The sequence below is a fragment of the Micromonospora sp. S-DT3-3-22 genome, assembly GCF_015354745.1.
Lineage (GTDB): Bacteria > Actinomycetota > Actinomycetes > Mycobacteriales > Micromonosporaceae > Micromonospora > Micromonospora wenchangensis.
On the sequence record NZ_JACGMO010000038.1, the window covers coordinates 1 to 55,169 of the forward strand.

Genomic DNA, 55,169 nt, shown 5'->3' on the forward strand with positions numbered 1-55,169 from the left:
GTGCCGGTCGGCGGGTGGGCGCGGCGGCGACCGGTCGGGTTCCGGTGTCCGCCGTGGCGTCGGCTCCCGCTGCGGGTCGCGTTCCTCGCGGGGCAGGTCACGGCCGAGCCGGGCCAGCAGCACGCCGGTCAGCACACCGGCGGTGACGGCCGGGTCGGCGGCGTGCGGTTGTTCCTGCCCGTCCTCGCCCCGGCGGGGCGGGGGCATCCGGCAGACCCGGGTGAGCAGGGTGTGCAGCACCGGCGGCGGCAGGCCGGGCAGCAGGTCGCGGACCCGGCCGTCCAGTTCCCGGCGCAGCCGGGGCAGGTCGTCGGCGCGGGGCGGGTGCCCGAGCAGTTCCCCGGCGAGGTCGCGCAGCAGCGGCGGGGCGATCGCGGCCAGCCCCAGGCCGACGTCGGCGTGCGCGGCACGCAGCTCCCGGTGCAGCCGGTCCCGGTCGCCGGAGCGGATGCCGGCGACGACCCGGTGCAGCAGTTCCCGGGAGTCGGCGACCCGGTCGTCCGGCTGCTCGGGCGGGCCCTCCCGGCCGCCGGTCAGCTCGGCGACCCGGACCGCCCACCAGCGCTTGACGGTGGGGTCCTCGTCGGCGGCCGGCGCCGGGGCGGCCGGCGGTGCGGTGGTGTCGCCCCGTGGCCCGTCGTGGCGTGGTGCGGGGCCGTCGGCGCGGGCCGGGGGCGGGCCGTCGGGGGCCAGCCCGATGGCGGCCAGGTAGCCGGAGAGCTGTTCCTGGGCGACCCGCAGGGCGTGCCCGGCCGACTCGGCGTGTTCGGTGGCGGCGGCGAGTTCCGGCACCCCCATCGGGTTGGCCGACTCCTGGCGTACCCAGCGCAGCCGCTCGGTGGCCTGCCCGAACTTCTCCAGGGCCAGGGCGAGCTGGGCGAGGGGGAACTCCTCGGCGGCGGCCCGCACCTGGGCTCCGACGTCCTCGACGATCGACACGACGCCCCGCTACAGCGACGACACGTAGAGCTGCGCCTGTTCCACCGCGACGAGCGTCGCGGCGAGACATTCCTCCAGCTCCTGGCCGGCCTGGGTGAGGGAGGCCTGGGCGGCCTCGACGGTCTCGTGCCCGCTGCCCTCCAGCGCCCCGGCGAGGGTCTGCTGCGCCTCGGCGAGCTTCTCCCCGGCGGCCTGGACGGCGCTCTGCCCGTCACCGATCTGTTGGAGGGCGATGTCGATCGCGGCCTTCAGCTCGGCGACGCTCGCCACGGGTGACCTCCTGGGGGTGGGGAGATCTCCATTACAACGTATACCCGACGGGGAGAGAACATCCGCCCTGGCGGTGTTGCCGTCCCGCTGTCCGGTTACCGCCCTGACGTGCGCGAAGCCGCCGACCCCGTCCCGGTAGCGGGACACCGAATCCCGTCGACGGGACCGCCCCGGCGGGGTGCCGCACCACCCGCCCGCGCCCCGGACGGGGGTCAGGAGGGCAACCAGCGCGGGCCGTACACCTCGGCGCCCAGCTCGCCCACCCGGCCGCGCAGCTCCCGGTCGGCGGTGACCACCAGCCGCCGCCGGTCCGCCGCCGCCCGGACCAGGTCGACGATGGTGTCGTCGCCGGAACCGGGGGCCGCGACGGTGCGTACCCCGGCCACGCCCGGCACGTCGCGGGCCGCGCCCTCCACCACCAGCACCACCTCGACGGGCGCCGGCAGCTCCGGGGGTACGCCGGTGTCGGCCACCGGGACCAGCCGGTCGCGCAGCCGGGCCGCCGCACCGGCCCGGTCGTGCCACCAGCCGTCCGGCCGGGAACCGACCACGTTCGCACCGTCGACGATCAGCAGCGGATGGGTGTCCATGCCCCCCACCCTGCCACCTGTCGGCGTTTGTCGGGGCGACCGTCGGGTAGCCACCGGCGATCGTGTCGCGCCTGCGTGCCGCCCTCGGCGGCCCGGCCGCGCCCGAGGAGCGGAGGGGACAGACATGATGGGACCCGGTGACTTCGGCTCCGACCCGTGGGACGAGTTCCTGGCCCGGTACTTCGGCCGGGGTGAGGGCGGACGCCGGCCGGCCCATCGGGTCGACATCACCCGGCTGATGACCGCCGACGCCCGGGAGATGCTGGCCGACGCCGCCCGGCGGGCCGCCCAGAAGCACAGCACCGACCTGGACACCGACCACCTGCTCTGGGCGGCGTTGCAGCGCGAACCGCTGCGCGACCTGGTACGCCGTGCCGGCGCCGACCCGGACACCCTGGTCAACGCGCTCGGTGGCCGCGCCGACGGCGCCCCGCGCGGCGAGGTGCCCCCGAACCTCTCCCTCACCCCGGCGGCGAAACGGGCGTTGCTCGACGCCCACCAGCTCTCCCGGGCGATGGGGGCGAACTACATCGGACCCGAGCACATCCTGATGGCGCTGCCGCTCAACCCCGAGTCGCCCGCCGGTCGGATGCTCGCCGCCGGCCGCATCCAGCCCGAGTCGTTGCAGGCGGCCGGGGCCGAACGCGGGCCGATGGCCGGCCCGAAACCGGACCGGGGCACGCCCACCCTCGACCAGTACGGCCAGGACCTCACCGACCTGGCCCGCAACGACCAGATCGACCCGGTGATCGGGCGCGCCGACGAGATCGAGCAGGCGGTCGAGATCCTGTCCCGGCGGACCAAGAACAACCCGGTGCTCATCGGCGAGGCCGGCGTCGGCAAGACCGCCATCGTGGAGGGCCTGGCCGAGCGGATCTGCGACGGCGACGTGCCGCAGACGCTGCTCGGCAAGCGGGTCATCCAACTCGACCTGGCCGGCCTGGTCGCCGGCACCCGCTACCGGGGCGACTTCGAGGAGCGGCTGAAGAAGGTGATCGACGAGATCCGGGCCCACCGGGACGAGCTGATCATCTTCCTGGACGAGATCCACACCCTGGTCGGCGCGGGCGGCGCCGGCAGCGAGGGTGGCATGGACGCGTCCAACATGCTCAAACCGGCCCTGGCCCGGGGTGAGTTGCGGGTGATCGGGGCGACCACGCTGGACGAGTACCGGCGCAGCATCGAGAAGGACGCCGCCCTGGCCCGCCGGTTCCAGCCGGTGCTGGTGCCCGAGCCCGGCGTCGAGGACACCGTGGCGATCCTGCGCGGCCTGCGGGACCGCTACGAGGCCCACCACCAGGTCCGGTTCACCGACGAGGCGCTGGTCGCCGCCGCCGAACTGTCCGACCGGTACGTCACCGACCGGTTCCTGCCGGACAAGGCGATCGACCTGATCGACCAGGCCGGTGCGCGGGTCCGGCTGCGCACCCGCACCCCCGCCTCGGACGTGCGGGAACTGGAACAGCAACTGGAGGACGTTCGCCGGGACAAGGAACAGGCGGTCGCCGACGAACAGTACGAGAAGGCGTCCGCGCTACGCGACCGGCTCGCCGAGCTGGAGGCGCAGATCGGCCGGGCCCGGGGCGACGGCGGGGACACCCAGGTCCCCTCGGTCGGCACCACCGAGATCGCCGAGGTGGTCTCCCGGTCCACCGGCATCCCGATCAGCCAGCTCACCGAGGAGGAACGGGACCGGCTGCTGCGCCTGGAGGGGCAGCTGCACCAGAAGGTGATCGGCCAGGACGACGCGGTCAGCGCCATCGCCGAGGCGGTCCGCCGCTCCCGTACCGGGCTGGCCGACCCGAACCGGCCGATGGGCAGCTTCCTGTTCCTCGGCCCGACCGGCGTCGGCAAGACCGAACTGGCCCGCGCCCTGGCCGAGGCGCTGTTCGGGGAGGCCGACCGGATGGTCCGGGTGGACATGAGCGAGTTCCAGGAACGGCACACGGTGGCCCGGCTGGTCGGCGCGCCGCCCGGCTACGTCGGCTACGAGGAGGCCGGCCAGCTCACCGAGGCGGTCCGCCGCCGCCCGTACGCGGTGGTGCTGCTCGACGAGATCGAGAAGGCCCACCCGGACGTGTTCAACGTCCTGCTGCAGGTGCTCGACGACGGCCGGCTCACCGACAGCCAGGGCCGTACGGTCAACTTCAAGAACACGGTTCTGATCATGACGAGCAACCTGGGCTCGGAGCTGATCACCGGCAGCCAGCGTACGGTCGGGTTCGGCGTCGGCGCGCAGGGCGACCAGCAGGAGGCCGACGAGCTGCGGGAGCGGCTGATGCGCCGGCTCCAGGAGAACTTCCGCCCGGAGTTCCTCAACCGGATCGACGAGACGATCATCTTCCAGCGGTTGGAGGCCGAGCAGCTGCGCCAGATCACCGGGCTGCTGCTGGAGGAGACCCGACGCCGGCTGCACGCCCAGGACATCCAGGTCGACGTCACCCCGGCCGGCACCGACTGGCTGGCCGAGCACGGCTACCAGCCGGAGTTCGGGGCCCGCCCGCTGCGCCGGGTGATCCAGCGGGAGGTGGACAACCGGCTGTCCCGGATGCTGCTGGAGAACCAGCTCTCGCCGGGCCAGCGGGTCACCGTCGACGCGCGTGACGGCGCGCTCGCCTTCGACGTGTCCGCCGGCGACCGCGACCACACCCCCGCCAGCACCTCGCATCCGCGATGACCGGAGGGCCGCGATGACCGAACCCGAGCAGCCGCAGGAGTACGCCGAGCGGACCGCACCCATCCTCGCGCCCCCGACGGCGAACCCGGCCCGGGTCCAGGTGCCGCCGGAGGGCCCGGGGCAGTGGACCGACGACGGGGACCCGGCACCACCCGGGCCACCGGAAGAGGAGGCGTGATGGCACGCGAGCAGCGACTCGACCCCGAGGTCGAGCTGATCTGGGAGGACTTCCACGCCGAGGTGAACGTCCCCTCCGAGCAGCTGCGGCAGTGGCTGCTGACCCGGGGGTCGGGCGAGGAGGCGTTCGGCCCCGACCCGGACCTCGACCTGCCCGAGCCCGGCCGGCAGATCCTGGCGGTGCTGCGCAAGCGCAAGGTCGACCTCACCCCGGCCGACGTCGCGGTGATGCGGACGGCGATCGACCGCATCCGGTCGCTGGTGGACGAGAGACCCGGCGACGGCAACGCCGACGACGAGTGGCGGCACGCCCTGCTCGATCTGGGCCACGACGTCCTCGTCGAACGCTGACCCGACCCGTGCGCGGGCACCCGGGACGCCGTCCCGGGTGCCGCGTCCGTCGGGCGGGCTACTCGGATTCCAGGCTGGGCAGTCGCAGGCCGGCGGCGTCGGCGGCGTCCTGCCGCTCGGTGCGGGTCTGCTCCTCCCGGGTGAGCAGCGTCGCGTACTCGGTGATGTCGGCCGGGTCGGGCACCTCGGGCAGCCGGCGCAGGAACGTCTCGACGTCGCGGGTGGCGGCGGTGTGCGCGCTGGCCGCCCGACGCAGCAGCTCCCGCTGGTCGGCGGCCGGATAGAGATCGGTCATGCAGGGCTGATACCCGCCGTCACGCCGTTCGCACCCGCGAGGCCGGGCGGACCGTGCCGGTGTCCCGGGCCCCGAACTCGGGATGCCGCAGCAGCCAGGCCAGGTAGTCCGGGTGCGCGGCCAGCGAGTCGGTGTACGCGGCGACCGCGTCGTCCAGCACCGCCTCGGCGACCCGGGCCGCCGGGGACTCCGGGTGCCAGCCGAGCAGCAGCCGCCAGCGCAGCGGGGTGCCGGCCAGCCGCCGGGTCACCAGGCCGGCGACCGGGCGGAAGGTGGCCTGGCACAACGCCACCGCCTCCCCGGCGTCGACCAGGTCCATGCAGCCGCGCACGTCGGTCTCGTACACCTTGCGGGGGGTGAAGCCGGCGCGGGCGCAGGCGGCGGCGAAGCAGTCGCCGAAGCAGCCGTCGCCCGGCGCGGCCACCCACTGCTCGTGGCGCAGGTCGGCCAGGCCGACCTCGTCGCGGTCGGCCAACGGGTGGGCGGACGGCAGCAGCACCAGCACCGGATCGACCGCCACCTCCCGCCAGGCCAGCCCGAACTCCGCCGGTGGGGTGGCGTCGCCGCAGACGCCGGTCAGCGCGAAGTCGAGCCGGCCACCGGCGACCAGGGCGGCCAACTCGTCGGCCGACCAGGACGCGTACGTGGTGATCTGCGCGTGCGGCTGCTCGGCGGCGAGCCGGTGCACCAGCCGGCCCAGGATCGGGCTGTTCACCCCGCCGAACCGGTACCGGCCGAGGGCGTCGTCGGCCCCCGCCAGCCGGGCCGCCTCGTCCTGCAGGCCCTTCATCGCCGGCAGCAGCACCCGGGCCCGGGACAGCACCAGCTCGCCCAGGGCGGTCGGCCGGGCGCCCCGCCGGTCGCGTTCGAACAGCGGACCGCCCAGCGCCCGCTCGATGCGCTGAAGCTGGGCGGTCAGGGCCGGCTGGGCCAGGCCGAGGGTGGACGCGGCCTTCGTCACGCTGCCCGTCTCGGCGATAGCGCAGACCACCCGGAGGTGACGCAGCTCCAGATTCATATGGTGACGGTATGGCCACACGTCGATAGACGGAAGGCCCCGGACCGAACCGGGCCGGTGAACCTGACGGATCGGGGCCGGTCGATCACTCTCGCGGACGGCGGTTCAGGTCGGCCAGTTGGGTGCGCCGGCCGGTCACCGCGTCGCGCAGCTTGTCCACCACCCCGACGGCCGGTTCGACGATCCGGTTCCACGGCGGGGTGGCCGGGGTGCCCGGATGCGGCCGGGTCGGTGCCGCCTCCTCGGCGATCTCCCACCGGTTGCCCAGCCGGATCAGCTCCGCGTCGGAGGCCACCTCGCGCAGCGGGGTGACCAGCTCGGCCACGGCGGCGACGTGCCGTCGGACCCGGGCGGCGACGTCGGACAGCGTCGGGTCGTCCGGCCCGGCGAGGGCCTTCAGCGCGGTCAGCAGCGCCGCGTCCGCCGCGATCTCCCGCTCCACCCGGGCGGTGGCGTCGGGCAGCGCCGCGCGGACCGTGGGCAGCAGGTACTGCTCCTCGGCCGACAGGTGCCGCGACACCATGGCGGTGAGCACCTGGAGCACCTCCCGCCGCCGGGCGGGGGACACCGTGGCGTCGGTGACCTCGTCGACCAGGGCGAGCAGCTGCCGGTGCTCGGTGTCGGCGAGGTCGGCCATGCTCCGCCCACCGGGGCGGTAGGCGTCGTCGGCGGACGGCGGCAGCGGTGGCAGGGGAACGGCGGACATGACGTCCTCCTCGGCGGGGCCGGCGCGGGTCGCCGGCCGGTGCGGCGGGCGGAACGGGGACGCCAGCGCCGGTACCCGCACCCGGTGATCGGCAAACCGGGGCGGCACCCACGCCGCTACCGGCCCCGCCGGCCGGCACCCCCGGCGGCGGGCGGTCCCCGGGTGGCCGGGCCGTTCGCGGCCGGACCGGCGACTGGTAGAAAGAGGCGATGACGAGCGATGCCGCCTCCGCCGTGCCCGACCCCACCGTCGAGGTCGTCGACCTCTGCCGTGACCTGCTGCGCATCGACACCACCAACACCGGCGACAACGACACCAGCGCGGGCGAGCGCCGGGCCGCCGAGTACGTGGCGGAGAAGCTCGCCGAGGTCGGCGTGGCCGCCGAGATCCACGAGTCCGCGCCGGGCCGGGCCAACCTGATCGCCCGCATCCCCGGCACGGACCCCGGCCGCGACGCCCTGCTCGTGCACGGCCACCTGGACGTGGTGCCGGCCGACGCCGACGAGTGGTCGGTGCACCCGTTCTCCGGGGAGGTCCGCGACGGCTACCTGTGGGGCCGGGGCGCGATCGACATGAAGGACTTCGACGCGATGGTGCTGGCGGTGGTACGGCACTGGCAGCACACCGGCGTCCGCCCGCCCCGCGACATCGTGCTGGCCTACACCGCCGACGAGGAGGCGGGCAGCGACTACGGCGCGCACTTCCTCGTCCAGCAGCACCGGGGCCTCTTCGACGGCTGCACCGAGGCGGTCGGCGAGGTCGGCGGCTTCTCCTACTCGATCAGCGACGCCCAGCGGCTCTACCTGATCGAGACGGCCGAGAAGGGGCTGGACTGGATGCGGCTGCACGCCAAGGGCCGCCCCGGGCACGGCTCGTTCGTCCACGACGACAACGCGGTCACCGCGCTGGCCGAGGCGGTGGCCCGGATCGGGCGGCACCGGTTCCCGCTCACCGTCACCCCGACCGTCCGGGCGTTCCTGACCGAGCTGTCCGACGTGCTCGGCGTCGAGCTGGACCCGGACGACCCGGAGACCGCCATCGCCAAGCTCGGCCCGATCGCCAACATCATCGGCGCGACCGTCCGCAGCACCGCCAACCCGACCCGGCTGGCCGCCGGCTACAAGGACAACGTCATCCCCGGCCGGGCCACCGCCACCATCGACTGCCGCAGCCTGCCCGGCCAGTCGGAGCTGCTGGAACGGCAGCTGCGCGAGCTGGTCGGCCCGGACATCGAGATCGAGTACATCCAGCGTCAGCCCGCCCTGGAGACGACCTTCGACGGCGATCTGGTCGACGCGATGTCGGCGGCGTTGCGGGCCGAGGACCCGGGGGCCCGGCCGGTGCCGTACATGCTCTCCGGCGGCACCGACGCCAAGGCGTTCGCGCAGCTCGGCATGCGGTGCTTCGGTTTCGCCCCGCTGCGGCTGCCGGCCGACCTCAACTTCTCGGCGTTGTTCCACGGCATCGACGAGCGGGTACCGGTGGACGGACTACAGTTCGGCGTGCGGGTGCTCGACCGGTTCCTCCGCAACTGCTGACCGGACCCGGTGCCGCACCTCCCCCCATGTCTCGAAGGGACAGCCTCATGACCGACCAGCACGGTGAGCTGGACGCCGCCCTGGAACGCGTGATCGACGCGGCCCGCGCCCACCTGACGGCCGTGCGGGCCGCGCAGGGTCGGATCGACGACGACGACGTGTGGCAGGCGTACGTGGCGTTGAACAACGCCTCCTTCGCCTACGACGAGCAGCTGCTCGACGCGTTCGGCGAGGTCACGCCCTGGGACGTCGAGTCGATCGACCCGGACGAGGCCGACGAGCGGTTCGGCGGGGCGGCCGGGGACGCCGAGGCCACCGACCCGCACCCGCAGGTCATCTCGGTGCGCCAGCGCCGCGACTACCGGGTGCCCAGTGTCTCGGCGCTGCTGCGGGTCGCCGAGGTGGCCCGCCGCGAGGGCACCCCCGAGGACGACGAGCCGGCGCCGGTCGAGGGGGTCGGTGAGGCGGTGCTGGAGCTGTTGCAGAGCGGCGACGGTTCGCTCAGCGCCCTGGACGTGCCGGAGCTGGAGCCGCTGGACGGCGTGGTGATGGTCAGCGAGGTCGGCACCCCGGTCGACCTGGAGTCGTTCGACGACGACGACCCGGTGGGCCCGTTCACGCCGGCCGCCGACGACCGGCTGGTGGGCCGGCTCGACGAGCACCCGTTCCTCGACGAGGACGACCACGATCACGCCGGGCACCAGCACTAGGCGGCGGCACCGGGGTCGCCCGGCGCGGGCCGGCCGGCGGCCCCGGTGCCGCCGGCCCGCCGGGGTCAGTAGGACAGGCCCGGTTGGGGTTGGTTGACCCGACGGCGGCGCAGCACCACCTTGCGGGTGCCGTCCCGGAACAACTGCACCCGGGCCAGCTCCCACCCGGAGAACTCCGCCTGGATCGCCAGCTGCGCCGCGGCGGTCAACCGGTCGACATTCGGCGGCAACCGCAGCGGCGCGTATTCGTAGTCCATGGCACCTATGCTGCCCAGCCCGGCGGCCCCGCGCCACCCTTTGACCGGTGCGTCGCGCCACCCGGTGTCGCCGGTCAGACCGCCGCACAGTCGGTCGCCCCGTGCTGCCAGGAGTGGTCGTAGCGGCCGGCGAGCCGTTCGATGAACTCCTCGACCGCCCGTTCGTCGAGGGCGTCCAGCCGCTCCAGCCGCTGCCAGGCGGTCAACCCGATGCCGTGGCCCAGCGCCGGGTAGGGGGCCACCACCACGTCCCGGGGATGGCGGCGGCCGAGCCGCTCCAGTTTCTCGACGTCGCCGGGCGGGACGTCCGGGGCGTACTGCACCAGCACGTGCCCGTGTTCCAGGGCGTGCACCTGGAGTTCCTCCGGCACCGCGTCGCGGTAGACGCCGGGCACGACGACCCGGGGCGAGTGCGGCCCCGACGTGGGCGGCAACGTCCGGTACGGCTCGTGGGGCGCCCCCTCGTACGCGATGTGCCGGTTGCCCTCGAACGGCTGCGCCGTGCCGGGCAGCCGGTCGCAGGGCAGCGCGGTGTCCCCGTCGACCAGCCCGACCAGCACCCCCACCCCGAGGCTGGACATGGTCGCCACGCTGAGCACGGTGACCACGACACTGACCACCGGGCCGAGCCATCTGCGGTTCACGTGGCCAACTTTCCGGCGCGGTAACGATTACGGACGACCACCCCGAGCGGAAGCAGCACGTTCAGCGAGGCAAATGCGGCCAATGCAATTCCCTCCCACCAGTAGGCGCTGCCGAACGGCGCTCCGATCAGCACCCCGGCGGCCCACCCGAGTGTCACTTTCGCCCCCGGTAGCAGAAAATGGATGGCGAACCAGACCATCCAGATGACTCCGGCGACATACAACAATCGGTACCAGCGGGACACCCGCAGATCCCGGGCGTGCGCGTCGCGCAGCACGGTGCGTTCAGCCGGGGTCAGCCGGCGAATCCATTTCTTGAGGCTGAGCCGGGTCACCTCGTGCAGGTTGCGGCAGCCGGTCGCCGTGGCCATCACCAGGTACATGTCGGTGCGCAGGTAGGCAAGCGTCTGGAAGGCCAGCTTGACGGCCTGGCTGAACACCACCATGGCCAGGAACCGCACCATTCCCGGCGGCAGCTCCAGCCAGCCCCGCGACCAGGCGAAACGCGGCGCGACGGCGGCGAACAGCAGGATGCCGTCGATGGCCATGCCGGCCAGGAAGGGGCCGTAGCGGCGTTCCGGCGGCAGCGCCCACAGCCCGGTCAGGTCGGTCTCCAGCACCGGGAAGATCCCCCGGCGTTCCAACCGCAGTTGCGACCGGACGCCGACGGCCGCCCCGGCGAACGCGTGCCACGCCTCGTGCACCACCGTGAGCAGGGCCACCGTGACGTTGGTGATCAGCAGGCTGAGCACCACGTCCGGGAAGATGAAGGTGTCCTCGTAGGTCGGCAGCAGGGACGGTTCGGCGACGAACATCGCCAGCGTGGCGACCAGCGCGCCGACGTAGACCGTCCAGGCGACCCGGCCGAACAGCGGCCGGACCAGCCGGGCCGGGATGCGGGACACCGACCAGGGGCGGGCCTGCGTCGGCGGCGGCCCGTCGTCGGACGGCGGCCGGATGACGCCCGCCTCGACGAGCACCTCCACGAAGTCCAGCGCGTCGACCGGTTCACCGGTCTCGCGTTCCACCTCGTCGGCGGCCTCGGCGACGGTCCGGCCGGCCGCGAACAGCGCGACCAGCCGTGCCCCCACCTCGGGCACCACCACGAAGTTCCCGCTGGCCAGGTCGCCGACGACGTACTCGTCGTCCTCCTCCTGGCGGACCACCAGGTGGGCCACCGGAGGGCGGCTGTCCAACCCGAGCACGGTCACCGTTCCTCCTGGAACCAGCCGCAGGTGTCGCACTTCGTGCCGGGCCGGGGATTGACCACGTAGTGGTAGGTCAGGTCGGTCAGGCTCAGGTGGAACATCCGGCCCCGGGTGGTCGTCGGGATGCCGGCGAGGTGGTAGACGACGTCGAGGGCGGCCAGGTGCCCGGTGAGGTTGGCGGTGGGGGCGATCACCGCGTGCCCGGTGAACGGGAACAACTCCTCCGGCTCGGTGCCGTGCTCCTCGCGCAGCCGGTCGGTGACGCTCGGCAGGCACGCCTCGCAGCAGGTCTGACCGGGCACGAAGAGGCCGATCACCGCCATCGGGCCGGCGTACTGGGCGAGCATCCAGGGCGTGCCGGTGGCCAGGGCGGCCCGGTTGGTCCACTCCCGGATGGCGTGCCGGGGCTGGTCGGCGCAGAGCACCAGCAGGTCGCGGTCGCGCATCAACGCCGCCACGTCCGCCGTCGAGTCGACCCGGGCCTCCTCGCCGGTCACCGTGACGTGGGAGTTCATCCGGCGCAGCCGGGCCACCGCGGTGTCCACCTTGGCGGCGCCGATGTCGTCCTCGGTGTAGAGCAGTTGCCGGGTCAGGTTGCCCGCCTCGACCACGTCGAAGTCGACGCAGTGCACCGCGCCGACCCCGGCGGCCACCAGGGAGGCGGCCACCGCCGAACCGGAGCCGCCGAGCCCCAGCACCACCACCCGGCCCGCCTTGAGCCGGGCCTGCACCTCGTAGCGGGAGGTGCGCGGGGTCAGGTCCACCCACGCGTGGTAGGTGAACGCCCGGTCGTACCGGTCGACCTCGGCGGGGCTCAGCTCGGGCGGGGGCGGGGCGGCGGCGTCCTCGACGTACCCGGCGTCGATGATCGTCTGCATCGCGTCGGTGGCGTCCTCGGCGGCCATCTCCGGGCGCGCGGCGAGCAGCGCGGCGACGATCTCCGCCCGGGTACGGGTGCCGTCCATCAGGCCGAGCAGCTCCCAGAGGCTGCCGTCCTCGTCGTCGATCTCCGCGCCGACCCCCAGCTGCCGACCACCGATGTTGATCAGGGTCGGGTGGAGCCGTACCGGCTTGTGGATGCCCTTGATCCGGGGCCGCTGCATCGGGCGAAGACCTCCTGGACGGTGGCCGGCCGGGGCGCGGCGTGCCGCGCCCCGGCCGAAACGGGGTGGGTCAGCCGCAGACGTCGTTGCGGCAGCCCGGCTCGCTGATGATGGCGACGGTGGTCTCGAGCCGCTCGAGCTTGCGCACGACGACCTTGGCGGGCTTGCGCTTGACGTCGGTCTTACGGTCCACGGGTCCTCCAACGAAATGGGAGAAACGACGCGGCGGGGGTCGCTCACGCCGCAATCATTAGAGCACCGTCATTGGTTCGCCACAATGTTTACGGCGGCCGGATCGGGCAGTTTCCGCCGGGCCGAATCGCTTTCCGGACAGGCCCACCGAAAAGTGGACGCCGAAACCCGGGCCAACAGCGCCAGGGGGTCCCGAAGCCGCCTATTCGGACGGAACATCGCAAGCGGCCTTAATGAAATATGGCAGAGTGGCAGTTGGTAAAGGACGATCGGTGGAGTTGGCACGTGCTCGGTGGAATTGACACGTACCGGTGTGCTTTTGGTCCGGTCCGCCACCTTGTGCGCCGGCGCAGGGGTCAGCCCTCGCGCTCCGGGTAGCCGACCGGCACGGCGGACACGTCGTCCAGCGCCGTGGTGATCTCCTCCGGCAGGGTCATCCGTTCCACCTGCAACGCGCCGAGCAGCTGCCCCACCGTGCGGGCACCCAGGACCGGCGCGGTCACCCCCGGCCGGTCCCTGATCCAGGCCAGCGCCACCTCCAGCGGCGACACGCCCAGCCCACCGGCGGCGATGCTCACCGCCTCGACGATGCTGGAGCAGCGCGGCTCCAGGTAGGTGGCGACGAACGCCTCGAAGTGGGCCGAGGCCGCCCGCGAGTCCGCCGGGCGGCCGTTGCGGTACTTGCCGGTCAGCACCCCCCGCCCCAGCGGCGACCAGGGCAGCACGCCCAGGCCCAACGCGGCGCAGGCCGGCAGCACCTCCCGCTCCACCCCCCGCTCCAGCAGCGAGTACTCCATCTGGGTGGCGACCACCGGCGCCCGCCCCGGCCAGGCCGCCTGCCAGGCGGCGGCACGGGCGGTCTGCCAGCCGGAGAAGTTCGACACCCCGACGTAGCGGACCCGGCCCGAGGCGACCGCGTGGTCCAGCGCGGCCAGCGTCTCCTCCAGCGGGGTGTCCGGGTCGTAGCCGTGCACCTGCCACAGGTCGACGTGGTCGGTGCCGAGCCGGCGCAGCGAGGCGTCCAGCGTACGCAGCAGGTGCCCGCGCGAGCCGTCCCGCCGCCGGCCGCTGCCCGGCCGCAGCCCCGCCTTCGTGGCGATCAGCACGTCCTCGCGGGGGACCAGGGTGCCCAGCAGCGACCCGAGCACCGACTCGGCGTCGCCGTCGGCGAACACGTCGGCGGTGTCGACCAGGTTGCCGCCCGCGTCCAGGAAACTCTTCAGCTGGGCCGCCGCGTCGTCGGCGTCGGTGTCCCGGCCCCAGGTCATGGTGCCGAGCGCGAGCCGGGAAACCGCCAGCCCGCTTCGGCCGAGCGGTCGCTGTTGCATGGGTGAACCTTATTTCGAACGCGGCGCAACCGATATCCTCGCTCCCGGCATCTCTGCCTGTCGCGTCGCCGATCCGACCGTCACCGCCGCCCGCGACGCCACGTTGTGCACCGGATGCGCCGGTCCGGTCGCTGGCTGTCCACCCGCCCCGCCCCTCCCGGCCGCCCGCCCCGCCCGGCGTCCCGGATGCCCGGCCGGGCGGTGGCGAGCCGGTGGGCGGCGGGCCCCGGGGCATTGCGTAACCTGATGCGACCTGTGGTGCGGGATGGGGAGGATCAGTGCGACTCGGGCTCAGCCTCGGATATCAGACAGCGTGGAGTACGCCGGCGGACCACCTGGCGCTTGCCCAGGAAGCGGACCGCCTGGGTTACTCGGTGGTGTGGGCGGCGGAGGCGTACGGCTCGGACTCCCCGAGCATGCTCGCCTGGATGGCCGGGCAGACCGAACGGATCGACGTGGGCAGCGCGGTGATGCAGATCCCCGCCCGTACCCCGGCGATGACCGCGATGACCGCGGCCACCATCGACACCCTCTCCGGCGGCCGGTTCCGCCTCGGCCTGGGCGTCTCCGGCCCGCAGGTCTCCGAGGGCTGGCACGGCGTCCGGTTCGGCAAGCCGCTCGCCCGCACCCGCGAGTACGTCGACATCGTGAAGCTGGCGGTGGCCCGCAAGGAGGTCGCCTACGCCGGCGAGCACTACACCCTGCCGCTGCCCGACGGCCCCGGCAAGGCGCTGCGGCTGGGCTTCCACCCGCCGCGCGACCACATCCCGATCTACCTGGCCGCCGTCGGCCCGAAGAACCTGGAACTGGCCGGCGAGATCGCCGACGGCTGGCTGGCCGTCTTCTACGCCCCCGAGTTCGCCGAGGAGCAGCTCGCCTCGGTCAGCGCCGGCCGGGCGAAGGCCGGCAAGGAGCTGGCCGGCTTCGACGTCGTCCCCTCGGTGCCGGTCGTGGTCGGCGACGACATCGCCACCTGCGCCGAACTGGTCCGCTGGTACGCCGCCCTCTACGTCGGCGGCATGGGCAGCCGGCAGCAGAACTTCTACAACCAGCTCGCCACCCGGATGGGCTACGGCGACGCCGCCCGCCAGGTGCAGGACCTCTACCTGGCCCGGCAGCAGCGGGACGCGGCGGCGGCGGTGCCGATGGAGTTCATCGACCGGACCTCGCTGCTCGGCCCCAAGGAACGCATCGCCGAGCGGATGCGGGAGTACGCGGCCGCCGGGGTGACCACCCTGTCGGTCACCCTGTTCGTGGCCGACCGGGACAGCGGCGTGCAGACGCTGCGGACCGTCGCCGAGGCCCTCGACCTCTCGGGAGTCGGCGAGTGACCTGGGTCGAGGCCATCGTCCTGGGCATCGTCCAGGGGCTCACCGAGTTCCTTCCGGTGAGTTCGTCGGGGCATCTGCGGATCACCTCGGCGATCTTCTTCGACCGGGACGCGGGCGCGTCCTTCACCGCGGTCACCCAGCTGGGCACCGAGGCGGCCGTGCTCATCTACTTCGCCAAGGACATCTGGCGGATCACCCGTACCTGGCTGGTGGGGCTGCGGGACCGCTCGGTGCGCTCCAGCCTCGACTACCGGATGGGCTGGTACGTGATCGTCGGCTCGATCCCGATCGGGCTGTTCGGTTTCCTGTTCAAGGACCAGATCCGCACCGCCGGACGCAACCTGTGGGTGGTCTCCACCACGCTCATCGTGTTCGCCTTCGTGCTGGCCTTCGCCGAGTACTGGGGGCGGCAGACCCGCACCCTGGTGAACTTCCGGATGCGCGACGGCATCGTGATGGGCTTCGCCCAGGCGATGGCGCTGGTCCCCGGGGTGTCCCGCTCCGGCGGCACGCTCACCGCCGGCCTGCTGCTCAACCTGACCCGGGAGGCCGCCGCCCGGTACTCGTTCCTGCTGGCCATCCCGGCGGTGGTGATGTCCGGCATCTTCAGCGTCGGGGACGTCTTCGAACCGGCCGCCCCGGGCACCTCGGTGCCCTCGGTGGCGCAGATGGTGGTCGCCACGATCATCGCGTTCGGCATCGGCTACGCGGCCATCGCCTGGCTGCTGCGCTACGTGGCACACCACACCCTGTACGTCTTCGTGCTCTACCGGGTGGCGCTCGGCACCCTGGTGCTGGCGCTGCTGCTCACCGGCACGATCAGCGCCACCTGACCGGCGTCGACCCGCGGCCCCCGACACCACCGCCGGTGTCGGGGGCCGGTTGCGGTCCGGCTGCCCCTATGGTGGGGGCGTGGCGACCCTTCTGCTTCTGCGACACGGCCGGACGACCGCGAACGCCGACGGCGGGCTGGCCGGCCGGCAGCCGGTCGAGCTGGACGACACCGGGCGGGCCCAGGCGGGCGCGGTCGGCCAGCGGTTGCGCGGCCTGCCGCTGGCGGCGGTGGTGACCAGCCCGCTGATCCGCTGCCGGCAGACCCTGGAGCTGGCCCTTCCGCAGGCCACCCCGGTGGTCGAGGACGGGCTGATCGAGTGCGGCTACGGCGCCTGGGAGGGGCAGCCGCTGAAGAAGCTGGCCAAGGAGAAGCTCTGGCCGGTGGTGCAGCAGCACCCCAGCGCCGCGGTCTTCCCCGACGGGGAGTCGATGGCGCAGATGTCGGCCCGTGCGGTCGCCGCGGTACGCGCCTGGGACGCCCGGATCACCGCCGACCACGGACCGGAGGCGGTCTGGCTGGCGTGCAGCCACGGCGATGTGATCAAGGCCATCGTGGCCGACGCCCTCGGCCTGCACCTCGACCTGTTCCAGCGCCTCGTCGCCGACCCGGCCTCGGTCACCGCGATCCGCTACACCCCGCTGCGGCCGTTCCTGGTCCGGCTCAACGACACCGGCGGTGACCTGGTCTCCCTGGTGCCGCCACCGGCGAAGCGGCGGCGTCGGGCGACCCGGCCGGCCGACTCCGACGCGGCCGTCGGCGGGGGCGCGGGGGCCACCGGCTGAGCCGGCCCGCCGGGGGCCGTCCGCCGCCGGTCGCGGGTCGCGCCGTTTCGCCCTCGGCTGATTCGGCGTCGGTGCCTTGCGCGACCGTTCCACGCTCCGGATAGGGTCGTGGGTATGACCCACCAGGTGCACGCCTTCGAGCCGCCGGAGCGGTTCGTCGCCGGGACCGTCGGGCCGCCCGGGGAGCGCACGTTCTTCCTCCAGGCCCGCGGTGGCGGCCGGCTGGTCAGCGTCGCGCTGGAGAAGGTGCAGGTCTCCCTGCTCGCCGAGAAGCTGGAGGAACTGCTCTCCGAGGCGCAGCGCCGCTTCGGCGTCGAGCTGCCGGAGGTGCCCGCGGCCATCGGCGACAACGACCCGCTGGACAATCCCGTCGACGAGGAGTTCCGGGTCGGCACCCTCGGGCTGGCGTTCGACGTGGACTCCGCCACCGTGGTGATCGAGGCGATCGCCGCCGGTGAGGCGGAGGCCGAGGTCGAGCTGGGCGACGACGAGGTCGACGAGGACGACGACGAGGAACCGGACGAGGACCTCGACCGGCTGCGGGTGCGGCTGACCCCCGAGGCGACCCGCGAGTTCATCGAACGGGCCCGCCGGGTGGTCAACGCCGGCCGTCCGCCCTGCCCGCTGTGCGGCCAGCCGCTCGACCCGGCCGGTCACCTCTGCCCCCGGCACAACGGCTACCACCGGTGACGTCGTCGGAGGTGCAGCGCCAGGAGGTCAGCGCCGCGCTCCGGCTGCTGTGCGACGGTGAACTGGAGCTGGAGGGTCGGCTGGTCGACGCCTCCAACACCACCCTGCGGGCGATCCTGACCCTCGACGGCCGTACCGCCCGGTGCGTCTACAAGCCGGTGCGCGGCGAGCGCCCGCTCTGGGACTTCCCCGACGGCACCCTCGCCGGCCGGGAGGTCTCCGCCTACCTGGTCTCCCGGGCCACCGGCTGGGATCTGGTCCCGCCGACGGTGCTGCGCGACGGGCCGCTGGGGCCCGGGTCGTGCCAGCTCTGGATCGACGAGCCGGACGACGTCGAGCCGCTGGTCGGGTTCGTGCCGACCGAGGCGGTGCCGCCGCGCTGGTTCCCGGTGGCCGCCGCCCGCGACGACGACGGCGCGGCGTACGCCCTGGCCCACGCCGACGACCCCCGGCTGGCCCGGCTGGCCGTGCTGGACGCGGTCATCAACAACGCCGACCGCAAGGGCGGGCACGTGCTGGCCGGCGCGGACGACCGGATCTACGGGGTGGATCACGGGGTCTGCTTCCACGTCGAGGAGAAGCTGCGGACCGTGCTGTGGGGCTGGGCCGGCCGGCAGCTCCCACCGGACGCGGTGCAGGTGCTCGACGCCCTCGACCGGCAGCTCACCGGCGAGCTGGGGGAGGAGTTGGCCGAGCACCTGACCCTCGGCGAGGTCGCCGAGGTGGCCGCCCGGGTGCGGCGGCTGCGGGACACCGGCCGGTATCCGCTGCCGCCGCAGGAGTGGCCGGCGATGCCGTGGCCGCCGATCTGAGCCGTTGTCATGTTGATCACCCGGGCGGTTTCTCCGGGCGGCCGGGCGGCTCGTTAGGCTGGCGGTCATGGAGTCTTGGGCGGGACACGAGGTGCCACGGCTGCCGGGTGACGGCGGGCCCCTGAGCTTGTACGACTCGGCGCGGCGCGGTGTCCACCCGAGCCGCCCCGCCGGCCCCGCCACCATGTACGTCTGTGGCATCACCCCGTACGACGCCACCCACCTGGGCCACGCCGCCACCATGATCACCTTTGATCTGGTACAGCGGATGTGGCGCGACGCCGGCCTGACCGTCCGGTACGTGCAGAACGTCACCGACATCGACGACCCGCTGCTGGAACGCGCCGAGCGCGACGGCGAGGACTGGAAGGTCCTGGCGATGCGGGAGACGGCGCTGTTCCGCGAGGACATGGAGGCGCTGCGGATCATCCCGCCCGCGCACTACGTGGGCGCGGTGGAGTCGATCCCGGACATCGCCGACCGGGTGCAGGAACTGCTCAAGGACGGTGCCGCCTACCGGCTCGACGACGGCACCGGCGACGTCTACTTCGACATCGCCGCCGCCCCGGCGTTCGGCTACGAGTCGAACCTGACCCGGGAGCAGATGCTGGAGATCTTCCCCGAGCGCGGTGGCGACCCGGAGCGGGCCGGCAAGCGCGACCCGCTGGACCCGCTGCTGTGGCGCGGTGCCCGCGACGGCGAGCCGTCCTGGCCGGGCGGTGAGCTGGGCCCCGGCCGGCCCGGCTGGCACATCGAGTGCACGGTGATCGCGCTGAACCTGCTCGGCGACCGGCTCGACGTGCAGGGCGGAGGCAACGATCTGATCTTCCCGCACCACGAGTGCTCCGCCGCGCACGCCGAGCGGCTCACCGGCACGGCTCCCTTCGCCGACCACTACGTGCACGCCGGCATGATCGGCCTGGACGGCGAGAAGATGTCGAAGTCCAAGGGCAACCTGGTCTTCGTCTCCCGGCTGCGCGCCGACCAGGTGGACCCGATGGCCGTCCGGCTCGGCCTGATGTCCGGCCACTACCGGGACGACCGGGCCTGGACCGACGACGTGCTGACCGCCGCGCAGCAGCGGCTGGACCGCTGGCGGCGGGCCGCCGCCGCGCCGTCCGGGCCGTCCGGCGCGGCCTTCCTGGCCGGGGTACGCGAGCGCCTCGGCGACGACCTGGACACGCCGGGCGCCCTCGTCCTGGCCGACGACTGGGCCGGGGCGGCCCTGGCCGGCACCGGCGACGACCCGCAGGCTCCCGCGCTGTTCGCCGGCACCGTCGACGCCCTGCTCGGCATCCGCCTCTGACGCCCGCGCCCACCCGCCCCGTCTCCGCGTGGTCCCGGGCGGCTCGTCGATCATGGAGTTGTGGTGGGGGTTGAGCCCCCACATGCGACTTATGCGGAGCCCCGCAACTCCATGATCGACGCAGGGGGACCCGGGTCCGGTCGGCTGTGGGCGTGGTGGGGCACCGGGACGGGTAACGGGGTTACCGGCTGCGGGGCGGCGGGGCGGGTTGGCGCAGTGCGACCCGCGTCTGGGTCTGCACCACGCCGCAGCTCTTCTTGAGCCGACGCAGCAGCGCGTCCAGGGCGGCGGTGTCCCGCAGCCGGGCCCGCAGCAGGTAGTCGTACGGCCCGGTCATGTGCACCGCGTCGACGATCTGCTCGATCGGGGCGATGGCGTCGACGAACGTCTCGTAGTCGGTCCCGGCGTCGAGGCGTACGTCGATGAACACCTCCAACCCGCCCCGGAGTTCCGGCGCGTCGTGGCCGGTGACGACGGTGTACCCGAGGATGACGCCGTCGGCTTCCAACCGGCGGACACGGGCGGCGGTGGCGTTCGTGCTCAGACCGACCCGTCGACCGATCTCACTGAACGAACACCTCGCGTTCTCCTGCAGGATGCCGAGAATCTGCTCGTCCAGCCGGTCCACACCGATAATCGTACGCCGGCACCGCTCATCTGTCGGTCGCGCCCGGCGGGGTGACCCAGACTCGGCGGATGGCTGAAGGAATCGTGTTCCTGGCGGTCGCCGGGTTCGCCGCCGGACTGGGGGTGGCGATGCCCCTGGGGGCGATCGGGGTGCTGATCGTCCGGGAGGGGATGCTGCGCGGCCGCCGCAGTGGCCTGGCCGCCGCGTCCGGCGTCGCCACCGTCGACACCCTCTACTGCCTTGGCGGCTGCTGACCGGGGCGGCGCTCGCGCCGGTGATCGCCTCGTGGGGGGACGCCCCCCGCTACCTGTCCGGTCTGGTGATCGTCGGGCTGGGCTGCCACCAACTGGTCACCCTGCGCCGCGCCCCGGCACACCCCGGCGGTACCGGCGCCGGAGCCGAGCGGGACGGCACCGGCGGGGAGCGTCCGGCCCGGAGCGCCGCCGGACCGGTCTTCGTCCGCTTCGTGCTCCTCACCGCGGTCAACCCGTTGACCCTGGTGTACTTCTTCGCCCTGGGCGGGACGGTGAACGCCGTGCCGGGCAGTTGGACGGGGCCCGGGGTGTTCGTCGTCGCCGCCGGGCTGGCCTCCCTGCTCTGGCAGGCCGGGCTCGCCACGATCGGCGCGGCCCTGGGCGCCACCGTCCCGGTACGGGTCGCCGACCTGCTCGGGGTGGTCGCCTCCCTGATCGTCGTCGCGCTCGGAGCGACCGTCGTCGTGGTCACCGCGGTCACCTGAGGCACGGCTTGGCCCCGTACGCCCGGTGCCGTCCCGCCGGTTGCGCCACCCCTGCCCGGCCTGCGGTGGCCGCCGCCCGGCAGCCCCCCGTCCGTCCGGTGCTGCCCGGCCCCGTACGTGGGCCGGGCCGGGACGGTGGGCGGTGCCCGGCCGGGATCAGCCGAGGACCAGGCCGGGGTCGGGGTCGGGGTCCGGCGCGGGGGCGGGGACCTGGTACTCCTCGGTCAGCGTGGTCATCGGGCCGGGCCAGGTGGCCTGGGCGACCTCGATCGGCTTGCGGTGGGCGTCGTAGGCGACGTGCAGCAGGTGCAGCACGGGAGTGTCGGGGCGGATCTGGAGCGTCTCGGCCTCCTCCCGGCTGGGCTGGCGGGCGCTGATGGTGTCGGCGGCGGTGGTGTACCGCCGGCCGGTGGCCTCCTCGGCCTCCTGGTAGAGCGGCCGGCCGAACGCCTCGGCCCGTTCCAGCGAGGTGCCGGCGGTGTCCTTCGGCAGGAACCAGGACGCACCTACCTCCACCGGGGAGTCGTCGGTGCGCACCAGGTGCCGGCGGCAGAGCAGTTCGGTGCCGTCGGCGACCCCGAACGCGTCGGCCACCTCGGGTGGGGCGGGCGCCCGACCGACCGAGACGAGTTGCTGGCGGTACCGTGCGGCGAGGTCGGTGTGGTAACCCCGGAATCCGCCGTACCGGCCCCGGGAGAGCCGGTTGAGCCGCCGCCGGGTGCCCCGCACGTACGTGCCGGAGCCGGGTTTGGTGATCAGGATGCCCTCGACCCGCAGCTGGTCGACGGCGCGTTGCACGGTCTGCTTCGCCACCCCGAACATCTCGGCGATGGCCGGGATGGACGGCAGCCGTTCGCCCGGCCCCCAGTCGCCCCGCCGCACCTGGGCCTTGAGCTGCGCGGCGATCTGCCGGTGCGGGAACTCGGCGGCTCCCGGGTTGATCTGCACGCCCGCCTCCTCCTGACAGCTAGGTTCCTAGGATGCCCCAGACGGGGCGACGACGCCACCCCGGACACGCCGACAGGCCCCGGACGCCACGACGTCCGGGGCCTGTCGGGGACGACTACCAGGAGCCGGCGGTGGGGCCGGCGGAACCGCCCCGACGGCGCAGGTACTTCTCGAACTCCTGGGCGATCTCGTCACCGGTCAACGGGGTGATCCCCGCGTCGCCGACCCGTTCCTCCAGCTCACGCACGTACTCGCCCAGCTCGGCATCCTGCTCGGCGGCGCCGCGTACCCGCTGCTCCCACTCGGCGGCCTCCTCGGCCAGGTCGGCCATCGGCACCGGCAGGTCGAGCACGTCCTCGACCCGGTGCAGCAGGGCCAGGGTCGCCTTGGGGCAGGGCGGGTTGTTGGCGTAGTGCGGCACGTGCACCCAGAACGACACCGCGTCGACCTCGGCCCGGGTGCAGGCGTCCTGGAGTACCCCGACGATGCCGGTGGGACCGTCGTAGCGGGTGGGGGTGAGCTGGTAGCGCTGGGCCGCCTGGGCGTCGGAGGCGCTGCCGCTGATCGGCAACGGCCGGGTGTACGGCACGTCGGCCAGCAGCGCGCCGAGCAGCACCACCCGTTCCACCTCAAGGCTGTGGCAGATCTCCAGCACCTGCTCGCAGAACGTGCGCCAGCGCATGCTCGGCTCGATGCCCCGGATCAGCACCACGTCGCGGTCGGTGCCCTCGGGGCTGGCCACCATGAACTTCGTGGTGGGCCACTCCACCCGGCGGGTCTCGCCGTCGGACATCGTGATCGTCGGTCGGCTGACCTGGAAGTCGTAGAACTCCTCCGGGTCGATCTCGGTGATCTGGCGGGCCTGCCAGACCTGTTCGAGGTGTTCCACGGCGGCGGTGGAGGCGTCCGCGGCGTCGTTCCAGCCCTCGAAGGCGGCGATCGCCACCGGGGACCGCAGCACCGGCAGCCCGTCGAACTCGGTCACGCCGTCACCTCGCCCCGCTCGTCGCCGACGGCGCCGGGGGTCGGCCCGGTCACCCGCCCGCCGTGCACGGTGGCGTCCCTGATGTCCTTCACGTCCGCAAGCCTACGTCCCGGCGCGGCGCGTGGCCCGTCGGCCGCGCCGGGACGTAGGCCCACCCCGCCGCCGAACCGGTACGAACCGGGACGGGGAGCGGATGGACACATAGTGGGACGCGACCGGGCGTCGACGGTGACCGGATTCCTCGCACTAACCTGATGTGGTGCGGACTTCGTTGCGGGATGTGCTGGCCGACCGGATTCTCATCGCCGACGGCGCGATGGGGACAATGCTCCAGGCTGCCGACCTGAGCCTCGACGACTTCGAGGGGCTGGAAGGCTGCAACGAGATCCTCAACGTGACCCGGCCCGACGTGGTGCGCGGCGTGCACGAGGCCTACCTGGCGGCCGGCGCGGACTGCGTCGAGACGAACACGTTCGGCGCGAACCTCGCCAACCTCGCCGAGTACGACATCCCGCAGCGCATCCGGGAGCTGTCCGAGGCCGGCGCGCGGATCGCCCGGGAGGTCGCCGACGCGTACGCCACGGCGCAGCGCCCCCGGTTCGTGCTCGGCTCGATCGGCCCCGGCACCAAGCTGCCCACCCTCGGCCACGCCCCGTACGCGACGTTGCGCGACGCGTACCAGGAGAACGCGGCCGGGCTCATCGCCGGTGGGTCGGACGCGCTGATCATCGAGACCTGCCAGGACCTGTTGCAGGTCAAGGCGGCCGTGGTCGGGTCGAAGCGGGCGATGGCCGAGCTGGGCCAGCAGGTGCCGATCATCTGTCACGTGGCCGTGGAGACCACCGGCACCATGCTGGTGGGCAGCGAGATCGGGGCGGCGCTGGCGGCCATCGAGCCGCTGGGGGTGGACCTGATCGGGCTGAACTGCTCGACCGGCCCGGCCGAGATGGGCGAGCACCTGCGCTACCTGTCGCAGCACTCCCGGATTCCGCTGTCGGTGATGCCGAACGCGGGCCTGCCGGTGCTGACCGCCGACGGGGCGTACTTCCCGCTGAGCCCGGTGGAGCTGGCCGACGCCCTGGAACGGTTCGTGGCCGACTACGGCGTGGGGCTGATCGGTGGCTGCTGCGGCACCACCCCGGAGCACATCCGGGCGTTGGCCGAGCGGTTGCACGGCGCGACCCCGGCGGCGCGGGAGCCCCGGCACGAGGCGGGTGTCTCGTCGATCTACCACCCGGTGCCGTTCGCCCAGGACGCCTCGGTGCTGATGGTGGGGGAACGGACCAACGCCAACGGCTCCAAGGCGTTCCGCGAGTCGATGCTCGCCGCCGACTGGCAGGCGTGCGTCGAGGTGGCCCGCAGCCAGGCCCGCGACGGCTCGCACCTGCTGGACCTGTGCGTCGACTACGTCGGCCGGGACGGCACGCAGGACATGCGGGAGCTGGCCGGCCGGTTCGCCACCGCGTCCACCCTGCCGATCATGCTGGACTCCACCGAGCCGGCGGTGATCGAGGCCGGGTTGGAGATGCTCGGCGGGCGTTGCGTGGTCAACTCGGTCAACTTCGAGGACGGCGACGGCCCCGACTCCCGCTACGCGCGGGTGATGCCGGTGATCGCCGAGCACGGGGCGGCCGTGGTGGCGCTGCTCATCGACGAGGAGGGGCAGGCCCGTACCCGGGAGTGGAAGGTCCGGGTGGCGGCCCGGCTGATCGACGACCTGACCGGCCGCTGGGGGATGGACCGGTCGGACATCCTCATCGACGCGCTGACCTTCCCGATCGCCACCGGCCAGGAGGAGACCCGGCGCGACGGCATCGAGACGATCGAGGCGATCCGGGAGATCGCCGCCCGCTACCCGGGGGTCAACTTCACCCTGGGCATCTCGAACGTCTCGTTCGGGCTCAACCCGGCGGCCCGGCAGGTGCTCAACTCGGTGTTCCTGCACGAGTGCGTGCAGGCCGGGCTGACCTCGGCGATCGTGCACGCCAGCAAGATCCTGCCGATGTCGAAGATCCCCGAGGCGCAGCGCGAGGTCGCCCTCGACCTGATCTACGACCGGCGGCGCGAGGGCTACGACCCGGTGCAGCGGTTCATCGAGGCGTTCGAGGGCGTCGACGCCGCGTCGGCGCGGGCCACCCGGGCCGAGGAGCTGGCCGGGCTGCCGTTGGACGAACGGCTCAAGCGGCGGATCATCGACGGCGAGCGCAACGGCCTGGAGGCCGACCTGGACACCGCGATGGCGCAGGGCCGGTCCCCGCTGTCCATCATCAACGACATCCTGCTCGACGGCATGAAGGTCGTCGGTGAGCTGTTCGGCTCCGGGCAGATGCAGTTGCCGTTCGTGCTCCAGTCCGCCGAGGTGATGAAGACGGCGGTGGCCTACCTGGAGCCGCACATGGAGGCGGTCGAGGACGGCGGCAAGGGCCGGATCGTGCTGGCCACCGTACGCGGCGACGTGCACGACATCGGCAAGAACCTGGTCGACATCATCCTGTCCAACAACGGCTACGAGGTCGTCAACATCGGCATCAAGCAGCCGATCGGCGCGATCCTCGACGCCGCCGAGGAGCACCGGGCCGATGCGATCGGGATGTCCGGGCTGCTGGTCAAGAGCACGGTCATCATGAAGGAGAACCTCGCCGAGATGGCGTCGCGCGGGGTCGCCGAGCGGTGGCCGGTGCTGTTGGGCGGGGCGGCGCTGACCCGCGCGTACGTCGAGGACGACCTGCGGGCGATGTTCCCCGGCCAGGTCCACTACGCGCGGGACGCCTTCGAGGGGCTGGCCCTGATGGACCGGGTGATGACCGCCAAGCGTGGCGGCGCACCCGTGATCGACCCGGAGCGGGAGGCGGCCCTGGCGGCCCGGCGGGCCCGCCGGGAGAAGCAGCGCACGATGGTCACCGAGGTGCTGCCGGAACTGCACGACTCCTCGGTCCGCTCCGACGTGGCCACCGACGTGGGGGTGCCCACCCCGCCGTTCTTCGGCACCCGGGTGGTCAAGGGGGTGCCGCTGGCCGAGTACGCGGCGCTGCTGGACGAACGGGCCACCTTCCTCGGCCAGTGGGGGCTGCGCGGGTCGCGGGGCGGCCAGGGCCCGTCGTACGAGGAACTGGTGGAGACCGAGGGGCGGCCCCGGCTGCGCTACTGGCTGGACCGGCTCATCGCCGACCAGGTGCTGGAGGCGGCCGTGGTGTACGGCTACTTCCCGGCGTACTCCGAGGGCAACGACCTGGTGGTGCTGGACGAGAACGGCAACAGCGAGCGGGCCCGGTTCTCGTTCCCCCGGCAGCGGCAGGAGCGGCGGCTCTGCCTGGCCGACTTCTTCCGCCCGAAGGACGACGGGCTCGACGTGGTGGCGTTGCAGCTGGTCACCGTCGGCCAGCCGATCAGCGACTACACCGCGAAGATGTTCGCCGCCAACGAGTACCGCGACTACCTGGAGGTGCACGGGTTGTCGGTGCAGCTCACCGAGGCGCTCGCCGAGTACTGGCACCGGCGTATCCGCTCCGAGCTGACCCTGCCGGGCGGCGGCACGGTCGCCACCGGCGACCCGACCGACCTGGCCGGCCTGCTGCGCAACGACTACCGGGGCTGCCGGTACGCGTTCGGCTACCCGGCCTGCCCGGATCTGGAGGACCGGGCGAAGATCGTGGAGCTGCTCGGGGCGGAGCGGATCGGGGTGCAGTTGTCGGAGGAGTTCCAGCTGGTGCCGGAGCAGGCCACCGACGCGATCGTGGTGCACCACCCGGAGGCGAACTACTTCAACGCCAAGTGACGCCGGTCCCCTCGACGGCACTGAACTGCGCGGACATCACGGCCCCCGCCCCGCCGGGCCCTCGGGGCAGGGGCTGTGATGCGAAGGGATGACGATCATCGGACGGGTGCTGTCCCGGCTCGTTCGTAGCAGGTCAAACCCCACCGGATGCTGCCGGCGCTGGAGGTGGCGGTCGCGCGCCGTCAGTTGGTCTCGTCGTACGAGCGGCGGGCGGCCTCGATGGCGGGCAGGTGCTGCCCGGCCCAGTCGAGGAGCACGTCGACCGGGTGCCGGAGCGTCTTTCCCAGCGGCGTTATGCGGTACTCGACGGCGACCGGCCGCGACGAGAGGACGTGCCGGGCGACGATGCCGTTGCGTTCGAGCCGGCGCAGGGTGGCGCTCAGTGATTTCTGGGAGACGGCGGGGATGGCGTGGCGCAGCTCGTTGAACCGGGAGGGCCGTTCGCAGAGCTGGTTGAGCACTTCCAGCGACCACTTGTCGAGCACCTGGTCCAGCAGTTCGCGGTGGGGCGGGGTGATCTGGAGGGCTTCCGCCGGCAGGGGTGTGGTTTCGGGCATGACACCTAGTCTCGTTGAAGTTCCCTCGGTGCACCAGGTATCCATGAGATACCTAGAGGGAGGAAATCAGATGGGTGTCCAGCTTTTCTCTGCGCCGGGCATGACGCAGCCCGTTCCCTACCACCACGTCGCGGTGGCGTCGGGGTCGCGCCACGTCCACGTGGCCGGCCAGATCAGCCGGGACGAGGCCGGCCGGCCGGTCGCCACCGGCGACCTGCGGGGTCAGGTCGCCCGAGCGCTGCGCAACACGGGGTACGGGCTGGCCGGTGCCGGGGCGAGCTTCGCCGACGTCGTCCGCCTGACGTTCTACGTGACGAACTGGTCGCCGGAGCGGATCGGTGACTTCATGGCCGGGGTGGAGGATGTGGCGGGGGAGCTCGGCCTGCCGCAGCCGCTGCCTCCGTCGTCGCTCATCGGCGTCGATTATCTCTTCGAGCCGGACGTTCTCGTCGAGGTCGAGGCGACGGCGATCCTGGACTGACTGTCCCGGTCCGGGGGAGACGGGTCGCTCACCATGTCGGTGATCCAGCGGTATCCCACCGCTCCGATACCGCTGGATCTCCGACATCGGGTCGATCATGCAGGGCGGCCCGGGGTGGTGGGGCGGGGCGGGGGAGGATCATGCGGGCAGTGGGGGCGGGCCGGACCCGCCCGACGGAGGGGGAGACGCGATGACGCAGGGCCGCTCGCCGGGGCCGGACGGGGCCGACGGCCACGATCTGATCCGGGTGCAGGGCGCGCGGGTGAACAACCTGCGTGACGTCAGCGTCGAGATCCCGAAGCGGCGGCTGACCGTGTTCACCGGGGTCTCCGGGTCGGGCAAGAGTTCGCTGGTGTTCGGCACGATCGCCGCCGAGTCACAGCGGTTGATCAACGAGACGTACAGCGCGTTCGTGCAGGGTTTCATGCCGACGCTGGCCCGACCCGAGGTCGACGTGCTCGACGGGTTGACCACGGCGATCATCGTGGACCAGGAGCGGATGGGGGCGAACGCCCGCTCCACCGTCGGCACCGCCACCGACGCCACCGCCATGCTGCGCATCCTGTTCAGCCGGCTGGGGCAGCCGCACATCGGCCCGCCCAACGCGTACTCGTTCAACGTTCCCTCGGTGCGGGCCAGCGGCGCGATCACGGTCGAGCGGGGCGCCGGCCGGACGAGGACCGAGAAGGCGACCTTCCACCGCCTCGGCGGCATGTGCCCGCGCTGCGAGGGGATGGGCGCGGTCACCGACATCGACCTGTCGGCGCTCTACGACGACAGCAAATCCCTCAACGAGGGTGCGTTGACCATTCCCGGCTACAGCATGGAGGGCTGGTACGGCCGGATCTTCCGGGGCTGCGGCTACTTCGACCCGGACAAGCCGATCCGCCGGTACACGAAGTCCGAGCTGCACGACCTGCTGCACCGGGAACCCACCAGGATCAAGGTGGACGGCATCAACCTGACGTACGCCGGGCTGATCCCGCAGATCCAGAAGTCGTACCTGGCCAAGGACGTCGACACCCTGCAACCGCACATCCGGGCGTTCGTGCAGCGGGCGGTGACCTTCACGACCTGCCCCGAGTGCGCCGGCACCCGGCTCGGCCCGCAGGCCCGGTCGTCGAAGATCGGCGGGAAGAACATCGCCGACGTCTGCGCGATGCAGATCAGCGACCTCGCCGCCTGGCTGCGGGACCTCGACGAACCCTCGGTGGCCCCGCTGCTGTCCGGGCTGCAATGGCTTCTCGACTCGTTCGAGGAGATCGGCCTCGGCTACCTGTCGCTGGACCGGCCGGCCGGCACCCTGTCCGGCGGGGAGGCGCAGCGGACCAAGATGATCCGCCACCTGGGGTCCTCGCTGACCGACGTCACCTACGTCTTCGACGAGCCCACCGTCGGGCTGCACCCGCACGACATCCAGCGGATGAACAACCTGCTGCTGCGGTTGCGGGACAAGGGCAACACGGTGCTGGTCGTCGAGCACAAACCGGAGGTGGTCGCGGTCGCCGACCACGTGGTCGACCTCGGCCCGGGTGCCGGCTCGGCCGGCGGCGAGGTGGTCTTCGCCGGCACCGTCGCCGGGCTGCGGGACAGCGGCACCCTGACCGGGCGGCACCTGGACGACCGGGCCGCCGTGAAGCCGGCGGTGCGCAGGCCGTCGGGCGTGCTCGCGGTACGCGGCGCGGACACCCACAACCTGCGCGACGTCGACGTCGACATTCCGCTGGGCGTGCTGGTGGTGGTCACCGGGGTGGCCGGTTCGGGCAAGAGTTCCCTGATCCACGGCTCGGTGTCGGGGCGCGACGGGGTGGTCGCGATCGACCAGGGGACGATCCGGGGGTCGCGGCGGAGCAACCCGGCGACGTACACCGGTCTGCTCGACCCGGTCCGTAAGGCGTTCGCGAAGGCCAACGGGGTGAAACCCGCACTGTTCAGCGCCAACTCCGAGGGGGCCTGCCCCGGCTGCAACGGCGCCGGGGTGATCTACACCGACCTGGCGATGATGGCCGGGGTCGCCACCGTCTGCGAGGAGTGCGAGGGCCGCCGGTTCCAGGACGCCGTGCTGGAGTACCGCCTCGGCGGTCGGGACATCAGCGAGGTGCTCGCGATGTCGGTGACCGAGGCGGCGGAGTTCCTCGGCACGGGCGAGGCGCGCACCCCGGCGGCGAACGCCGTCCTCGGTCGGCTCGTCGACGTCGGGCTCGGCTACCTGCGCCTCGGTCAACCGCTCACCACCCTCTCCGGCGGCGAGCGGCAGCGGCTCAAGCTGGCCACCCGGATGGCCGAGCCCGGCGGTGTGTACGTCCTCGACGAGCCGACCACCGGGCTGCACCTCGCCGACGTGGCCCAGCTGCTCGGCCTGCTCGACCGACTGGTCGACGGCGGCACCTCGGTCATCGTGGTGGAGCACCACCAGGCGGTGATGGCGCACGCCGACTGGATCATCGACCTCGGTCCCGGGGCCGGCCACGACGGCGGGCGGGTCGTCTTCGAGGGCACCCCCGCCGACCTGGTCGCCGCCCGGTCCACCCGCACCGGCGAACACCTCGCGGCCTACGTCGGCCGCTGACGCCACCCCCGCGCCCCGCCAGACCCGCGCCGGACCGGATCGGGTCGGGCGGTCGGGCGGTCGGGGGTGCGGACCCCGTCGGTGCCGGGGGCGGCGGGGAGCTGCCGCCGCCGGCACCGGCGGCGGCATCGACGCACCGGGTCGATGTCGCGCCGCGGATGCGGCGGGCTACCGTCCCTGCGTGAGGAAGCCCTCCAGGGCGAGGGTGGCCGCGCCGAGGCTGACCGGGTTGCCGGCGACGGGGGAGCGGACGATCCCGGTGGCGGCGAGCGGGCGGCGCAGCGCGTGCTGGGCGACCACGGCGCGGACCTCGTCGCGCAGCCGGTCGCCGAGCCGGTCGGCGACCCAGCTGCTGAGCACCACGACCTCCGGGTTGATCAGGTTGACCAGGTCGGCGACGGCGACGCCGAGGTAGCGGGCGGTCTCGGCGACCACCTTCGTGGCGGTGGGGTCGTCGTCGGCGAGCCCGGCGGCGAGGGCGTCGAGGGTGGCGGTCTGGTCCTCGGGGTGCAGCAGCGGACTGGTCGGGGCCAGGTCGCGCAGCGTCTGCATGATGCCGGGCGCGCCGACGTACGCCTCGACGCAACCCCGGCTGCCGCACCGGCAGAGCCGGCCGTCGAGGACCAGGGTGGTGTGCCCCCACTCGCCGGCGCTGTTGCTGCTGCCCCGGTAGAGGGTGCCGCCGAAGGCGAGGCCCGCCCCGACGCCGGTGCCCAGGTTGATCACGGCGACGTCGTCGCGGCCCCGGGCGGCCCCGGCCCACAGCTCGGCGAGCACCGCCGCCCGTAGCGGGTTGTCCAGGTGCAGCGGCAGCGGCAGGCGGTCGGCGAGCAGGTCCCGCAGCGGTACGTCGTGCCAGTTCCAGTTGGGCGCGAACACCGACACGCCGCCCTCCCGGTCGACCTGGCCGGGGACGCTGACGCCGACGCCGAGCACCCGGGCCCCGGTGCCGGCCAGGACGGTGTCGATGCCGCTGACGATGTGCCGGACCACCTGGTGCGGGCGGCGTTCCAGCGGGCGCAGCGCCTCCTCGGCGCCGGCCAGCCGGGTCAGCGTGGTGTCGAAGAGGTCGACGTGCACGTACGTCTCGGCGACGTCGACGCCGACCAGCAGGCCGCCGTGCGGGTCGGCGGTGACCAGGCCGCGGGGCCGGCCGCCGCCGGAGTCCTCCCGGCCGGCCTCGGTGAGCAGCCCCAGGTCGGTGAGTTCGGCGACCAGGGTGGCGACGGTGCCGAGGCTGAGCCCGGTGTCGACGGCGAGGCGTTGCCGGCTGGTGGTGCCGGCGGCGACGACCTGCTGGACGACGGTGAGCCGGTTGGCGGAGCGGATGTCGCGGGAGGTCCGGGCCATGGCGCTTATCGCAACACTTACGAAAACCGTTGGCAATAGTGCAGGATGACAACCATCGATTTATTGAGAGAGGTGTGTCGATGGAACGTCTCCGGTACGGCGCTCTGGCGGCGGTGCTCTGCGTGCTCGGTGGCCTGCTGGTCGCCGGGCCGGCGCGGGCCAACGCCGCCGGGCCGGTCCCGCACTACCTGATGACCGCGTTCACCAACAGCAGCGAATCCAACATGTACGTCTACGACTCGGCCGACGCCACCCGGTTCACCCTCCAGCGGGCCAACGCCTACACCCCGCCGTCCGGGCTGGTCCGCGACCCGAGCGTCATCCGGCACACCGACGGCTACTACTACCTCGTCTATACCACCGGCTGGACCGGCAACACCATCGGCATCGCCCGCAGCGCCGACTACCTGACCTGGACCTTCCAGCGCAACGTCACCGTCCCCGTCGCACCGGCCAACGGCAGCACCTGGGCCCCGGAGTGGTTCGTCGACAGCGACGGCAGCGTGCACATCGTCGTCTCCGTCTCGCAGACCGGCACCGCCGGGCAGTTCCAGCCCTACCGGATCACGGCGACGAACAGCGCGCTGTCGGCGTGGAGCGCCCCGGCGGCGCTCAACGGCATCGGCACCAACCACATCGACAGCTTCATCGTCAAGGTCGGCAACACCTACCACAACTTCATGAAGAACGAGACCACCAAGTACATCGAGCACGCCACCGCCCCCGCGCTGACCGGCCCGTGGAGCTGGGTCGGCACCGGCAACTGGGCCGGCTGGGGCTCCGGCCTCGAAGGACCCGCCCTGGTCCGGCTGCCCGACAACCGGTGGCGCATCTACTTCGACCAGTACGGCGCCGGCCGCTACTACTCCGCCGACAGCAGCGACCTGTACGGCTTCACCGGCAAGACCGAACTGGCCGGGCTGTCCGGCACGGTGCGCCACTTCACCGTGCTGCGGGAGAGCGTCGGAGACACCTCCGCCCCGCCCACCGGCAACCGCTCGCTGCGCTCGGCGAACTTCCCCGACCGGTACGTCCGCCACCGCGACAACCTCGCCCGCATCGACGTGCTCGGCAGCGGCAGCCCGCTGGCCGACCGGCAGGACGCCACCTTCCAGATCGTCCCCGGCCTCGCCAACTCCTCCTGCTACTCGTTCCGCGCGGTCAACGGCTCCTACCTGCGACACTGGGACTTCACCATCCGGCTCGCCGGCAACGACGGCAGCGCCGTCTTCGCCGGGGACGCCACCTTCTGCAGCCGGACCGGGCTGGCCGGGGGCGGCAGCTACTCCTTCGAGTCGTGGAACCACCCCGGCCGCTACCTGCGCCACTACGACTACGCGCTGCGGGTCGACCCGTACGCCGCCGGCAGCACCTTCGCCGGGGACGCCTCCTACACCCTCACCGCGCCGCTGGCCTGAGCGTCCGGGCGCGTCGGCCGGTGGGCGGGAGGCACGCCCACCGGCCGTCAGCGGGTGGCCGGCAGGCCGAACGTCGGAAACAGGGTGCCGTCGAGGAACGAGACGAGCTCGGCGATCCGACCGTCGCGCACCGTCAGCACCGTGACCGACCACGGCAGGTGCGGGCCGGTGTCACCCGCGCGCAGGTAGTTGGCGACCGCCGGCTGGCCGTTGGCCGCCACCGGCACGTGCCGCCAACTGCCGCAACTGCCCAACGGCATCGCCCGCGCGAAGTCCAGCACCGCGGCGCGGCCGGCGTACCAGTGCGGCAGCGGCGGCATCGACCAGGTGACGTCCTCGGTGAGCAGGGCGACCAGGGCGTCGGCGTCGCCGTTCTCCAGGGCGGTGGCGTAGCCGGCGGCGACCTCCCGCAGCCGGGCGTCACCGAGGGTACGCAGCGCCTGCTGCTGGCTGCGGGCGGGCACCCGCTCGGCGACGACCCGGCGGGCCCGCGCCAGCGCCGAGTGGACCGACCCGGTGGTGGCGCCCGTCATGGCGGCGATCTCGGCGGCGGTGAAGCCGAGCACGTCGCACAGCAGCAGCGCGGCCCGCTGGTTGCCGGGCAGGTGTTGCAGCGCGGCGACGAACGCCAGCTCGACGGCCTCCCGCTGCTCGTAACGGGCGTCCGGGGTGGCGGGGCCGGCGGCCAGGCCGGCGTCGGGGTACGGGCCGAGCCACCGTACGTGGTCGGCGGCGACGCCGCCCGGCACGGCGTGTTCGCTGGCCGGCCCCAGGTCGACCGGCAACGCCCGCCGTCCCCGCCCGGTCGCCAGGTCCAGGCAGGTACGGGTGGCGACGGTGTAGAGCCACGTCCGCAGCGAGCTGCGCCCCTCGAACCGGGGCAGCGCCCGCCAGGCCCGCAGCAGGGCCTCCTGCAACGCGTCGTCGGCGTCGTGCGGGGAACCGAGCATCCGGTAGCAGTGCGCGTGCAGTTCCGGCCGCAGCGGCGCGACCAGCGCGGTGAACGCGGCGTCGTCCCCACCGCGGGCCCGGGTCAGCTTCGCGTCATGGTCGTCGGCCGTGATCTCGGCAAGAATCGTGCTCACGACCGACGATTCTGCCCCACGCCGGGAGTCTGCACCGTGTAAGAGCCGCACGTCACGACCCGGAGGACCCGATCATGAGCAGTTCCACCACCATGCCGGTGACCACCGCCACCCTGGCCGTCCCCGACGGGACCCTGCACTTCGAGGTACGCGGCCAGGGGCCCCTGGTGGCGCTGGTCGCCGCCCCGATGGACGCCCGGGCGTTCGCCCCGCTGGCCGACCTGCTCGCCACCGACCACACCGTGCTCACCACCGATCCACGGGGCATCCGCCGCAGCCGGCTGCACGACCCGGAGCAGGACTCCACGCCCGAACTGCGCGCCGACGACCTGGCCCGGCTGCTGGCCCACCTCGACGCGGGCCCGGCGGCGGTGCTCGGCTCCAGCGGTGGCGCGGTCACCGTCCTGGCGCTCGCCCAGGCGCACCCGCAGGCGGCGCACACCGTGATCGCCCACGAGCCGCCGCTGGTGCTGCTGCTCGACGACCGTGACGAACTGCTCGCCCGGGAGGACGACATGGTCGCCACCTACCGGCGGGGGGACCGGCTGGGTGCCTGGCGGAAGTTCCTCGCCAACGCCAACATCGTCATGCCCGAGGAGATGGTCCAGGGCATGTTCGGCCGCGAACCCGACCCGCAGGACGCCGCCGACGAGCGCTACCAGTACCTGCACACCCTGCGCGGCACGACCCGCTACCAGCCGGACGTCGCCGCCCTGCGCGACGGCCCGACCCGGGTGCTGGTCGGCCTCGGCGAGGAGTCGGCCGGGGAACTGTGCGACCGCAGCTCCCGCGCGCTGGCCGCCGCACTGGGCGTGCCGCCCACCATGTTCCCCGGCGGGCACATCGGCTTCGCCGACGACCCCGCCGGGTTCGCCGTCCGACTGCGGGAGGTCATCGCCGGGTGACGGTGGGGCGCCGCCGGTCCGGTCCGCGTACCGGGGGCGGTCGGGCGGTGGCGACCGATGCGCGACAGTCACGCGGACGGTGGGCGTCGCGGCCCTAGAGTGCCGCGCATGACGCTGATCGTGCGACTCGTCGGCGGGTGCGCCGTCCTCGTGGCGGTGCTGGCGGCGGGGCCGGTGCCGGCCTCCGCCGCGCCGCCCGCCGGGGGCCTCGGGCTGGACCTGCGGACCAGCACGCCCCGGTACGCCCCGGGCGAGGCGGTCCGGTTGACGCTCGCGGTCACCAACAGGACGCAGGCGGCCTGCACGCTGGCCACCGTGGCCGACGGCACCGTGCAGGTGACCTCGGTCCGCCGGGACGGGCAGGAGCTGACCCCGGCCCTGGGTCGCAGCTTCTACGGCGACGGCATCGGCGCCGCCGCCACCGCCGGCACGGTCACCCTGGCACCGGGGCGGAGCGTGACCGTGCCACTGGTCAGCGTCCGGGTGCACGACGGCGGCGGCGACGACGCCGTGGTGCTGCGGTCGGTGACGGCGACCCCGGACGGCGGCGGGTTGGACACCCTCTGGCCGGTCGGGTCACCCGGCAGCTATCAGGTGACGGCGAGTTGGACGGCGCTGCCGGTGACCGGTCTCGACACCCCGTGTACGGGCGTGACGGCGTTGCGGACCACCGGCTTCACCGTCGGCGGCGACACCGCCGGGCGGGGATGGTGGCGCTGGCTGCTCGGCGGGGCGGTGCTGCTGGTGGTCGTGGTCGGCGGGCTGGCACTGCTGCTCCTGCGGCGGGCCCGCCGTCGCCCGGTCGCCGCCGTGGCGCTGCTGCTCGTCGCCGTCGGGGCGGTCGTCGGCGGGGGCGCCCGGCCAGCCCGGGCCGACTACCAGGTCGACCCGAGCGCCGGGGTGCCGGTCAGCGGCGTCGACTTCCAGGCCGCCGTCGACGGCTGCCTCCAGGGGTTCGCGGCTGCCGGCGGCGACCCGGCGGGCATCCTGCCCCGGCTCAGGGACGCCAAGACCCCCCGGGTGCGGATCATCCCCACCCCCGGCGGATCGGGCTCGTTCGAGACCCCGGACAGCAAGGACGGCAAGGGTTCCTCGACGGTGACCTGGAACCCGACCTCGGTCGAGCCGTACGGCGACGGGGTCGCCCGGGACCCGTGCGCGGCGCTGTACCACGAGCTGAACCACTCCGACGACATCTCCCGCGACGCCGTGCCGCAGGGCGCGTGCGGGGGCACCGGGATCAGGACCGCCGAGGTCAAGGCGACCCTGGCCGAGAACCGGTACCGGGCCGCCAAGGGCCTGCCGCCGCGCACCGAGTACGACGGCAAGACCCTGCCGAAGAGCCTGGACGAGTGCAAGAAGCCCACGAAGAAGACCCCGCCACCCAAGGGGCCGGTGAAACTCTGCGAGGACGGGGGCGACTGCGGCGGCACCAACGGTGACCCGCACCTGGTCACCTTCGACCGGCACTACTACGACTTCCAGGCCGTCGGCGAGTTCGTGCTGGTCGCGTCCACCTCCGGCGACCCGTTGGCGGTGCAGGTCCGGCAGACGCCGATGGGTGACTCGCGGACGGTGTCGGTGAACTCCGCCGTCGGCTTCGGGATCGGCGCGCACCGGGTCGCCCTCACCCTGGTCGACGGCAGCACCGAGGTCCGCGTCGACGGCGCGGCCCGGGTCGTGCCGCCGGGCGGGACGGAGCTGCCCGGTGGGGCCGGGCTCACCCGCCGCGACTCCGACACCGGCGCCGCCGACGGCTACGACCTGCGTTGGCCCGACGGCTCCGCCGCCGCCGTCGACCCGATCGGCCCGTACGGCTACCGGGTGCTGGTGAAGCTCGCCCCGGGCCGGGCCGGGAAGGTACGCGGACTGCTCGGCGACTTCGACGGTGACCCGGCCGACGACGTCGCCGCCCCCGCCGGGGCGGCCCTGCGCCAACCCGTGCCGTTCGAGCAGCTCTACCCGTCCTACGCCGACGGTTGGCGGGTCACCGGGGACGCCTCCCTGTTCAGTTACGCCGACGGGCAGGACACCGGCTCGTTCACCGACCGGACGTTCCCGGACCGGGCGGTGACCGTCGACGACCTCGACCCGGCCCGGCGGGCCCGTGCCGAGCAGGTGTGCCGGTGGGCCGGCATCACCGACGCCCGGCAGCTCGCCGAGTGTGTCCTCGACGTCGGGGTGACCGGCCGTCCCGAGTTCGCGGTCAGTGGCGTCGGCACCGAGCGGGTCGCGCTGCCGGCCGCCGCGCCGATCGCCGCGACCCCGCTCGCCACCGGGTCGCTGACCCCGGGTGGTGCCGCGCTGACCTTCCCCGCCCGGGCCGGCGACGCCGTGTTCGTCGACGTCGGCGCGCCCGGCCTGGCCGACGGATGCTCCCCGTTGCGGCTGCTCGACCCGACCGGGACGGAGGTGGCCAGCGGCTGCACCGTCGGCGGTCTCGGCCACATCGACCGCACCGACCTCACCCGCGACGGCCGGTACGCGGTGGTGGTCGACGCCACCGCCGGCACCGGTCGGGCCACCGTGCGGGTCTACGCGGCCCGGGACAGCACCGGCACCCTGCGACCGGACGCCCCGGCGGTCACCGCGACGCTCGACGTGCCGGGCAGCCGGGCCCGGTACCGGTTCACCGGTTCGGCCGGCCAGCGGGTCTTCGTCGAGGTGCCGCAGAGCACCCTGCCCGACCAGTGTTCACCGCTGGAACTGCTCGACCCGGACGGGCGACAGCTCGACGGCGGCTGTGTCGTCGGCGGCGTCGGCGAGGTCGACGGCACGCTGCTGCCCGCCGACGGGACGTACACCGTGCTGGTGGACCCGGTGGACCGTACCGTCGGCACCGTGGCGCTGCGGCTGTTCGTCACCGGTGACCGGGTCGGCGCGATCACCGTCGACGGCCCGCCGGTCGTCGCCACCGTCGACCGGCCCGGCGCGGTGCTCAGCTACCGGTTCACCGGCACGGCCGGCACGTCGGTGACCGTGACGGCCGGCGACGCCACCCTGCCCGACCAGTGCTCCCCGTTGACCCTGCGCGACGCCGACGGCGCGACGGTGGCCGCCGGCTGTGTGGTCGGCGGCAGCGGTGGCATCGGCGCGACCGTCCTGCCGGCCACCGGCGACTACACCGTCGTGGTGGACCCGTCGGGCGCGGCCACCGGCGCGGTCACCCTCACCCTGCGCCGGTGACGGTCGCCGGGCCCGTCCGGTGCCGGCCGGTCCGCCTGACCCGTCGGTCAGCGGGGGAGGGGCCGGCGCCGGGTGGGGGCTTGAAATCCTATCGATTCGATAGGAAACTGGTCCGGTGCTGCTCGTCCGGCTGTTCACCTCCCGCCGGGTCGTCGACCTGATGCGGGTCGCCACCCAGCGGTGTCCCCGGCCGTCCCCCGCCGCCTGACCGGCTGCGGTCGCCGCACCGCAGCGCCGGCCGTCGTCGCCGCCGGCAGGCAGGATTCCTTACGCCCGCGCGGCGTCCGCCGTGCCGCCGTGACCCTTCGACCCCCGTGCGGGAGGCCGTCCGATGACCGAGTCCGACCATCGTCCACCGCCGGTCGAGGCCGACGCCGACACCCTGCGTACGCTGCTGCGCCACCAGGCCAGCACCGTCGTGGTGGTCACCGCCCCCGGCGCCCCGGCCGTCGGTTTCACCGCCACCTCGTTCACCTCGGTGTCGCTGGCCCCGCCGATCGTCTCGTTCTGCCTGAACCTCGGGGCGTCGAGCTGGCCCACGGTGGCCCGGAGCCGGCACGTGGCGGTGCACCTGCTCGCCCACCACCAGCAGGACCTGGCGCGTACCTTCGCGACCAGCGGCATCGACCGGTTCGCCGCGCCGACCCGGTGGCGGACCGGGCCGGAGGGGGTGCCGATCCTCGACGACACCCTGGCCTGGCTGCTCTGCCGGGTGGTCGAACGGGTGCCCGTGGGCGACCACGCGATCGTGCTCGCCGAACCGGAACTGGTCCAGCAGGCCGACGTGGGGTCGCCGTTGCTCTACCACCGGGGCCGCTACGCCGGGCTGTCCGGTGGCCCGGAGGGTGCGGCCCGGCGGCCCGCCGCCTGACAGACGCAATTCCTGCAAACCCTATAGTATTAGTAGGTATTGCGTCAACGGATCGGCATCCATCGGTGCGATAGCCGACATCCGTCGCGCGTTCCGTTGACACCACCGGCACCCCGGAGGTGGACTCGACCCATGTCCAGCGAGCTGCGGCTGACGATCCGCGGCCACATCGACTTCGGTCGCGTGTGGTCGAGTTCCTGTCTGGCCTGACCCGGCACCCACACCCGGACCCGACGCGCCCCATCGGCCCGTCGAGGTGGGGCTCACCGCCGAGCCGACCGCCGCACCCTCCCCGACACCGCACCGGCCCGCGCCCCACGCCCGGCCGGGTGTCGGCGTACCCGATCGCCTGCCTGGACAGGAGAATCCGTCATGCCCGTCCGCCCGCTGCGGACCCTCGCCGTCGCCGCCGTGCTCGCCCTCGCCGCCGGCTGCGCCACCGCCACCGCCCCGGCCGTCGAGGCCGCCGGGCAACCCCGCCCCGGCGGCGCGCTCACCTGGGCCGTCGAGACCGAACCGATCACCCTCAACCCGCACCAGTACAGCCAGGCCAAGGCCCGCCTGCTGGTCTGGAACAGCTTCGAGTCGCTGCTCACCTACGACACGCGGGGCGCGCTGGTGCCCTGGCTGGCGACCGGCTGGCAGACCACACCCGACGGCCTGACCTACACCCTCCCGCTGCGCGCCGGAGTGACGTTCACCGACGGCACCCCGTTCGACGCCGCCGCCGTCAAGGCCAACCTCGACAAGCTCCGCGAACCCGGGTACGCCCCCGCCGTCGCCGCCGTGCAACTGCGCCACCTCAAGGCCGTCGAGGTCGTCGACCCGCACACCGTACGACTCACCCTGACCGCCCCCGACGTGCTCATCCTCGACTTCCTCGCCTCCCCGCAGGGCGCCCAGGTGTCCCCGAGATCGCTGCGGGAAGCCAGGAACCTCAAGGCCGGCGGCGTCGACGTCGTCGGCACCGGACCGTTCGTGCTCGACCGCTACGTCCCCGGCCGGGAACTGCACTACCGGCGCAACCCCGGCTACGACTGGGCCCCGCCCACCGCCACCCACACCGGCCCGGCCCACCTCGACGAGATCACCTACCGGTTCCTCAAGGAATCCGCCGTCCGGGTCGGCGCCCTCACCGCCAACCAGGTGCAGCTCATCGAGGGCGTGCCCGCCACCGACCAGCCGCTGATCACCGGCAACCCCCGCCTGCGGCTGACCCGCGCGCTGAACTCCGGCTCCGCCTACGCCTACTACCTCAACGTCTCCCACGCCCCCTTCGACGACCTGCGGGTCCGGCAGGCGTTCCGGGAGGCGGTCGACGTCGACACCGTGCTGGCCTCGGTCTACCGGGACACCGCGACCCGGGCGTGGAGCGTGGTCAGCCCGTCCAGCCCGCTCTACGACAAGCGGCTGGAGGGCAGCTACGGCGGTGACACCGCCACGGCGAACCGCCTGCTCGACCAGGCCGGTTGGACCACCCGCGACGCCGACGGCTACCGCACCCGCGACGGCCGGCGGCTCACCGTACGGCTGGTGCAGGCCGCCCCGTACGTGCGGGACCGCCGTGACGTGCTCGCCCAGGCCGTGCAGGCGGCGGTGAAACAGAACGCCGGTATCGACCTGAAGGTCTCCGTGGTCGACCAGGGCACCGCCCAGCAGGCGTTCGACCGCAACGAGTACGAGGTCTTCGACAACTCCCGCGCCGACACCGACGCCGCGGCGGCGTTGAACCTGCTGCTGCACTCCGGAGGCGGCATCAACCGCACCCGGGTCGCCGACCCGCAACTGGACCGGCTCCTGGAGGCCGGGCAGGCCGCCACCGACCCCGCCCGACGCGCCGACAGCTACGCCCAGCTGCAACAGCGGGTCGTGGCCACCCAGGCGCTCGCGCTGCCGCTCTACGCCCCGGCCGACCAGATCGCCGCCAGCACCGCCGTCGGCGGCGTACGTTTCGAGCCCACCGCCGGGGTGCCGGCCAGCGCGTACGACCTGTGGATCGCACGATGATCCTGCTGCGGGCGGCGGCCCGTCGGGTCGCCGCCGGACTCGTCGTGTTGTGGGCCGCCGCCACCGCCGCCTACCTGGCGCTGCTGGCCGCGCCCGGGAACACCGTGGACAGCATCGTGGGCGACGGCGCGGACACCCCGCAGATCCGGGCCCAGATCATCACCGAGTGGGGCCTGGACCGGCCGCCGGTCGTGCAGTACCTCGACTACCTGCGGCGGTTGGCCGGCGGTGACCTGGGCCGCTCCTACCTGCTGCAACGCCCGGTCGCCGAGGTCATCGGCGAGCAGCTCGCCCCCACCGCGACGCTCGCCGTCGCCGCCGCCGGCCTCGGGGTGCTGCTGGCCGTGGTGGCGGCGGTCGGCACCGCCGGCCGTCGCCGGCGCTGGCCGCGCCGGGTCAGCTCCGCAGCCGAGCTGCTGCTGGTCTCCACCCCGCCGTTCCTGATCGGCATCGTGCTGCTCAGCGTGCTGTCCTTCCGGTACGGGCTGTTCCCCGTCGCCGGCGACCAGGGGCCCACCGCCCTGGTGCTGCCGGCGGTCACCCTCGCCCTGCCCATCGCCGGCCTGCTCGCCCAGGTGCTCCGCGACGGCCTGGACCGGGCGCTGGACGAGCCGTTCGTACTGACCGCCCGCGCCCGGGGCACACGGGAACGGACGGTGCTGCTGCGCCACGCCCTGCGGCACGCCCTGCTGCCGGCGGTCACCCTCGCCGGCTGGCTGTTCGGCATCCTGCTCGGCGGCGCGGTCATCGTCGAGCAGGTGTTCGGCCGACCCGGCCTCGGTCAGGTCACCCTGAGCGCGGTGACCAGCAAGGACATGCCGGTGGTGCTGGCCGTGGTGACGCTCTCCGCCGCCGTCTACGTAGTGGTCAACACCGCCGCCGACCTGACCTACCTGCTCGTCGACCCGCGCCTGCGAAGGAGCTGACGATGACCGTCACCCTGGGGCCCACGGCCACCGCCGTCGCGGCGGTCCCGCTCGCCACCGACCCGCCCGCCCCGGCCCGCCGCCGGTCCCGGCCACGACCCGGCCTGCTCGTCGCCGGGGCGTACCTCGTCCTGCTGGTCGTCGCGGCGGTCCTCCCGGCGCTGCCGGCCCCCGGCGACCCGCTCGCCGCCGACCCGCGCGCCGTGCTCGCCGCACCCGACGCGGCACACTGGTTCGGCACCGACCAACTCGGTCGGGACGTGTGGACCCGGGTCGTGCACGGCGCGGGGCACTCGCTGACCATCGGCCTCGCCGCTACCGCGATCGCGGTCACCGGCGGGGTGCTGCTCGGGCTGCTCGCCGGGCTTACCCACCGGTTCGCCGACGAGGCGCTCAGCCGGTCCTTCGACGCGCTGTCGGCGTTCCCCCTGCTGCTGCTGGCGTTGCTGTTCATCACGGTCGCCGGTCCCGGCACCGCCAGCCTGGTCGTCGCCATCGGCATCGCCACCCTCCCGCACCACGCCCGGGTGGTACGCGGGCAGACCCTGCTGGTCCGCCGGGCCGGCTACGTCGAACAGGCGGTCAGCTTCGGCCTGTCCCGGCCCCGACTGGTGCTGCGGCACGTGCTGCCCAACGTGGTCGGCCCGGTGCCGGTCCTCGCCGTGATCGGGCTCGGCGAGGCGGTGCTGGCCGCCGCCGGGCTCAGCTTCCTCGGCCTCGGGCCGCAACCGCCGTCACCGGAGTGGGGCGCGATGCTCTCCGAGGGGCGCAACTACCTCCAGGTGGCCTGGTGGATGACGGTGCTGCCCGGTGCGGCGGTCACCGCGACGGTGGTCGCGCTGACCGTCGTCGGCCGGCACTGGCAGGCCCGCTTCGACGGGCGGCGTCCCTGATGGGCCCGCTGCTCGCCGTCGAGGACCTGCACGTCACCTTCGACACCCCCACCGGCCCGGTGGCGGCGGTGAGGGGCGTCGGCTTCACCGTCGGGGCCGGCGAGTGCGTCGCGATCGTCGGGGAGTCCGGATCGGGCAAGAGCGTCACCGCCCGTGCCCTGGTCGGCCTGGCGGGCGTCGACGCCCGGGTCCGCGCCGGCCGGCTCGACCTCGCCGGCCGGGACGTGCGGGGCTACCGGCCACGGGACTGGCGACGGGTGCGGGGCCGGCTCGCCGGGCTGGTGGTGCAGGACGCCCTGGTCTCCCTCGACCCGCTACGCACCGTCGGCGCGGAGATCGGCGAGGTGCTCGCCGCGCACGACATCGTCGGCCGACGGGAACGCGGCGGCCGGGTCACCCACCTGCTCGACCAGGTGCACGTGCCCGAACCGGGACGGCGGGCCCGGCAGTATCCGCACCAGCTCTCCGGCGGCCTGCGGCAACGGGCGCTGATCGCCTCCGCGATCGCCGGGGAACCCGCCCTGCTCGTCGCCGACGAGCCGACCACCGCGCTGGACGTCACCGTGCAGGCGCAGATCCTGCGGCTGCTCGCCGAACGCCGGGCCACCGGGGTCGGGCTGCTGCTGATCAGTCACGACCTGGCGGTGGTCGCCCAGGTGGCCGACCGGGTCCTGGTGATGCGGGACGGCCGGATCGTCGAAGAGGGGCCGACCGGCCGGCTGTTGCAGGCGCCCCGGCACCCGTACACCCGGCAGTTGCTCGCCGCGGTGCCGTCGGCCTCGTCGCGCGGACGTCGACTCGGCGAACCGGCCCGGTTGCGCGACGGCTGCGCGGTGCCGGTGCTGGGGCGGACCCCGCTGCCGGCGCGGCCCGCCGTGCGGGCGGACGACACCGTGCTCGACGCGGCCGGCCTGACCCGACGCTACGGCCCGCACACCGTCGTCCGGGACGTCTCGTTCAGCGTGGCCCGGGGCGAGACGCTGGGGCTGGTGGGGGAGTCCGGCTCCGGCAAGAGCACGGTCGCCCGGCTCGTCGCCGGCCTGCTCGCCCCCGATGCCGGCACCGTCACCTTCGAGTCGACCCGGTGGTCCGGGGTGCCGGAGCGGACCCGCCGCCCGCTGCGCCGCCGGTTGCAGGTGATCTCCCAGGACCCGCTGGGCTCCTTCGACCCCCGGTACACCGTCGGCCGGCTGGTCGCCGAGAACCTCGATCCGGGACCGGAGCGCACCGACCGGGTGGTCGCCCTGCTGCGCCGGGTGGGCCTCGGCCCGGACCTGCTCGACCGGCACCCCCGGTCGCTGTCCGGCGGGCAACGGCAACGGGTCGCCATCGCCCGTGCCGTCGCCCCCCGACCCAGCCTGATCATCTGCGACGAGCCGGTCTCCGCCCTCGACGTCTCCGTCCAGGCCCAGGTCCTCGACCTGCTGGCCGACCTGCGGGCCGCCGACGGCACCGCCCTGCTGTTCATCTCCCACGACCTGGGCGTGGTGCACCACCTCGCCGACCGGGTGCTGGTGCTGCACGACGGCGCGGTGGTCGAGCAGGGCCCGGTCGGCGACGTCTTCAGCTACCCCCGGCACGACCACACCCGGTCCCTGCTCGACGCGCTGCCCACGCTGGTCACCGCCGGCTGACCGAGGAGGAGAACCCATGCCCGATCCGACCCTGCACCTGGCCGTCGCCCTCGACGGCCTCGGCTGGCATCCCGCCGCCTGGCGACTGTCCCACGCCGACCCGGCGGCACCGCTGTTCCCCCGCTGGTGGGCCGCCCTGGTCGGCCAGGCCGAACAGGCCGCCCTGGACCTGGTCACCATCGAGGACTCGCTGGACCTCCAGTCGTCCCTGCCCGACGGGCCGGACGGCCGGGTCGACCAGGTCCGGGGCCGGCTCGACGCGCTGCTGGTCGCCGCCCGGGTCGCCCCGCTGACCCGGCACATCGGCCTGGTCCCGACCACCAGCGTCACCCACACCGAGCCGTTCCACGTCTCGACCGCGGTGGCCACCCTCGACCACGTCAGCGGCGGCCGGGCCGGCTGGCGACCCCGGATCTCCGCCCGCCGCGCCGAGGCCGGGCACTTCGGCCGCCGGGACCTGCCCCCGCCGGACCCGACCCGACCGGCCGAACCGCAGCGGGCACGACTCGTCGGTGACCTGTTCGCCGAGGCCGCCGACGCCGTCGAGGTGGTCCGCCGACTCTGGGACAGCTGGCAGGACGACGCGGAGATCCGGGACGCCTCCACCGGGCGGTTCGTCGACCGGGACCGGCTGCACTACACCGACTTCACCGGCCGGTGGTTCTCGGTCAAGGGACCGTCGATCGTGCCCCGGCCACCCCAGGGGCAGCCGGTGGTCGCCGTGCTGGCCCACGCGACGGTGCCGTACGAGTTCGCCGCCCGGCACGCCGACGTCGTCTTCGTCACCCCCACCGACACCGGGCACGCCGAAGCCGTCGTCACCGAGGTCCGGGCCGTCGAGGAGACCGTCGGCCGGGGTGGACCGCCCCTGCGGGTCCTCGCCGACCTGGAGGTGCTGGTCGACGACACCCCGGAGGCGGCCCGGCGGCGACGGGACCGGCTGGACGAACTGCACGGGACGGGGCACACCTCCGACGCGGCCACCTTCACCGGCAGCCCCGCGCAACTCGTCGACCTGCTCGCCGCGTGGCAACGGGCCGGTGTGGACGGGTTCCGGCTGCGCCCCGCCGTGCTGCCCGACGACCTGACCAGGATCACCCGGTCGGTGGTGCCCGCGCTGCGGGACCGGGGCCTGTTCCGCGCCGGCTACCCCGGTGGCACGCTACGCGACCTGCTCGGCCTGCCCCGGCCGGCCAACCGGTACGCCGTCGCGGGCCCCCGCTGACCCCCCGGGAGAACCCCATGCCCAAGCAGATCATCCTGGCCGCGCACTTCCCCGGCGTGAACAACACCACCGTGTGGAGCGATCCGGCCTCCGGCAGCCACATCGACTTCGCCTCCTTCGTCCACCTGGCCCGCACCGCCGAACGCGGCCGGTTCGACTTCCTCTTCCTGGCCGAGGGGCTGCGGTTGCGGGAACAGCGCGGCCGGATCCACGACCTGGACGTGGTGGGCCGGCCGGACACCCTCACCGTGCTGGCCGCGCTCGCCGCCGTCACCACCCACCTGGGGCTGGCCGGCACCCTGAACACCACCTTCCGGGAGCCGTACGAACTGGCCCGGCAGTTGGCCACCCTGGACCACCTCAGCGGCGGTCGGGCCGCCTGGAACGTGGTGACCACCTCCGACGCGTTCACCGGGGAGAACTTCCGCCGGGGCGGCTACCTCGACCGGTCGCTGCGCTACGAGCGGGCCGCCGAGTTCGTCCGGGTCGCCCGGCGGTTGTGGGAGTCGTGGCCGGCGGACGCGATCGTCGGTGACCGTGCCGACGGCCGGTACGTCCGCGGGGCCGACCCGGGGGCCTTCGCCCACCACGGCGGGCAGTTCGACATCGCCGGGCACTTCACCGTGCCCCGCAGCCCGCAACTGCACCCGGTGATCCTCCAGGCCGGTGACTCGCCCGACGGCCGGGAGTTCGCCGCGTCCAGCGCCGACGCGATCTTCTCCCGGCACGGCACCCTGGAGGCCGGTCGGGAGTTCTACCGGGACGTGAAGGCCCGGCTGGCCCGGCACGGCCGTGCCCCCGACGACCTGAAGATCATCCCGGGGGTGACCTTCGTGCTCGGCGACACCGACGCCGAGGCGCAGGAACGCGCCCACCACATCCGCCGCCAGCAGGTCAGCCCGCAGACCGCGATCCTGCTGCTGGAGCAGCTGTGGAACCGGGACCTGTCCGGGTACGACCCGGAGGGCCCGCTGCCGGCCGAGGACCCCGACGTCTCCGCCGAGGCGATCAGCCGGGGCCGGGCCGGCATGTACCCGGACCCGGTCGGCACCGCCCGGCAGTGGCGGGCCCTGGCGCAGGAGAAGGGCCTCGGCATCCGCGACCTGATCATCGAGGTCACCGGCCGGCAGTCCTTCATCGGCACCCCGCAGCGGGTCGCCGAGCGGATGAACCACTTCGTGCAGTCCGCCGCCGCCGACGGGTTCATCCTGGTGCCGCACCTGACCCCGGGCGGGCTCGACGAGTTCGTCGACCGGGTCGTCCCGCTGCTCCAGGACCGTGGCGTGTTCCGCACCGAGTACACCGGCACCACCCTGCGGGAACATCTCGGCCTGCGGGCCGCCCGGGCGGTCACCCCGGTCGGTGCGGCATGACCACCCCGCAGGCGTCGACGCCGGTCACCGTCTGCCGGCTACGCCCGGACGACCCGGACGCGGTGACCCTGCGGGCGGCGATGACCGGGGAACTGCGCCAGCGCTACGCCGACCGCCCGTACGACCCGATCCACCTGCCCCCGGCCCGGGTGTTCCCGCCGGGTTCGGTGGCCTGGACGGGGGTGGCCTACACCGCCGACGCCACCCCGGTCGGGCACGCCGCGTTGCGCTGGCACGGCTGCGACCTGGAACTCAAACGGATGTACGTGGCGCCCACCCACCGGGGGCGGGGCGTCGCCGACCAGCTCCTGGACGCCGCCCGGGAGGCGGCCGGGCAGCTCGGCGCGGGTCGGATCGTGCTCCAGACCGGCGACCGGCAGCCCGACGCGGTCCGCCGCTACGAACGCGCCGGCTACCGGCCGATCGCGGTCTTCCCGCCGTACGACACGTTGCCCTACTCCCGCTGCTTCGCGCTGGTGATCCAGCCCGGCACCCGGCGGAAGACCCCGGTCCCGGCATGAAGGTCCTGCTGGTCACCCTGATCACCCACCTGCCCGACCCGGTCACCGGGCGACGGCGGAGCACCACCGAACGGTTCCGGGAGGTGGTCGACACCGCCGTGCTCGCCGAGGAACTCGGCTTCGACGGCTTCGGCGTCGGCGAACGCCACGAACGCCCGTTCATCTCCTCCGCGCCGCCGGTGGTGCTCAGCCACATCGCGGCCCGGACCCGCACCATCCGGCTGTTCACCGCGGTCACCACGCTGAGCCTGCTCGACCCGGTCCGCGCCTACGAGGACTACGCCACCCTCGACCACCTCTCCGACGGCCGGCTGGAACTGATCATCGGCAAGGGCAACGGTGCCGCCCAGGCCCGGCTCTTCGGCGTCACCGCCGAGGACCAGTGGGACCGCAGCCGGGAGGGCTACGAGCTGTTCCGCCGGCTCTGGCGGGAGGACCGGGTCACCTGGTCGGGCCGGTACCGGCCGGCGTTGACCGAGGCCGAGGCCTGGCCCCGCCCGTTGCAGGAGACCATCCGGATCTGGCACGGCAGCGCCACCAGCCGGGAATCGGTCGACCTGGCCGCCCGCCACGGCGACCCGATCTTCTCCGCCAACGTCGTCAATCCGATCGAGCCGTACGCGGAGCTGGTCCGGTACTACCGGCAACGGTGGGTGCACCACGGCCACGATCCGGCGGACGCCCTCGTCGGGGCCGGCACCGCCGGCTTCTACGCCGCCCGCACCTCGCAGGAGGCGGTCGAGACGTACCGGCCGATCTTCGACGCCCGGGTCGCCGCGTCCCGCCAGCCCGGCGTGGAGCCGGTCTTCCCCACCATCGAGGACGCCGTGGCCCGCAGCTCCCTACTGGTGGGCAGCCCGCAGCAGATCGTCGACAAGGTGCTGCGCCAGCACGGGCAGCTCGGCCACGAGGTGATGCACCTGCGGGCCGACCAGGACGGCCTGACCGCCGAGGCCCACCGGCGGAGCCTGGAGCTGTTCCAGGCCGAGGTGGCGCCGGTGCTGCGCCGGGAGATCCCCAGCCGTCCCTTCCGTCCGCCGGCGTCCGCCGCCGCGCCGCTCTGAGCAGAAACGGGGTCACCCATGCCATCGACCGCGCTGTCCGTGCTCGACCTGTCCCCGGTGCCCGCCGGTGGCACCGTCGCCGACGCGCTGCGGCACACCGTCGACCTGGCCCGCCGGGTCGAGCAGTTCGGCTACCGCCGCTACTGGGTGGCCGAACACCACCTGGCCGCCGGGGTGGCCAGCTCCGCGCCGGCCGTGCTGATCGGGCAGGTCGCCGCGGCCACCAGCGTGCTGCGGGTCGGCTCCGGCGCGCTGCTGGTGGGGCACCGCACCGCCCTGTCGGTGGTGGAGGAGTTCGGCACCCTCGCCACCCTCCACCCGGGCCGCATCGACCTCGGCATCGGCCGGTCCGGACCACCCCGCGCGGACGCCGCCCGGGAACCCGCCGCACCCGCCGCGCCGCCGGCCGGGGCCCGGGTGGTCGACGGGCTGCTGATCCCCGCCCCGTTCTCCTACGCCCACCTCGCCGCCGCCCCCCGGTACGCCCTGGCCACCGCGCTGCTGCACCAGGCCGGCGCGCGACCACCCGGGTTCGCCGGGCAGCTCGACGACATCCTCGCGCTGCTGCGCGGCGACTACCGGGACGCCGACGGCCTCGACGCGCACGCCGTGCCGGGGGAGGGGGCGGACCTGCAGGTGTGGCTGCTGGGCAGCAGCGGCGGGGAGAGCGCCCGGCTCGCCGGGGCACGGGGCCTGCCGTTCGCCGCCAACTACCACGTCAGCCCCGCGACGGTGCTCGACGCGGTCACCGCGTACCGGGCGGCGTTCCGGCCGTCGGCGACGCTGGCGAAGCCGTACCTGGTGGTCTCCGCCGACGTGGTGGTCGCCGACACCGACGCCGAGGCGCGTCGGCTGGCCAGCCCGTACGGGCACTGGGTACGCAGCATCCGCAGCGGTGCGGGCGCGATCCCGTACCCGAGCCCCGGGCAGGCCGCCGCCCTGCCGTGGACCGACGCCGACCGGGAACTCGTCGCCGACCGGCTGGAAACCCGGTTCGTCGGCGCGCCGGAGACGGTGGCCGAGCGGCTGCGCACCCTGCGGGACGTCACCGACGCCGACGAACTGCTGGTCACCACGATCACCCACGACCACGCCGACCGGGTGCGGTCCTACCAGCTGCTGGCCAAGGAGTGGGCCCAGTCCGGCGACGCCGGCCGGGCCGGCTAGCGCGACGGCCCGGCACCCCGGCCCGGGGCGGGGACCACGGATCGGGGGTGTCCGGGTCGGGGTGTCGTGTCAGGCCATCGTGCTCAGCAGCCCGACCTCCGGGCTCAGGGCGCCGTCCTGGCCCAACGACCGGAAGTCGGCCTCGACGGCGGCCCGCTCCAGGCGGCCCGCCCGCACCGCGTGGTAGCGCACGACCGACCAGAGGAAGACGTCGAGGGTGTCGAAGCGGGTGCCGCCCTCGACGACCTCCTCCTCGTGGAACCAGAGGCCGACCTGCCCGGTGACGAGGACCACGTGCAGGTTGCCGCCACCGTCGGCGCCGATCGAGTAGACGTCGTCGTCGGTGAGCGTCGGCCGGTAGTCGGCGTCGAGGAGCTGGCAGTCGTTCCCGGCGAAGTCGAAGCCGTAGGACCAGTCGTGGATGTCGAGGAACTGGGGCATCCGCCCGGACCGGACGCGGCGGTCGAACGCCGCCAACGCCGAGGCGGCCGGGGGCGGCAGCCGGTCGAGCATCGGCGTCACCGGCCGGGTCGAGGCGGGCACGACGACCGGTGGACGGTCGGCGAACCAGCGGGCGAGATCGGCGTCGAGGTCACGTTCGACGTAGCCGGTCAGCTCGTCAGGGGTGAGGGTCACCGGCGGATGCTAACCGCCGCCCCCGACAGGCCCGCCGCGCCGGTCGGCGGGGGACCCGCCGGCAGGCGTCGGTTTCGTCCACCGCTGCGGCTTTCACCGAGGTCGGGCTATATTGACGCAAGTCACTTACTGTTCTGGAGGTGCCCGACGTGAGAGTCCGTTCGATGGTGGCGGCAGCGGTTGCGGCGGGGCTCGCGGCCACCGGCGTCGGCACCGCGACGCTCGCCGGGGCCGCGCCGGCCGGCCCGGCCCCGGCCGCCACGACCCTGGCCCTCGGCGACTTCGACTTCACCCGTCCGCAGGTCGTGGCCACCGGCCTGACCGTCCCCTGGGGGATGGACTTCCTGCCCGACGGCAGCGCCCTGACGGCGCTGCGCAACTCCGGCCAGGTGCTGCGGGTCCGCCCCGGGCAGGCCCCGGAGCAGGTGGCCCAGATCTCCGGCGTGACCGCGACCGGCGAGGGCGGCCTGCTCGGCCTCGCGGTCTCCCCGGGGTACGCCCAGGACGGCTACGTCTACGTCTACCTCACCACCGCCACCGACAACCGGATCGTCCGCTTCCGGCTCACCGCGCCGCAGACCCAGGAGCCGGTCCTCACCGGCCTGGCCCGGTCCACCATCCACAACGGCGGCCGGATCGCCTTCGGCCCGGACGGGATGCTCTACGCCGGCGTCGGTGACGCGGGGCAGACCGCCAACGCGCAGAACCCGCAGAGCCGCAACGGCAAGATCCTCCGGATGCGGCCGGACGGGTCCGCGCCGTCGGACAACCCGACGGCCGGCTCCCTGGTCTACAGCCTCGGGCACCGCAACGTACAGGGCCTGACCTGGGACGCCCAGGGTCGGCTCTACGCCGCCGAGTTCGGGCAGAACACCTGGGACGAGGTCAACCTCATCGTGCCCGGCGGCAACTACGGCTGGCCCACGGTCGAGGGGCGGGCCAACGACCCCCGGTTCCGGGACCCGCTGCTGGTCTGGACGACCGCGGAGGCGTCCCCGAGCGGCGCGGCGGTCGCCGGCAACCGGCTCTTCGTCGCCGCCCTGCGCGGCACCCGGCTGTGGACCGTGCCGCTCACCGGCACCGGCGGGGTCGGCACCCCGACGGCCGAGCTGACCGGCGCGTACGGCCGCCTGCGCACCGTCGAGTACGGGCCGGACGGCTGGCTCTGGGTCACCACCAGCAACCGGGACGGGCGGGGCACCCCGGCGGCGACCGACGACCGCATCCTGCGTTTCCCGCCGAGGGACACCACCCCCTCGCCGACGACCCCGCCGCCCACCACCACGCCTCCGCCCACCACCACGCCGCCGACCACGCCTCCGCCCACCACCCTGCCGCCCGTCTCGTGCCGGGTCGTCTGGCAGCCCAACCAGTGGAGCGGTGGGTTCACCGCCGAGGTGTCGATCACCAACCTGGGGTTCCCGGTCACCAGTTGGACGTTGACCTGGTCCTTCGCCGCCGACCAGCGGATCACCAACGCCTGGAACGCGCAGGTCACCCAGTCCGGCGCCGCCGTGACCGCCCGTAACGCCGCGTGGAACGGCAGCGTGCCGCAGAGCGGCACGGTCAGCTTCGGCGTCCAGGGCACCTCCGGCGCGAGCAACCCGCGTCCGGCCGCGTTCCAGTTCAACGGGGGCACCTGCCTGGTCCAGTGATCCGCGACGGGGCCGGTCCGGGGCACCCCGGGCCGGCCGCCGTCCGCCGCGCCGCCCGGGCCCGTCCAGGCGACGCGGTCGCGTCGTCGTCGCCGCCGACGGGAACACACCGGCGTCGGTCGAACCGGGGCAATGTGCCGGTTTCGCCGACGCCGGCCCTCGTTCCGGTGGAGCCTGCGAGAGACGCGATCGCGCACGGTACGGCGGAACGGGGTGATCTTGAATCGAAGGTTCGTCGGGCTGCTGCTGGTGACCGGCCTGGTGCCGATGATCGAGGCCACCGTGCTGGTCGCCCTCGGATTCCGGGCCGCCGAGGGCATCCCCCCGCAGGTCACCGCCCTGTGGCCGTACGACACCTACCACGACCTGCGGTGGCTCTACGTCTACCACCGGTCGTGGTGGGAGTTCGTGCTCTGGCTGACCTACGTGCTGGTCGCCCGGGGCCTGTTCACCACCGGCCTGGTGCTGCTGGCCTGGCCGGCCGGGGTGCCCCGGCCGTCGCTGGGGTGGCTGCTGCGCCGCAACGTCGTGCTCGGCGTGCTGGTCGGCGGGTTCGTCGCGCCCTGGGCGGCGATCTCGGTGGCGGCGTCGGTGGTCGCCCTGTCCTGGGTGCTGCTGGCGTCGCTGCTGCCGATGTTCCTGCTCGCACCGTTCCTGCAACGGGTGGCCGTGGTGGAGCACTGGTGGCGGGGGCTGCCGTCGATCTCGCTGGTCGGCTGGTCACTGCTGAACTTCGTGGTGCTGACCGTGGCCGGCGCGCTGTGCTGGGTGGTGCCCGGCTGGTGGACGGTGCCGGTGGCCGGCGTGGCGGGGGCCCTCAACGGGGTGCTGTGGAACCGGACCGTGCGGGCGGCGCTGCTGCCCTCGCGGGTGCGCTGGGCCCGGGTGCCGGTGACCCCGCTGGCGGCGCTGCTGGCCGTCGCCGTGCCGCTGGTCATCCCGCCGGTGACCGACCTGGTCCCGGGCAACGAACAGTGGATCAGGACGGCGGTGCTGGAACGACCGCTGCCCGCCGCGGTCACCCACGCGGTGATCGTGCTCACCGGCTACGGCTCGGACTACGACGGTGAGCAGCCGTCCGACCCCCGGGTGCAGCGCTTCTCCTACCGGGGGCTCGACCCCGCCGGGAAGCCGCTGGCGTACCGGTCGGCGGACACCACCCGGTCGATGGCGGACAGCGTGGCCCTGCTCGCCCGGCAGGTGGAGCTGCTGCACCGGCGCACCGGACGGCAGGTGGCGTTGATCGGGGAGAGCGAGGGGGCGATGGTGGCCCGCACCTATCTCGCCCGGCAACGCGACCCGGCGGTCGACATCCTCGTCATGTTCAGCCCGTTGATCTACGCCGGCCGGGCCTACTACCCGCCCCCGCACCACGACGAGGGGTGGGGGGTGGTCACCGGCTGGCAACTGCGGGCCATCTTCGGTCTCGCCGACGTCGGCGGCGGCCCGGACGAGCCGTTCATCCGGTCGCTGCTCGACGACGCGCCGTTCTACCGCAACCAGCTGATGTGTCCCGTGCCGGGGGTCCGGATCGTCGCCTTCCTGCCCACCGCGACGGCGACCGAGGCACCGCCGGGGGAGTACAGCCGGATCCCGGTCTTCCAGATCCCCGGGGTGCACGGGGGTCTGCTGGACCGCAGGCTGCTCCAGGACCGGTTGATGGACTTCCTGCTCGGCAAGCCGATCGCCCACACCCGGGCCGAGTACCCGCTGTTGCAGAGCTTCGCCGCCGCCTGGCAGGCGCCGCCGCTGCCGATCGCGGCGAACCCGGCCTGGGCGGGCAACCGGCAACCCGACCCGGCGTTCACCGGGAAGGTCTGCCTGCCGGCCCGCTGAGTGTCCGGCCGCCGCCGTCACCCCCCGAGCAGTTGGACGACGACCAGCACGGCGACCAGGTCCGGGCCGCGCAGCACCTGACGGACCAGGTCGACGGGCACCATCGCGAACGGAGTGTTGACCATCGCCCCGCCGTACCGCATGGGTGGGCGGGTGCCGCCCCAGAAGGCGGCCGTCACGACCCCGAGCAGCAGCACCGCGTCGAGCGGGACGGGGACCGGCCGCAGCGCCGGCAGGGTGGCCAGGTACCACACGGTGGCACCGACACCCGGCACGACGAGGTGCGTCAGCCGCAGCAGGGTGTCGTTGCCGCCGAGGGACCGCCGCAGGCCCGCCGACCGGCTCACCGCGCGCAGCCCGCCGGTGAGCCGACCGGTCGACAGGTACGCCAGGACCAGGTGCGCGGGACCCGCGATCGACGGCAGCGCCACCGCGACGGCGTACATGGTCAGCAGCGCCCCGGCCCAGCCGACGAGGGCGCCCCGACGGCGCGACAACCGGCGTACCTCCGCCTGGAGCAGCACCGCGAACCGGCCGCCGGCCCGGAAAGGTCGGCCGCGTACCAGGCCGACCGCGCGCCACCGGCGGCTCTCCACCAGCGCGGCGAGCAGCGACGGGTCCAGCAGCACGGCGGCGGTGGTGGCGGCGTTGGCGAACTGCGCCCCGGTGGTCAGCGCCGCCCGGTCCACCCGGGGCAGCCGCCGGTACGCGCTGGCGGTCGACGCCATCGCGACCGGCAGCAGCACCAGGCCGACGACGGGGGTGAGCGGCACCGGTGGCAGCGGGAGGGACCATCCGGCGGCGTGCCCGAGCACCACCAGCACCGCGATCGTCGCCCCGGCGGCGGACAGGCCGACGCCGAGCCGTCCCGCCCAGCGGGGCGTGGGGGCCACGCCCTGGGCGATGACGGCCCATGCGGTCGCGGCGGCCCCGCAGGTGAGGCCGGCCAGCGCCGCCCAGGCCAGGTCGACGGGGC

Annotated in this window: 51 protein-coding genes and 1 pseudogene; 32 read left to right on the forward strand and 20 right to left on the reverse strand. The window is 73.9% G+C overall.

Features of this window, described 5'->3' with window-relative positions:
• From H1A17_RS13530 to H1A17_RS13540, 3 genes are all read right to left on the reverse strand, one after another.
• Nucleotides 1-939, reverse strand: a 939-nt coding sequence (locus H1A17_RS13530; protein ID WP_309236770.1) for a hypothetical protein, incomplete at its 3' end; no start/stop codon positions are given.
• Between the two features lie 9 nt (nucleotides 940-948).
• Complete coding sequence (locus tag H1A17_RS13535; protein WP_088646224.1) at nucleotides 949-1,209, reverse strand: hypothetical protein; 261 nt, start codon at nucleotides 1,207-1,209, stop codon at nucleotides 949-951.
• Nucleotides 1,210-1,421: 212 nt separating this feature from the next.
• Nucleotides 1,422-1,799, reverse strand: coding sequence for a hypothetical protein (locus tag H1A17_RS13540; protein WP_088646223.1), 378 nt, complete (start codon nucleotides 1,797-1,799; stop codon nucleotides 1,422-1,424).
• A gap of 124 nt (nucleotides 1,800-1,923) precedes the next feature.
• Here H1A17_RS13540 and H1A17_RS13545 point away from each other — a divergent pair, with 124 nt between their 5' ends.
• Genes H1A17_RS13545 through H1A17_RS13555 form a run of 3 tightly spaced genes read left to right on the forward strand, consistent with a single transcriptional unit; the run spans nucleotide 1,924 to nucleotide 5,004 of the window.
• The gene (locus H1A17_RS13545; RefSeq protein WP_145920318.1) at nucleotides 1,924-4,476 is read left to right on the forward strand and encodes an ATP-dependent Clp protease ATP-binding subunit; all 2,553 of its coding nucleotides are present in this window, start codon (nucleotides 1,924-1,926) and stop codon (nucleotides 4,474-4,476) included.
• A gap of 13 nt (nucleotides 4,477-4,489) precedes the next feature.
• Nucleotides 4,490-4,654, forward strand: coding sequence for a hypothetical protein (locus H1A17_RS13550; RefSeq protein WP_168222508.1), 165 nt, complete (start codon nucleotides 4,490-4,492; stop codon nucleotides 4,652-4,654).
• Entirely contained in the window at nucleotides 4,654-5,004 is a 351-nt protein-coding gene (locus tag H1A17_RS13555; RefSeq protein ID WP_145920317.1) for a DUF3140 domain-containing protein, read from the forward strand. Before H1A17_RS13550 ends, H1A17_RS13555 begins: the two co-directional genes overlap by 1 nt.
• A 58-nt stretch (nucleotides 5,005-5,062) precedes the next feature.
• Here H1A17_RS13555 and H1A17_RS13560 read toward each other — a convergent pair whose 3' ends face one another.
• From H1A17_RS13560 to H1A17_RS13570, 3 genes are all read right to left on the reverse strand, one after another.
• A complete protein-coding gene (locus H1A17_RS13560) occupies nucleotides 5,063-5,299 on the reverse strand; it encodes a hypothetical protein (protein WP_145920316.1) in 237 nt (78 codons plus the stop codon).
• A gap of 19 nt (nucleotides 5,300-5,318) precedes the next feature.
• Nucleotides 5,319-6,317, reverse strand: coding sequence for a LysR family transcriptional regulator (locus H1A17_RS13565; RefSeq protein ID WP_145920315.1), 999 nt, complete (start codon nucleotides 6,315-6,317; stop codon nucleotides 5,319-5,321).
• Between the two features lie 85 nt (nucleotides 6,318-6,402).
• A complete protein-coding gene (locus tag H1A17_RS13570) occupies nucleotides 6,403-7,023 on the reverse strand; it encodes a hemerythrin domain-containing protein (protein WP_145920314.1) in 621 nt (206 codons plus the stop codon).
• Between the two features lie 209 nt (nucleotides 7,024-7,232).
• Here H1A17_RS13570 and H1A17_RS13575 point away from each other — a divergent pair, with 209 nt between their 5' ends.
• Both H1A17_RS13575 and H1A17_RS13580 read left to right on the forward strand, forming a co-directional pair.
• A complete protein-coding gene (locus H1A17_RS13575) occupies nucleotides 7,233-8,561 on the forward strand; it encodes a M20/M25/M40 family metallo-hydrolase (RefSeq protein WP_194822006.1) in 1,329 nt (442 codons plus the stop codon).
• Between the two features lie 47 nt (nucleotides 8,562-8,608).
• The gene (locus tag H1A17_RS13580; protein WP_145920312.1) at nucleotides 8,609-9,271 is read left to right on the forward strand and encodes a hypothetical protein; all 663 of its coding nucleotides are present in this window, start codon (nucleotides 8,609-8,611) and stop codon (nucleotides 9,269-9,271) included.
• Between the two features lie 65 nt (nucleotides 9,272-9,336).
• Here H1A17_RS13580 and H1A17_RS13585 read toward each other — a convergent pair whose 3' ends face one another.
• From H1A17_RS13585 to H1A17_RS13605, 6 genes are all read right to left on the reverse strand, one after another.
• Complete coding sequence (locus H1A17_RS13585) at nucleotides 9,337-9,528, reverse strand: DUF5703 family protein (protein ID WP_088646215.1); 192 nt, start codon at nucleotides 9,526-9,528, stop codon at nucleotides 9,337-9,339.
• 74 nt (nucleotides 9,529-9,602) lie between these two features.
• On the reverse strand, nucleotides 9,603-10,172 hold the full coding sequence (locus H1A17_RS13590; RefSeq protein WP_145920311.1) for a DUF3105 domain-containing protein: 570 nt from the start codon (nucleotides 10,170-10,172) through the stop codon (nucleotides 9,603-9,605).
• Nucleotides 10,169-11,383: a hypothetical protein gene (locus H1A17_RS13595; RefSeq protein WP_145920310.1), complete on the reverse strand. Its 1,215-nt coding sequence runs from the start codon at nucleotides 11,381-11,383 to the stop codon at nucleotides 10,169-10,171. The genes H1A17_RS13590 and H1A17_RS13595 overlap by 4 nt, the downstream gene beginning before the upstream one ends.
• Nucleotides 11,380-12,483 carry a ThiF family adenylyltransferase gene (locus H1A17_RS13600; protein WP_145920309.1) on the reverse strand — a complete coding sequence of 368 codons (1,104 nt, stop codon included), beginning with the start codon at nucleotides 12,481-12,483 and terminating at the stop codon, nucleotides 11,380-11,382. The genes H1A17_RS13595 and H1A17_RS13600 overlap by 4 nt, the downstream gene beginning before the upstream one ends.
• A gap of 70 nt (nucleotides 12,484-12,553) precedes the next feature.
• The gene (locus H1A17_RS35075) at nucleotides 12,554-12,676 is read right to left on the reverse strand and encodes a hypothetical protein (RefSeq protein ID WP_255470009.1); all 123 of its coding nucleotides are present in this window, start codon (nucleotides 12,674-12,676) and stop codon (nucleotides 12,554-12,556) included.
• 355 nt (nucleotides 12,677-13,031) lie between these two features.
• Nucleotides 13,032-14,003 (reverse strand): aldo/keto reductase, encoded by a 972-nt coding sequence (locus H1A17_RS13605; protein WP_145920308.1) that lies wholly within the window; start codon nucleotides 14,001-14,003, stop codon nucleotides 13,032-13,034.
• Nucleotides 14,004-14,281: 278 nt separating this feature from the next.
• On the opposite strand from H1A17_RS13605, the gene H1A17_RS13610 reads away from it, so the two are divergent.
• The 6 genes from H1A17_RS13610 to mshC all read left to right on the forward strand — a co-directional run bounded on the left by H1A17_RS13610 (nucleotide 14,282) and on the right by mshC (nucleotide 19,759).
• A complete protein-coding gene (locus tag H1A17_RS13610; RefSeq protein WP_145920307.1) occupies nucleotides 14,282-15,334 on the forward strand; it encodes an LLM class F420-dependent oxidoreductase in 1,053 nt (350 codons plus the stop codon).
• Entirely contained in the window at nucleotides 15,331-16,167 is an 837-nt protein-coding gene (locus tag H1A17_RS13615; RefSeq protein WP_194822007.1) for an undecaprenyl-diphosphate phosphatase, read from the forward strand. Before H1A17_RS13610 ends, H1A17_RS13615 begins: the two co-directional genes overlap by 4 nt.
• A 79-nt stretch (nucleotides 16,168-16,246) precedes the next feature.
• Nucleotides 16,247-16,951 (forward strand): histidine phosphatase family protein, encoded by a 705-nt coding sequence (locus H1A17_RS13620; protein ID WP_194822008.1) that lies wholly within the window; start codon nucleotides 16,247-16,249, stop codon nucleotides 16,949-16,951.
• Between the two features lie 114 nt (nucleotides 16,952-17,065).
• On the forward strand, nucleotides 17,066-17,641 hold the full coding sequence (locus H1A17_RS13625) for a DUF3090 domain-containing protein (RefSeq protein WP_194822009.1): 576 nt from the start codon (nucleotides 17,066-17,068) through the stop codon (nucleotides 17,639-17,641).
• Nucleotides 17,638-18,453 carry an SCO1664 family protein gene (locus tag H1A17_RS13630; RefSeq protein ID WP_194822010.1) on the forward strand — a complete coding sequence of 272 codons (816 nt, stop codon included), beginning with the start codon at nucleotides 17,638-17,640 and terminating at the stop codon, nucleotides 18,451-18,453. The genes H1A17_RS13625 and H1A17_RS13630 overlap by 4 nt, the downstream gene beginning before the upstream one ends.
• A 67-nt stretch (nucleotides 18,454-18,520) precedes the next feature.
• Nucleotides 18,521-19,759, forward strand: a complete 1,239-nt coding sequence (mshC, locus tag H1A17_RS13635) for a cysteine--1-D-myo-inosityl 2-amino-2-deoxy-alpha-D-glucopyranoside ligase (protein WP_145920302.1) — start codon at nucleotides 18,521-18,523, stop codon at nucleotides 19,757-19,759.
• Nucleotides 19,760-19,940: 181 nt separating this feature from the next.
• Here mshC and H1A17_RS13640 read toward each other — a convergent pair whose 3' ends face one another.
• Complete coding sequence (locus H1A17_RS13640; protein ID WP_194822011.1) at nucleotides 19,941-20,387, reverse strand: Lrp/AsnC family transcriptional regulator; 447 nt, start codon at nucleotides 20,385-20,387, stop codon at nucleotides 19,941-19,943.
• A 68-nt stretch (nucleotides 20,388-20,455) separates the two neighbouring features.
• Between H1A17_RS13640 and H1A17_RS13645 the strand changes: the two genes are divergently transcribed.
• Entirely contained in the window at nucleotides 20,456-20,641 is a 186-nt protein-coding gene (locus tag H1A17_RS13645) for a hypothetical protein (protein WP_194822012.1), read from the forward strand.
• Between the two features lie 20 nt (nucleotides 20,642-20,661).
• Nucleotides 20,662-21,126 (forward strand): LysE family transporter, encoded by a 465-nt coding sequence (locus tag H1A17_RS13650; RefSeq protein ID WP_194822013.1) that lies wholly within the window; start codon nucleotides 20,662-20,664, stop codon nucleotides 21,124-21,126.
• A gap of 156 nt (nucleotides 21,127-21,282) precedes the next feature.
• Here H1A17_RS13650 and H1A17_RS13655 read toward each other — a convergent pair whose 3' ends face one another.
• Together H1A17_RS13655 and H1A17_RS13660 are read right to left on the reverse strand one after the other, a co-directional pair.
• On the reverse strand, nucleotides 21,283-22,074 hold the full coding sequence (locus H1A17_RS13655) for a GntR family transcriptional regulator (protein ID WP_145920299.1): 792 nt from the start codon (nucleotides 22,072-22,074) through the stop codon (nucleotides 21,283-21,285).
• A 115-nt stretch (nucleotides 22,075-22,189) separates the two neighbouring features.
• Nucleotides 22,190-23,059, reverse strand: a complete 870-nt coding sequence (locus tag H1A17_RS13660; protein ID WP_145920298.1) for a PAC2 family protein — start codon at nucleotides 23,057-23,059, stop codon at nucleotides 22,190-22,192.
• A gap of 271 nt (nucleotides 23,060-23,330) precedes the next feature.
• Between H1A17_RS13660 and metH the strand changes: the two genes are divergently transcribed.
• On the forward strand, nucleotides 23,331-26,834 hold the full coding sequence (gene metH / locus H1A17_RS13665) for a methionine synthase (protein ID WP_145922882.1): 3,504 nt from the start codon (nucleotides 23,331-23,333) through the stop codon (nucleotides 26,832-26,834).
• Nucleotides 26,835-27,016: 182 nt separating this feature from the next.
• On the opposite strand, the gene H1A17_RS13670 is transcribed toward metH, so the two are convergent.
• Nucleotides 27,017-27,391 carry a helix-turn-helix domain-containing protein gene (locus tag H1A17_RS13670; RefSeq protein ID WP_194822015.1) on the reverse strand — a complete coding sequence of 125 codons (375 nt, stop codon included), beginning with the start codon at nucleotides 27,389-27,391 and terminating at the stop codon, nucleotides 27,017-27,019.
• 70 nt (nucleotides 27,392-27,461) lie between these two features.
• Here H1A17_RS13670 and H1A17_RS13675 point away from each other — a divergent pair, with 70 nt between their 5' ends.
• Both H1A17_RS13675 and H1A17_RS13680 read left to right on the forward strand, forming a co-directional pair.
• Complete coding sequence (locus tag H1A17_RS13675; RefSeq protein WP_194822016.1) at nucleotides 27,462-27,872, forward strand: RidA family protein; 411 nt, start codon at nucleotides 27,462-27,464, stop codon at nucleotides 27,870-27,872.
• Nucleotides 27,873-28,062: 190 nt separating this feature from the next.
• Entirely contained in the window at nucleotides 28,063-30,441 is a 2,379-nt protein-coding gene (locus tag H1A17_RS13680; protein ID WP_194822017.1) for an excinuclease ABC subunit UvrA, read from the forward strand.
• A gap of 168 nt (nucleotides 30,442-30,609) precedes the next feature.
• Here H1A17_RS13680 and H1A17_RS13685 read toward each other — a convergent pair whose 3' ends face one another.
• Complete coding sequence (locus H1A17_RS13685; protein ID WP_145920294.1) at nucleotides 30,610-31,791, reverse strand: ROK family protein; 1,182 nt, start codon at nucleotides 31,789-31,791, stop codon at nucleotides 30,610-30,612.
• Between the two features lie 80 nt (nucleotides 31,792-31,871).
• On the opposite strand from H1A17_RS13685, the gene H1A17_RS13690 reads away from it, so the two are divergent.
• On the forward strand, nucleotides 31,872-33,209 hold the full coding sequence (locus tag H1A17_RS13690) for a glycoside hydrolase family 43 protein (RefSeq protein ID WP_145920293.1): 1,338 nt from the start codon (nucleotides 31,872-31,874) through the stop codon (nucleotides 33,207-33,209).
• Between the two features lie 47 nt (nucleotides 33,210-33,256).
• Here H1A17_RS13690 and H1A17_RS13695 read toward each other — a convergent pair whose 3' ends face one another.
• Nucleotides 33,257-34,294 (reverse strand): sigma-70 family RNA polymerase sigma factor, encoded by a 1,038-nt coding sequence (locus H1A17_RS13695; protein WP_145920292.1) that lies wholly within the window; start codon nucleotides 34,292-34,294, stop codon nucleotides 33,257-33,259.
• 74 nt (nucleotides 34,295-34,368) lie between these two features.
• On the opposite strand from H1A17_RS13695, the gene H1A17_RS13700 reads away from it, so the two are divergent.
• The 12 genes from H1A17_RS13700 (at nucleotide 34,369) to H1A17_RS13755 (ending at nucleotide 50,066) form a co-directional block, all read left to right on the forward strand.
• The gene (locus H1A17_RS13700) at nucleotides 34,369-35,199 is read left to right on the forward strand and encodes an alpha/beta fold hydrolase (protein WP_194822018.1); all 831 of its coding nucleotides are present in this window, start codon (nucleotides 34,369-34,371) and stop codon (nucleotides 35,197-35,199) included.
• A 108-nt stretch (nucleotides 35,200-35,307) separates the two neighbouring features.
• Nucleotides 35,308-38,385 carry a VWD domain-containing protein gene (locus H1A17_RS13705; protein WP_194822019.1) on the forward strand — a complete coding sequence of 1,026 codons (3,078 nt, stop codon included), beginning with the start codon at nucleotides 35,308-35,310 and terminating at the stop codon, nucleotides 38,383-38,385.
• Between the two features lie 331 nt (nucleotides 38,386-38,716).
• Complete coding sequence (locus tag H1A17_RS13710; RefSeq protein WP_145920289.1) at nucleotides 38,717-39,256, forward strand: flavin reductase family protein; 540 nt, start codon at nucleotides 38,717-38,719, stop codon at nucleotides 39,254-39,256.
• 372 nt (nucleotides 39,257-39,628) lie between these two features.
• A complete protein-coding gene (locus H1A17_RS13715; protein WP_194822020.1) occupies nucleotides 39,629-41,263 on the forward strand; it encodes an ABC transporter substrate-binding protein in 1,635 nt (544 codons plus the stop codon).
• Nucleotides 41,260-42,189: an ABC transporter permease gene (locus H1A17_RS13720; protein ID WP_145920287.1), complete on the forward strand. Its 930-nt coding sequence runs from the start codon at nucleotides 41,260-41,262 to the stop codon at nucleotides 42,187-42,189. The genes H1A17_RS13715 and H1A17_RS13720 overlap by 4 nt, the downstream gene beginning before the upstream one ends.
• Nucleotides 42,190-42,191: 2 nt before the next feature.
• Nucleotides 42,192-43,082 (forward strand): ABC transporter permease, encoded by an 891-nt coding sequence (locus H1A17_RS13725; RefSeq protein ID WP_145920286.1) that lies wholly within the window; start codon nucleotides 42,192-42,194, stop codon nucleotides 43,080-43,082.
• Nucleotides 43,082-44,716, forward strand: a complete 1,635-nt coding sequence (locus H1A17_RS13730) for an ABC transporter ATP-binding protein (RefSeq protein WP_194822021.1) — start codon at nucleotides 43,082-43,084, stop codon at nucleotides 44,714-44,716. Before H1A17_RS13725 ends, H1A17_RS13730 begins: the two co-directional genes overlap by 1 nt.
• A gap of 16 nt (nucleotides 44,717-44,732) precedes the next feature.
• Nucleotides 44,733-45,941 (forward strand): LLM class flavin-dependent oxidoreductase, encoded by a 1,209-nt coding sequence (locus H1A17_RS13735; protein ID WP_194822022.1) that lies wholly within the window; start codon nucleotides 44,733-44,735, stop codon nucleotides 45,939-45,941.
• A gap of 17 nt (nucleotides 45,942-45,958) precedes the next feature.
• The gene (locus tag H1A17_RS13740) at nucleotides 45,959-47,314 is read left to right on the forward strand and encodes an NtaA/DmoA family FMN-dependent monooxygenase (RefSeq protein WP_145920283.1); all 1,356 of its coding nucleotides are present in this window, start codon (nucleotides 45,959-45,961) and stop codon (nucleotides 47,312-47,314) included.
• Nucleotides 47,311-47,835 carry a GNAT family N-acetyltransferase gene (locus H1A17_RS13745; RefSeq protein ID WP_145920282.1) on the forward strand — a complete coding sequence of 175 codons (525 nt, stop codon included), beginning with the start codon at nucleotides 47,311-47,313 and terminating at the stop codon, nucleotides 47,833-47,835. Before H1A17_RS13740 ends, H1A17_RS13745 begins: the two co-directional genes overlap by 4 nt.
• Nucleotides 47,832-48,899, forward strand: coding sequence for an LLM class flavin-dependent oxidoreductase (locus tag H1A17_RS13750; RefSeq protein ID WP_194822023.1), 1,068 nt, complete (start codon nucleotides 47,832-47,834; stop codon nucleotides 48,897-48,899). Before H1A17_RS13745 ends, H1A17_RS13750 begins: the two co-directional genes overlap by 4 nt.
• Nucleotides 48,900-48,917: 18 nt before the next feature.
• Nucleotides 48,918-50,066: an LLM class flavin-dependent oxidoreductase gene (locus H1A17_RS13755; RefSeq protein WP_145920280.1), complete on the forward strand. Its 1,149-nt coding sequence runs from the start codon at nucleotides 48,918-48,920 to the stop codon at nucleotides 50,064-50,066.
• A 69-nt stretch (nucleotides 50,067-50,135) separates the two neighbouring features.
• On the opposite strand, the gene H1A17_RS13760 is transcribed toward H1A17_RS13755, so the two are convergent.
• A complete protein-coding gene (locus H1A17_RS13760) occupies nucleotides 50,136-50,702 on the reverse strand; it encodes a hypothetical protein (protein ID WP_194822024.1) in 567 nt (188 codons plus the stop codon).
• Between the two features lie 164 nt (nucleotides 50,703-50,866).
• On the opposite strand from H1A17_RS13760, the pseudogene H1A17_RS13765 reads away from it, so the two are divergent.
• From H1A17_RS13765 to H1A17_RS13770, 3 genes and pseudogenes are all read left to right on the forward strand, one after another.
• Nucleotides 50,867-51,934: pseudogene (locus H1A17_RS13765) on the forward strand (PQQ-dependent sugar dehydrogenase); the annotation flags it as partial.
• A gap of 99 nt (nucleotides 51,935-52,033) precedes the next feature.
• Nucleotides 52,034-52,357: a cellulose binding domain-containing protein gene (locus tag H1A17_RS35820; protein ID WP_228543508.1), complete on the forward strand. Its 324-nt coding sequence runs from the start codon at nucleotides 52,034-52,036 to the stop codon at nucleotides 52,355-52,357.
• 132 nt (nucleotides 52,358-52,489) lie between these two features.
• Nucleotides 52,490-54,193 carry a hypothetical protein gene (locus tag H1A17_RS13770; protein ID WP_145920278.1) on the forward strand — a complete coding sequence of 568 codons (1,704 nt, stop codon included), beginning with the start codon at nucleotides 52,490-52,492 and terminating at the stop codon, nucleotides 54,191-54,193.
• A gap of 17 nt (nucleotides 54,194-54,210) precedes the next feature.
• Here the strand turns inward: H1A17_RS13770 and H1A17_RS13775 are convergent.
• On the reverse strand, nucleotides 54,211-55,169 hold a 959-nt coding region (locus tag H1A17_RS13775), incomplete at its 5' end, for a DUF6297 family protein (RefSeq protein WP_228543499.1).

Bases quoted from the DNA above. Each gene is read 5' to 3' on its own strand.
- H1A17_RS13720 (WP_145920287.1), top strand. From the start codon at position 41,260: ATGATCCTGCTGCGGGCGGCGGCCCGTCGGGTCGCCGCCGGACTCGTC.
- H1A17_RS13555 (WP_145920317.1), top strand. From the start codon at position 4,654: ATGGCACGCGAGCAGCGACTCGACCCCGAGGTCGAGCTGATCTGGGAG.
- H1A17_RS13560 (WP_145920316.1), bottom strand. From the start codon at position 5,299: ATGACCGATCTCTATCCGGCCGCCGACCAGCGGGAGCTGCTGCGTCGG.
- H1A17_RS13575 (WP_194822006.1), top strand. From the start codon at position 7,233: ATGACGAGCGATGCCGCCTCCGCCGTGCCCGACCCCACCGTCGAGGTC.
- H1A17_RS13680 (WP_194822017.1), top strand. From the start codon at position 28,063: ATGACGCAGGGCCGCTCGCCGGGGCCGGACGGGGCCGACGGCCACGAT.
- H1A17_RS13540 (WP_088646223.1), bottom strand. From the start codon at position 1,799: ATGGACACCCATCCGCTGCTGATCGTCGACGGTGCGAACGTGGTCGGT.
- H1A17_RS13605 (WP_145920308.1), bottom strand. From the start codon at position 14,003: ATGCAACAGCGACCGCTCGGCCGAAGCGGGCTGGCGGTTTCCCGGCTC.
- H1A17_RS13750 (WP_194822023.1), top strand. From the start codon at position 47,832: ATGAAGGTCCTGCTGGTCACCCTGATCACCCACCTGCCCGACCCGGTC.
- H1A17_RS13565 (WP_145920315.1), bottom strand. From the start codon at position 6,317: ATGAATCTGGAGCTGCGTCACCTCCGGGTGGTCTGCGCTATCGCCGAG.
- H1A17_RS13585 (WP_088646215.1), bottom strand. From the start codon at position 9,528: ATGGACTACGAATACGCGCCGCTGCGGTTGCCGCCGAATGTCGACCGG.
- H1A17_RS13700 (WP_194822018.1), top strand. From the start codon at position 34,369: ATGAGCAGTTCCACCACCATGCCGGTGACCACCGCCACCCTGGCCGTC.
- H1A17_RS13740 (WP_145920283.1), top strand. From the start codon at position 45,959: ATGCCCAAGCAGATCATCCTGGCCGCGCACTTCCCCGGCGTGAACAAC.
- H1A17_RS13600 (WP_145920309.1), bottom strand. From the start codon at position 12,483: ATGCAGCGGCCCCGGATCAAGGGCATCCACAAGCCGGTACGGCTCCAC.
- H1A17_RS13550 (WP_168222508.1), top strand. From the start codon at position 4,490: ATGACCGAACCCGAGCAGCCGCAGGAGTACGCCGAGCGGACCGCACCC.
- H1A17_RS13545 (WP_145920318.1), top strand. From the start codon at position 1,924: ATGATGGGACCCGGTGACTTCGGCTCCGACCCGTGGGACGAGTTCCTG.
- H1A17_RS13580 (WP_145920312.1), top strand. From the start codon at position 8,609: ATGACCGACCAGCACGGTGAGCTGGACGCCGCCCTGGAACGCGTGATC.
- H1A17_RS13755 (WP_145920280.1), top strand. From the start codon at position 48,918: ATGCCATCGACCGCGCTGTCCGTGCTCGACCTGTCCCCGGTGCCCGCC.
- H1A17_RS13670 (WP_194822015.1), bottom strand. From the start codon at position 27,391: ATGCCCGAAACCACACCCCTGCCGGCGGAAGCCCTCCAGATCACCCCG.
- H1A17_RS13570 (WP_145920314.1), bottom strand. From the start codon at position 7,023: ATGTCCGCCGTTCCCCTGCCACCGCTGCCGCCGTCCGCCGACGACGCC.
- H1A17_RS13725 (WP_145920286.1), top strand. From the start codon at position 42,192: ATGACCGTCACCCTGGGGCCCACGGCCACCGCCGTCGCGGCGGTCCCG.
- H1A17_RS13730 (WP_194822021.1), top strand. From the start codon at position 43,082: ATGGGCCCGCTGCTCGCCGTCGAGGACCTGCACGTCACCTTCGACACC.
- H1A17_RS13710 (WP_145920289.1), top strand. From the start codon at position 38,717: ATGACCGAGTCCGACCATCGTCCACCGCCGGTCGAGGCCGACGCCGAC.
- H1A17_RS13690 (WP_145920293.1), top strand. From the start codon at position 31,872: ATGGAACGTCTCCGGTACGGCGCTCTGGCGGCGGTGCTCTGCGTGCTC.
- H1A17_RS13770 (WP_145920278.1), top strand. From the start codon at position 52,490: ATGTGCCGGTTTCGCCGACGCCGGCCCTCGTTCCGGTGGAGCCTGCGA.
- H1A17_RS13715 (WP_194822020.1), top strand. From the start codon at position 39,629: ATGCCCGTCCGCCCGCTGCGGACCCTCGCCGTCGCCGCCGTGCTCGCC.
- H1A17_RS13625 (WP_194822009.1), top strand. From the start codon at position 17,066: ATGACCCACCAGGTGCACGCCTTCGAGCCGCCGGAGCGGTTCGTCGCC.
- H1A17_RS13675 (WP_194822016.1), top strand. From the start codon at position 27,462: ATGGGTGTCCAGCTTTTCTCTGCGCCGGGCATGACGCAGCCCGTTCCC.
- H1A17_RS13645 (WP_194822012.1), top strand. From the start codon at position 20,456: ATGGCTGAAGGAATCGTGTTCCTGGCGGTCGCCGGGTTCGCCGCCGGA.
- H1A17_RS13705 (WP_194822019.1), top strand. From the start codon at position 35,308: ATGACGCTGATCGTGCGACTCGTCGGCGGGTGCGCCGTCCTCGTGGCG.
- H1A17_RS13745 (WP_145920282.1), top strand. From the start codon at position 47,311: ATGACCACCCCGCAGGCGTCGACGCCGGTCACCGTCTGCCGGCTACGC.
- mshC (WP_145920302.1), top strand. From the start codon at position 18,521: ATGGAGTCTTGGGCGGGACACGAGGTGCCACGGCTGCCGGGTGACGGC.
- H1A17_RS13735 (WP_194822022.1), top strand. From the start codon at position 44,733: ATGCCCGATCCGACCCTGCACCTGGCCGTCGCCCTCGACGGCCTCGGC.
- H1A17_RS13685 (WP_145920294.1), bottom strand. From the start codon at position 31,791: ATGGCCCGGACCTCCCGCGACATCCGCTCCGCCAACCGGCTCACCGTC.